The following is a 56,885-nucleotide window of genomic DNA, read 5'->3' as shown; positions in this document are numbered from 1 at the left end:
CTACAACGACTACGGACCCGCTGCGTTGCGGCTCTAAGTCCCCGGAAACGGCAAAAGCCGCTGATCCCAGTTCACAGTACTGGGATCAGCGGCTTCCGTTATGCCGCTAGACCGGGTTGCTTGGAATCATCCGGGGATCCGGCAGGCAATCAGGGTAGTTTTCCACCAGCTCGGCCAGCAGCTTCTCCCGAAGCATATTGCGCAGGTTCCACAGGTCCCCGGCGTTGCGCGCGGATAAATAAATGGTCACTGTTTGCAAGCCGTTTTGCGCGTCGGTCACGAGCAGCTCATTGTCCCGGCCATCCCACCAGTCGGAGGCTTCAAGCAGTTCGCTGCTGCGCTGGCGCAGGTAGGAAATCGGCGCATTGAGCTTCAGCTGCAGTGCTACGTTTCCGGAGATCTCCGTGCTGCGCCGCGACCAGTTCTCAAATGGCGTCGTGGTGAAGTAGGTCGATGGCAGGATCATCCGGCGCCCGTCGATCAGGTGCACCACGACGTAGGAGAGGGTGATCTCCTCTACCGTGCCGCGTTCCCCCTCGACTACCACCGTGTCATCCACGCGAATCGAGTCGGTAAAGGCCACTTGCAAGCCGGCAAATACGTTCGCCAAGGTTGACTGCACGGCCAGGCCAACGACCACCGAAGCCAGGCCAGCCGAGGCCAACAGGCCGGCCCCCAGCGCCCTGACTTGCTCGATCGTCAGCAGCACCGCGGCGATTGCAATGATGCAGAGCACCGCAACCAGTACCCGTCGCATCAGGCCGACCTGCGTCTGGACCTTGGCCAGCCTGCGCCCTGGACCGAATCTCACCTCGAAGCGTGCCATCATGCCGGTCTCAATCACGCGCACCAGCTTGATGATGAACCAGGTGAGGAAGAAGACCAGAATGATCAAAATGGCGAACTGCCAGGGGTTGTACCAAGTGCGTTCTCGATAGAAGACCGCGAAGGCCGACTTGGCAATAATCGAGGTAACCAGGCCGAAGAACGGGAATCTGGTGGCTTTCACGTCGGCTTCGTCCACGCCGATCCGGCGCAGCACGCGGCGGGAAACGCCGCTGAAAACAAACGCCAGGATTGCGGCTACGAGCGCACCGATGAGCAGGACAACCCAAAATTGCAACGATTCGGGGAGGAAGCTTGAGGCTGTAATGACTTCCTCGACGGTTTCGCCGATGGGTTCAACGGGGGTAGGTGACATGTTTAAAGCATGTCATATGGCGCTAAATAAATGCTGTGTGGAACCTGCCTTCCGCCCTACGGCCCGGGAGTTCTCCGGCTCCATTGCAGAAGCGTCTCAGAGTGGTTCCAATTCTTTTCTGCCCTTGCGCTTGCCGCATTCCAGGCCTTTAGTTGACTCACTGGCAGTCCGCTCTGCCTGCGGGCGCAAACCAAGAGAGACGGTGATCCATATGCGCCACGGAAAAATTGGAATCGTTCTAGGCACGGTGGCGGCAGCCTTGCTCGTGGTGACGCCTGCTTCCGCGGCGGCCCCCGCTCCGGCCGCCCTCGCGTCTGCTTCCTGCCCAACGGTTTATTGGGGATCCTTGGCCAAAACCAGCTCCTTGTCCACGCATTCCGCAGTGGAAAATCTTCGGACCGGACGGCACCTGTGCTTTGACCGGCTGGTCATCGATCTCGCAGGACCAGCTGCCAGCCATTCAGCCAGGTATGTCAGCGAACTGACCGGAATCGGTTCCGGCCTGCAGGTGGACACCACTGGCGGTGCCAACCTGGAAATCCTGGTGCAGGCCCCGGTAACCGAGGATTTCAACCCGGGCGCCGAAGTGAAGAATCTGGGCTACACGACGTTCCGCCAATTGGTGTGGCTGGGCAGCTTTGAAGGCGAAACCAAAGTGGGGCTCTCGACCAGGGCACGGCTGCCCATGCGCGTGTTCGCACTGCCTGGACCTGGCGACGGTTCACGCTTGGTCATCGATGTTGCGCACCATTGGTAAAGAAGGTTCATTTCCTTGATGCGTTCGCAACTTTTTGCGTGACGTACCACGTAACACCGGGTCAACCTGCTGATTAATGTGCCACCATGCTAAGTATGTCGCGCACATTCTCTTATCAGCAGGTTGATGTCTTTGCACCCACTGCTTTCAACGGCAATGGCCTGGGAGTCGTGTTCAATGCCGACAGCCTGAGCGATGACCAGATGCAGCACTTTGCGCAGTGGCTGAATCTTGCGGAAACTGTATTCTTCGTCGAGCCCACTGATGAGGAAGCGGACTACGCCATTCGCATTTTCACCCCGAGCACCGAGCTGCCCTTTGCTGGCCATCCGACGCTGGGCGCGGCTCATGCTTGGCTGGAGTCCGGTGGCGAGGCTGGTCCCGCAGGCCATCTGATCCAGCAATGCGGTGCCGGGCTGATTCCGGTGCGTGTGGAACGGGAAAGCAGCGACCGCCACTCGCGGCGCTTGGCCTTCCTCGCACCCCCGCTGACCAGGTCGGGCCCTTTGGAACCAGATGTCCTGCAATGGGCGATTGCCGGGCTGGGCATTCGCGAAGAAGACGTGGTGGACCACCAGTGGCTGGTCAACGGTCCGCATCCTGCGGGCCTGGTGCTGCGTGACGCCGATATCGTGCTGGGCATCGAACCTGACTATGAGGCGCTGCAGGGATTGGAAGTAGGCGTCATCGGCCCCTACACCGCAGCCAGCGTTTCGCAGAGCGTGTGGCAACCGCGCGGATCGGTCATGCCGCGCGTTTCCGGTACCCGCGAAGAGCTGCGTCCGCTGGACTTCTCTGATTTTGAGCGTTCCGAAGAGCGCTTCCGCAATGTGGTGCTGCAGCCTCCGGCGGACTATGAGGTCCGTGCCTTCATTCCCGGCGAGGCTGTTCCGGAAGACCCTGCCACCGGTTCGCTGAATGCTGCGTTCGGCATCTGGCTGACGCAGACCGGTTATGCACCCCAGCGCTATACCGTGCGCCAGGGCACGCGTTTGGGCCGCGAAGCGATCTTGCATATTGAAGCTACCGAAAAAGGCGTCTGGGTCAGTGGCGATGTCGCCACCCGCATCTCGGGCGATGTGAGTTTCGACTGATTTCCTATGCATAGTTTCGCTATCCGTTCCGCACAGGGCTGATAGGGACTAGCCTTGACCAGTGCCTGAAACTGCGAATCCCGAAACACACTTCGACAAGAAAGCCGCCTGGCGTGCCCTCTGGGCACTGGTCATCGGCTTCTTCATGATCCTGCTGGACACCACGATCGTGTCCACCGCAATGCCCTCCATCATGACGTCGCTGGACGCCGATATCTCCAGCATCTTGTGGGTCAACAGCGCGTACCTGCTCACCTTCGCGGTGCCGCTGCTGGTCACCGGGCGCCTCGGTGACCGCTTCGGTCCGCGCAATATCTACCTCATCGGCATGGTGGTCTTCTCGCTGGCCTCGCTGTGGTGCGGCTTGTCCGATTCCCTCGGCTCGCTGGTGGCGGCGCGCGCCGTCCAGGGCCTTGGCGCTTCGATGATTTCCCCTCAGGCGATGACGCTCATTACCCGCCTCTTCCCTTATCAGCACCGCGGTGCAGCCATGGGCCTATGGGGTGCAGTGGCGGGCATCGCTTCGCTGATCGGTCCGATTGCCGGCGGTCTGCTGGTGGACTCCATCGGCTGGGAATGGATCTTCTTCATCAACTTGCCCATCGCGGTAGTCAGCTTGACCATGGTCTTCAAATTCGTGCCAGCCCTTGAATCCCAAGCGCATTCCTTCGACTGGTTCGGCGTCATCCTTTCGGCGTTGGCCATGTTCTGCTTGGTCTTCGGCATCCAGGAAGGCGATGCCACCAATTGGGAACCATTCATTGGCCCGCTGAATTCGTGGCATCTGATTATCATCGGCGCGGTGCTGATGGGAGCCTTCATCTGGTGGCAGTCCAAGACCACGTCTGAACCGCTGGTTCCGCTGCGATTGTTCAAGGTCCGCAATTTCTCCTTGGCCAATGTCGCGATCACCTTCATGGGCCTGACCATCGCGACCATCGCCTTGCCGATGGTGTTCTTCTTGCAGAATGTCCGAGGCCTGACTCCCACCGAATCCGCGTTGATGATTTCTCCGATGGCTTTCGTGGCGATCTTCCTCGCGCCGCAGCTGGGAAAGAAGGTCAATCAGCTCAGCCCGCGGATCTTGGCCGTGCCCGGGTTCTTCCTGTTTGGCGGTGCCACGGTGGTCTACGCCTTCATGATGCACGCCGATATCCCGCTGTGGATGCTGCTGATTCCTTCAGCGGTTCAAGGCATCGGTTCAGCCATGATCTGGCCATCGCTGTCGCTGGCAGCCACCAAGGACTTGACCGCGCGTGATGCGGGTGCCGGTTCAGGGATTTACAACACCACCCGGCAAATCGGTTCAGTGCTTGGTTCTGCGCTGATCGCGGTGATGATGGATGCCCGCATTTCGGCACAGATCGCGCAGGCAGATTCCAAGGATCCTGCGGTGATCATGGAAGCCACGTCTGTTGGCCTGGGACAGGCACTGATGCTGCCAGGCTTCATCGGCGTGGCTGCTGTGCTCGTTGTAGCGTTCCTCAGCGATGGCAAGAAGGCGCAGCGCCACTAGCCAGAGGCAGCTCTTAACGGAGCCAGCGCCTGGTCCGGGACTCGAAAGTCGCTGGATCAGGCGCTGGCTTCGTGGTCGCTAGACCTTGTCTTCAGGTTCTTCGTTGCTATCGCCGTTCTTGAATTCATCGACCTTCTCGCCGATTTTTTCTTGGGCGTCCGCTGCGAAGTTCTTCACGTTCTCGGTAGCGTCGCCTGCGAAGTCCTTCGCGTTTTCGACTGCCTCGCCCAGCTTCTTCTTTGCATCATCTAAGAAACCCATTGGTTCTCCTCTTAGCTTGTAGTTCAAATGTGGCCGCTGAAAACCGCAGTCTCCAAGATCAACTTACGGCGTGCCGAGTGTTTTGCTCAAGCGATTCCGTCCGCTTATTTTGCTTTCTTGATCTTCTTGGCGCCCTTGCGACCAAGAATCAATGCCACAGCGATACCTGCCAGCCATACGTCCTTGGCCAGGGCGGTGCCATCCGCGGTTGGGCGGATGCCGTCGGATTCTGTCATGCCCGGAGTGCGCAGGTAGGAAGCCAGCAGCACACCGGAGAATGCGCCCAGGCCTAAGCCGGCCAGCCGCGATGGGATCAGCGGCAGCAGCAAGGCGCTACCCAGCGAGATCTCGCCGATGGATACGGCCTTACCGAAAACTGCCGGTTCCAGCTCGGCCAGCTGAGGCACGCCGTTGGCTGCCATCTGCTGCAGGCCTGCGGCGCTGGCTTCATCGATGCGCAACTTGTTGATGCCGCTGTTGAGAATGAACGCACCACTGACCAAACGTAGCGCGGCGTTTGCAATCGAGATTCCCATGGGCCCTCACTTCTCTTTCATTTCGTCCAAGAATGGCGTTCCTGCATGGAACGCCCTGATGTTCAGCGTAGTCATGGGCGCAGTAGTTCACAATCATTTGCGCGGCGCGCATAGCTGAACCCAAGAATTTCCCAGCTTGAATCGTGCTAAATTCGTGAATCATGATCGCTTCTTCCGCAGTACCCCCAGCAGCCCTTGATCTACTCATTACCCAGGGCTTCGATGCCACCAGCGTCGACGAGCTGGCAGCTGCCGCTGGCATTTCCCGTTCCACTTTCTTCCGCCGTTTCGGGTCGAAAGAGAATATGGTCTTCGCCGACCAGGAAATGATCATTACACACGTCGAGACCACGCTGGCCGCCTCGTCGGTTGATGCAATCACTACGCTCATCGATGCCGCGCATGTGGTTTTCGACCAGTACACGGTCAACCCCGAAGGTGCCCAGTTGCGCCACAAGCTGCTCTCCTCGGTGCCGTCGCTGCGAGAGCGCGAGCTGGTCTCCACTCACCGTTACGAACGGGCGTTTTACGGGTTCCTGAACCGTCGCGATTTGGCAAAGAGCGCCACGGAGAAGTCGCTGTGCCTGGGCGTTAGCGCTGGCCTGGTTGCGATCCACAACGATCATTTGCGCAGCTGGCTGAAAGACGCGCAATGCACGGACCGCACCAAGCTGGCCAACGATGTGCGCCAGTTCCTGAACCGCTTCCCGGATCTGCTCGACCCCGGACAGGCAGCGGCCGCCCCCAAGCCTGCGGCCCCCAGCGTGGTGGTTTCCGTGCTGGATGCCGGCGCCGATGAGCAGGCGATTCTCCAGGCCGTCTCCCGCGCGCTCAAAGAGCACGGAAACTAATCGATTCCACCCAACTCTTGAAACCAAGTTTCTTGACATGGCACTGCGTTCCACTAGTCTAGGAGTGAAGCTTTTTTCACCGTAGCTATTAGGAGCATCTGAAATGTCCCAGCTGGAGACCGGTTTTGAATTTCCCGCCGGCGTTGTCGAACCCGAATACGACCTGTGGTCCGGAGACGTCAATATCGATCCGACCGGAATCTTCGCAGAAGTAGGCGAAGCGGACAACGCGTGGCGAGCTAAGGCCCGCGCATTCATCCTCGACGACGTCAAGGACGACATCCACGAGTACTGGGACAAGGCCGACTACCCGCTGCATCTGCTCAAGAAGCTCGGCGATGCGGATCTGCTGCGCGATGGCCTGAACCTGGAAGGCTACGAGGAAATGAGCCCGCTGGCTGCCGGCTTGGTCAACATGGAAATGGCCCGTGGCGACGGTTCGGTCTCCACCATTGTTGGCGTCCAGGGCGGTCTGGCTCTGCGCTCCGTGCTGTACTGCGGCAATGCCCAGCAGATCAAGAAGTACGCCATCCCCATGCTGCGCGGCGAACTTCCAGGCGCTTTCGCGCTGACTGAACCAACTCATGGTTCCGACTCGGTTTCGCTGGAAACCCGTGCCGCCAAGGTCGAGGGCGGATACCGCCTGAGCGGTGAAAAGAAATGGATCGGCAACGGCTCGGTCGGCGGCGTGAGCATCGTTTGGGCCCGCGACGACGAAGGCAAGGTCCGCGGATTCATCGTGCACCAGGATGCCGAAGGCTACAAGGCCACCACCATCGAAAACAAGCTCTCCCTGCGCGCTATCTGGCAGGCGCATATCCGCATGGAGAACGTCTTCGTTCCGGACCACGATGTGATGCCCGAAGCCAAGAGCTTCAAGGACACCTCGCGCGTCCTGTTCGCCACCCGGCTGGGTGTCGCCTGGTCTGCCGTGGGCCACGCGACCGCTTGCTACGAGTCGGCCGTGAGCTACGCCAAGCAGCGCGTGCAGTTCGGTCGTCCGCTGGCCGCCAGCCAGATCGTCCAGGAGCGCCTGGCCCGCATGCAGTCCGAACTGGCTACTATCCAGGTTCTGGTCATGCAGGCGACCAAGCGCGAAACTTCCGGTGAGCTGACCGGCCCGCAGGCGTCGCTGGCCAAGTACACCGCTACCCGCACCGCACGCGCCATCGCAGCGAACGCCCGCGACCTGCTCGGCGGCAACGGTATCCTGACCAGCAACCGCGTGGCCCGCCATTTCGCCGATGTGGAAGCAATCCACACCTATGAAGGTACCGAAACCGTGCAGGCCTTGATCATGGGCCGCGACATCACCGGCTTCTCAGCGTTCGCCTAGAACCTGGGCGCCGGAAAGCACGCCGGGACCTGGCTCGTTCTTCCGGGCCTCGGCCCCGGCGTGCTTTTGCCTACTGCCGGCCCAATCGGTTCTTGGTCTTTGCCGTTGCCACGTGGTCCCATGGATTCTCCGGCCAAGGATGCTTCGGGTAGCGCCCGCGCATTTCAGAACGCACCTGGGCGTAGGGCCCATTGAAGAAGCTAACCAGGTCATCGGTCACCGCCAGCGGCCGGCCACCGGGCGAAAGCAAGTGGAACTGGACGGCAAGCTTGCCCTTGACCAGCCGCGGCGACTCATCGAGCCCGAAGCATTCTTGCAATTTCACGGCGACGACCGCTGGACCGGTTTCACCGACCTCGGGATAGGCCACGGAAATCCTTGATCCCGAAGGCACCTGGAGCCGTTCGGGCACCAGCGAATCAAAATCATGGGCATGCTCCCACGGCAGCAAGGTCCGCAATGCCGAATACAGGTCAACCTTGGCAGCGTTCTTGCCGGCGGCTACCTGCCGCAAGACCGGCTGCAGCCAGTTGCCCGCCGAGGCAATCAGGGCCTGGTCATCCACCGCGGCAAAGGGTTCGCCGAGCAGGCGATGGGCCACGGCCATCCGCCGGCGCAAAGCATCAAACTTTTCATGGGTGCCGAAGAAGGCTATCCCCTGCGTAGCTATGGCGCTGGCAACAGCCTGCATGCCCAGCTCTGCGGTGGCCTTGACCGGATGGGCCGCCAGCTCGATCTCGCCAAAGCTCTCGATCTGGCGAGCGGTGATCCTGCCGTCAACCAGCTCCGCCACTTCGCGCTTCTGGTGCATCTGCGGCAACAGGTCGACGGCAGTGCCAAGTTCGATGCCAACGGCCCGTCGGATCACCGCCTTGGATCCGGCACGGGAAACTTCGGCGACCGCAAGAAATTCCTCATGCATCAGCTGGCTGCCGCGTGGCAAGGTTGCCCGGGTCCCCGAAGCCAACAGGTATTCCTCCGGGCCGACCTTGCGCGCAATCCATTGCGGGTACGCCAAAGCGCACACGCCTGCCAGGGCCGCAGCTGCCGGTGCAGGCTGCCGCCCGGTGCGGTTTTCCGCAGTGCCCAGGAGCTTTTCCAGGCGCTGCGCTTCATGCTTCCAGGCACGGTGCGCCGGATGCGAACTCCGGCGCACCGCGGCAAGCAATTCATTCAGGTCCGCGCTGGCAATGCGTTCCGAGCTGGCCAGCAATGCGACAGCATCCGAGGCAGCCCGGGTGCCGAAAATCCGGCTGCCTTCGAGCAACGCGCGGGCGGCACGCGGGTCTGCTGGAACCTTCATCATCTGCTCGCCCAGGGCGGTGATCTGCCCGGTGCCGTCAACCGCGTCCAGGCTGCGCAGGATCTGCTCATCGCTGGCCATGGCGCTAGCCGGCGGCGCTTCCCACATGGCCAGCCCCTCGCCACGCGGGGTCCCCCATGCCGCGAGCGACAAGCCGGCGGCGACCAGGTCGCCGGTGCGGATTTCCGGTGTGGAGTGCGCCGGGGCGGCGGCAAAGGACTTGGGGTCCAAGGTCCGCACCACCTTGCCCGGCCCGAGTCGTCCTGCCCGGCCCGCCCGCTGGGTGGCCGCGGAACGGCTGGCCACCACGGTCATCAACCCCGAGAAACCACGCGAGCTGTCTCGGCGCGGCTCGCGGGCGTAGCCGGCGTCCACCACCAGATGAACGCGCGGCACGGTCACCGACGATTCGGCAATGGAGGTGGAGACGATGATCCGCGGGGCGCTGCCAGCCTCCGGCTCACTGAGGATCCGGTCTTGTTCCTTGGAAGAGATCTGCGAGTGCAAGGCCAGGACTTGCACTCCGGAGGCAGAAATCTGCGAGCAGACGCGGTCGACTTCCCGTACCCCGGGGACGAACACCAAGGTGTCCACCGGGGTTGCGCTTGCTGCGTTGGCTGCCGCGCTGTGGCGTACCGCGACGGCGGCAACGTGGCGCAGGTAGTCATCGTTCAGCCCGCGTTCGGTGTTCCGGATTCCGGCGAAGCTGTCGAAAGCTTCTTGCACGGCAAACTGCGCGGTGTGGGCGCTGAGCACTGGAGCGGCCTGGCCACGGGCCAGCAGCGCCGAGAGTTCCCCGGCGTGCAAGGTGGCACTCATCAGGATCAGCGACAGGTCATCACGCAATTCGCTGACCTGGTTGGCCATCGCCAGCAACAAATCCGTATCGATCGACCGCTCGTGGACCTCATCAATGATCACCGCGCTCACACCGGCAACATCCGGATCGGCCAGCAACCTGCGCAGCATCAGGCCTGCGGTCACGAATTCCACGCGGGTCTGCGCCGAAGCTTGCCGTTCCCCGCGCACGGCGAAGCCAACACGCTGGCCCAGAACCGATCCATCAAGCTGGGCGAGGCGACGGGCAGCAGCCCGGGCAGCGACACGGCGTGGCTGGGTCACGATGATCTTGCCAGCCAGTCCTGCCTGGTCCAGGGCGTTGGCTACCGTGGGTGGAACTATCGTCGTCTTGCCGGATCCCGGTGGCGCTTGGATCACCAACGGCTGGGCAGGATCAGCCGCCAAGGATTCTTGGAGTTCCTCCCTGCTGGGACCGAAAGCCAGCCCTGAAGCAATCCTGTTCAGGTCGAAGCGGGCCGAACTCATGCTTGGCGTCCAGCCCAGAAGGACTCGATGGCCTTGACCACAGGCTCAATCGGGAACAGGGTGCTGCCGTGGGTTCGCCCCGGCAAGGCCACCATGCGCGCATTGGGCAAGGTGCGGACCATGATCTTGTTCTGGTCGAAGCGCGGCTGGTCCCGGGTGCCGATCAGCAGCAAGGTCGGGATTCTGATCTTCGCCAGCTCGGACAGGTTGATGTTCTGCAGGGTCTCGGCGGCCTCGTAGTAGGCAGCCAGGGCCAGCGGGTCGTTGGATTTGAAGGCCATGCGGGTTGCTGGATCCAGGCGTCCATTCTTTTCTTGCCCGGTGACGAATCCTTCGATGTCGCCATTGCGCAGGACCTCGAGGTAGCCGGGGAAGAAGAGCTTCCCGATTTCGCCGGGGGTAATTTCGTAGGTGCCGCCGAGCATGATCAGCGAGATCACCTGCTCTGGGTGGTGCATGGCCATGTGCAGCCCGGTGCGTGCGCCAAAAGAGTAGCCGACAATGTGAATACGTCCGATGCCCAGGTGATCCATCACCGCGCGGATATCGCCGGCCACCTTGTCCATGGTGTAGTCGGCTACGTCATGGGATTTGGCTGACTTGCCATGCCCGCGCAGGTCCATGCGGATGGTGCGGTGCCCCTGGCCCAACGCCTTGGTGTAGCCGAGCCCTCTCCAGATGGACCGGGACAGGGCGGAGCCATGGAGGAAGAGAATCGGCTCCCCGGCAGCCCCGTCATCGTCAAAGAAGATTTCGGAACCATCTGCGGGATTATTGATCATCGGCATGCCTTCGATTAAATCCTGTATTGACGGTGAAGGCGAAATCAGTGTTGGCCGCCGCCCTCGACATCCGCGGCTAATAGGTGAACACTGAAGACACAGGGTCCAGCCATCCGCAGGGGGTGGCCCACGGAAGTTGGGAGGAAGATCATGCCTGAACAATCAGCTGCTGGGCAGCCCGGTGGCGCTGAAGAGGAAAAGCTGCGACTGGCCGCAGAAGAAAAGAAGCGCCATGACGAGCACGATGAAGCTCTCGTCGAAGAGTGGGAAGACGAGTCATTCCCGGCTTCGGATCCGCCCTCGAATTATTAGCAAAAGCCTTTTCCCAAGAGACCGCACACCTCGCATTCAGCTACTTTCAAGTTTCAGCTCCTAGTGTGGTTATTACCTTCTCAAGGTGCGAGTGATCTAGATCAACCGATCCGCACAGGCGTTACCTCCTTGGCCTGGCGGGTCGGTTCATCATTTAATCCAAACCCACGAAACCTTTACGCACACAGCGGATTCACCTTTGCGCTATTTATTTAGTTCAGGCTCTGGCCTATTGTGGAAACTGACGTCAAATCGATTTCCGCTCGCCAGCGCTTGACCTGGCAGAAAGGTGCCTCGTGGAATACGAACGCCTCCCGTCCATCCCGGAACTGCACCGTCCCTACACTGCTGCCGCAGACCGCTATGAGCACTTCGGCTACCGCCGCGTTGGCGATTCCGGCCTGCGCTTGCCCCCGCTATCCCTGGGACTGTGGTGGAATTTCGGCGATAACCGTCCATTCGATTCCCAGCGCGAGATCCTGCGCCACGCTTTCGATAACGGCATCAACCACTTCGATCTGGCCAACAATTACGGTCCTCCGGCAGGTTCAGCCGAAGAGAACTTCGGCCGCATGATGGAAAAAGACTTCAATCCCTACCGCAACGAGCTGGTCATCTCCTCCAAGGCCGGCTACGACATGTGGCCAGGCCCGCACGGCACCTTCGGCTCGCGCAAGTACCTGCTGGCCTCCTGCGAAGCCTCGCTGAAGAAGATGAATCTGGACTACGTGGACATCTTCTATTCGCACCGTTTCGATCCGAAGACTCCCCTGGAAGAAACCATCGGCGCTTTGGATACCCTGGTTCGTCAGGGCAAGGCCACCTACGTGGGCATCTCCTCGTACTCGGCAGAACGCACCGCCGAGGCTGCCGCAATCGCCAAGGACCTGGGAACCCCGCTGGTAATCCATCAGCCGTCGTACAACATCCTGAACCCCTGGGTAGAGCACGGCCTGCTGCAAACCCTGGAAAAGGAACGCATGGGCACCATTGCTTTCACCCCGCTGGCCCAGGGCCTGCTCACCGATAAGTACCTGGAAACCACTGATGTGGTTCGCCAAGGCGGACGCCGTTCGCTCGAAGCCCAGCTGACCGATCAGAACCTGGCCAAGGTCCGCAGCCTGAACGAGGTTGCGCAGACGCGCGGGCAGTCGCTGGCGCAGATGGCCCTGGCCTGGCTGCTGCGCGATGGCGCGGCAACCTCGGTATTGATCGGCGCCTCGTCCACCAAGCAGCTCGACGAGAACTTGGGTGCGCTGGACAACCTTGAGTTCTCCGAGGCGGAATTGGCCCAGATTGCCAAGATCGCCCAGGGCGATGCCGGAATCGACTGGTGGCGCTCTTCCGCGATCGGCTAGTAATCCACTGATCACACGGGTAATACCTGTGTTCTTGAGCCGCGGTTTCCAAGACAAGTCTTGGAAACCGCGGCTTTTTCATTCGCTTCCGTCTGCAACTTCCACTCAAGCCAAATACCTGCTGTTCCTTGGTGGCTGAATGTTGTTTCTGCGGATAAGCTCGGAGTAGACGCAATATGAAGTGAATTACATTCATTTATTGCGTGGAGTCCGCTAGCGTTAGATCCACACGGCTTACGCTGACCACTTTTGTGCATACGACAGGAGCATTGATGAGCGCCCCAACCTACAAGGTCTTGAACCCGGCAACCGGTGAAGTCGTCGAGGAATTCGCCGCGGCCACCGATGAGCAAGTCGAACAGGCGCTGGCTGCCGCGCAGAGCGCCTACGAATCATGGCAGGACGTTGACATCAACGAACGCGCCAAGATTGTTTCCAAGGTAGGCACGCTCTTCGCCGAGCGCGCAGCAGAACTCGGCAGGATCATGACCACCGAAATGGGCAAGCCATTGTCCGAGGCCGTGGGCGAAGCTGAATTCTGCCAGGAGATCTTCGAGTACTTCGCCACCGAGGGACCAGCCTTGGCAGCGGACCAGGAGATCAAGTCCTTCTCCGGCGGCAAGGCCGTCGTTCAGAAGCGCCCGGTTGGTCCGCTGCTGGGCATCATGCCGTGGAACTTCCCGCTGTACCAGGTAGCGCGCTTCGCGGCACCTAACTTGATGCTGGGCAACACCATCATCTTGAAGCATGCCGAGTCCTGCCCGCGTTCAGCACTGGCCATCCAGGAAATCATGGATGAGGCTGGAGTACCGGCCGGCGTCTACAACAACCTCTTCGCCACCCACGACCAGATCTCCACCATCATCGCCGATGCCAGGATCCAGGGTGTCTCGCTGACCGGTTCGGAGCGCGCTGGCGCCATCATCGGCGAGCAGGCCGGCCGAAACCTGAAGAAGGCCGTGCTGGAGCTGGGCGGCTCGGATCCCTTCGTTGTCCTGGACTCCGATGACGTATCCGGCATCGTGGATACCGCTTGGGGCTACCGCATCGACAACACCGGCCAGGCTTGCAACTCGAACAAGCGCATGATCGTCATGGAAGACATCTACGACGAGTTCGTTTCCGAACTGACCAAGCGTGCCGAAGGCCTGCAGCCTGGCGACCCGATGGCGGAAGCCGAGGGCACCTTCGCTCCGCTGTCCTCGCGCAAGGCAGCAGAATCCCTGCACGAGCAGGTCCAGGATGCCGTCTCCAAGGGCGCTACCCTGCACGCCGGCGGCGTGCTGCATGACGGCCCTTCGGCCTACTACTCCCCAGCGGTGCTCACCGGCATCACCAAGGAAATGCGTGCCTACTACGAGGAGCTGTTCGGTCCGGTAGCCGTGGTCTACAAGGTATCCAGCGACGAGGAAGCCACCGAGCTGGCCAACGACACCATCTATGGCCTGGGCGGTTCGGTGCACTCCACCGACGTCGAGCGCGCCTCGAAGGTGGCGCAGAAGCTGCAGTCCGGCATGACCAACGTGAATGCAGCCAGCGCAGAGGGTGCAGAAATGCCATTTGGCGGCGTGAAGCGTTCGGGCTTCGGCCGCGAGCTTGGCCCGCTGGGCATGGATGAATTCGTGAACAAGCGCCTGTTCTACGTAGGCGAGTAGTTCCTTAAACGATATGGGGTAGCTGAACCAGAAGTTCAGCTACCCCATATTTTGTCTAATTATCGTCCAGCTGCAACCAATTCCTTTTCTTCGAAAAGTTCATCTTCGATTGAGCGTTTCTTAAGAATCTTCTTATTCACGAACCCGGCGATAGTTGCCCATTCTTTATTGGAAATGAAGAGCAAGTCCAAAGCGATCATGACCAATGAGAATTGCCAAAGGCCTGCAAGCAGAAGCGCGATGCCCATGTGCATAGTGAATAAGACCGCAACGGCCCATGGTCGCAACTTGCGCAACAGAATGAAAATGATGAAACCGCCCTGGGCGATCAGAGTCATCCACGATGATATTTTGATAAACAAACTAGACTGCCAAATCAGTTCATTAAGACCTGGATAGATCTGATACGACTCCAAGTTCAGGGCGTAGTAGAAGCCCGTTCCATCGAGCCAGTTATCTCCGACAACTTTCAGGTAACTGGAAATAACGTAGACAATGACGATCTGGGCCATGCACAGCAGAAGCACGATATTGTGGACCGCATTCCATGCTGGCTTGTTCTTGCATTTAACGGTCTTTCCCTTACGTCGCCGCAACCAAGAATCCACGGAGAAATGCTCGTTGAGGTTGGCGAATACAAGGAAGAGCAAGGTGATTCGCGTTAGCGTATCCCCACCGTTGGTGAGATATGGGTTGTTGGACTGCAATGCAACGAGGAACAGCAGGAACAATGGCGTGATGTACTTAGTTTTCCAGCCAGCGATGAAGATCAGCACAATGGCAATGAAGGCCATGTACCCAATGCTGAAGAGTAATTCATCGCTCTTGGTCAGAAGCGTGTCAAAGGTCCAATAGCCACGCCGCTTAGCTTCCGGATCAACCCACCATGAGGCTGGGCCCCAAAGTATGGAACGGTCCCCCATGCTTGGCAGCAAGACGGTGAGCATACCGATGCCGTAAATAATACGCAGCAGCGAGAAGCTGATCAGGGAGTGTTTGGATTCTAGAAGCCAGTTTCCGAATTTATCAATAAGAGATGTCATTTCCTATCGGCCTTCCTGGCGTTCAATCATGTTCTCCAAATGCTCTACGGCAAGTTCGTACGGGCTGGCATCAGCTGCACGCCATCCGAAGGTTCGTACGCTCGTTTCGAATTGCTTGTCATCCATGAAGCGATGGTTGAAGTCGTTATTTCGATCTCCGATGATCCGCCATTGGACATCACGTGCTTTCTCCCCTGTATAGGCTTCAGCGTAAACCGTGGCGTATCGAACAAGCATGTAATCCATACGTACAAAGTTCACGACGCGTGATGAGTTTTTTTCTTCACCTTGGATGGCTTTGACGACTTCGCTGTCACTCATGACGTTACGGTTCTTGCCGTCAACAGAGACGAAGTTCTTCCGTGCGGTTTCTCGCTGATCAGTCTTCAGCTTGTTGAATCGTGAGAGATAAACACTGGTGGTGTTTTGAGAGAGTTTTTGAATCCTGGAGGGAGCCAAGCTGCCTTTATTCAGTAGCCGTTCTACTTCGGTTACGGGAATCCATTCAGATTCGGTGATTTTCCCGTCGTCATCATATGACCGGGAGCGGACCTCCAGGTAGTAGTCGCGCTTCTGAATATTCGGAGCGAAGACATTCCATTTCTGGCTGAAGAACGGCGATAATTCCCGTTTTACCGGATTAGATGCTTCCACTGCCATGGATACTGCTACTGCGCTATAGCCAAGTACCATTACCAACGCAACAATTACGGCTACCAGCCTTCGCGTCTGACCTTTTTTGGTCATCCTTACCTCTCGAACGTCAGGGCGTCATGCCGCTTGCCATCATTGCCCAAATTTTCTATCGACTTCAATCTCTGCTGGACACTTTGCCGGGCATTCAGCCAGCTACTGAAAGCTTCTGTATCGATTTCTCGCCTATTTAAGAGAACTATATTCCAGCACAATAAGGTTCAGATACACATTTGAAACTGAGTCATGTGCAAAATAAAAAGTCTTGAGCTGGGCAACTATTATTAGCTGCCCAGCTCAAGATTTATGGTGCTACTTTATGATCGCTTAGGCCTTCTTGCGACGGAGCACGGTTACGGCTCCACCTGCGAGGACCAGCAGCAAGGCGATTCCGCCGATTACCAGTGGAGCGTTAGCGCCGGTGTCGGCCAACTTGTCCTTCTTGGAATCGTTCTTAGAATCGTTCTTGCCCGAATCGTTGCTGTCGTTATCGCCTGCGTCAGTACCCTCAGCATCGCCTGCGTCAGTACCCTCAGCATCGCCTGCGTCAGCATCGCCTGCGTCAGCATCGGTAGCGTCAGCATCGCCTGCGTCAGCATCGCCTGCGTCAGCATCGGTAGCGTCAGCATCGGTAGCGTCAGCATCGGTAGCGTCAGCATCGCCTGCGTCAGCATCGGTAGCGTCAGCATCGCCTGCGTCAGCATCGGTAGCGTCAGCATCGGTAGCGTCAGCATCGGTAGCGTCAGCATCGGTAGCGTCAGCATCGGTAGCGTCAGCATCGGTAGCGTCAGCATCGGTAGCGTCAGCATCGGTAGCGTCAGCATCGGTAGCGTCAGCATCGGTAGCGTCAGCATCGGTAGCGTCAGCATCGGTAGCGTCAGCATCGGTAGCGTCAGCATCGGTAGCGTCAGCATCGGTAGCGTCAGCATCGGTAGCGTCAGCATCGGTAGCGTCAGCATCGGTAGCGTCAGCATCGGTAGCGTCAGCATCGGTAGCGTCAGCATCGGTAGCGTCAGCATCGGTAGCGTCAGCATCGGTAGCGTCAGCATCAACTGCAGCTTCAACCACCTGGAAGGTAGTGGTGTCGTTGGTACGACCATCATCGGCGAAGACCGAGTACTGGCCAACTTCAACCTCCTCGAAGACTACTTCCCAGTTGCCTTCATCATCGGCAGCAACTACGAGCTCCGGAGCTGCAATGGCGTTCTGGAAGAATGCGAACACCTTTGCAATAGCGGAATCAGCGACTTCGGTAGCCTTGACGGTTACCACAGCGTTTGGATCCGAGGTGCCCTTCACGAGCACGTTAGGTCCTTCAACGGTCGAGCCTTCAAGTGGAGTCACGATGTCCACTGGCAGGTATTCACCGTCTTCGTCGCCGTCCACATCGGTGCCATCAGCATCGGTAGCGTCAGCATCAACTGCATCGGTAGCGTCAGCATCAACTGCATCGGTAGCGTCAGCATCAACTGCATCGGTAGCGTCAGCATCAACTGCATCGGTAGCGTCAGCATCAACTGCATCGGTAGCGTCAGCATCAACTGCATCGGTAGCGTCAGCATCAACTGCATCGGTAGCGTCAGCATCAACTGCATCGGTAGCGTCAGCATCAACTGCATCGGTAGCGTCAGCATCAACTGCATCGGTAGCGTCAGCATCAACTGCATCGGTAGCGTCAGCATCAACTGCATCGGTAGCGTCAGCATCAACTGCATCGGTAGCGTCAGCATCAACTGCATCGGTAGCGTCAGCATCAACTGCATCGGTAGCGTCAGCATCAACTGCATCGGTAGCGTCAGCATCAACTGCATCGGTAGCGTCAGCATCAACTGCATCGGTAGCGTCAGCATCAACTGCATCGGTAGCGTCAGCATCAACTGCATCGGTAGCGTCAGCATCAACTGCATCGGTAGCGTCAGCATCAACTGCATCGGTAGCGTCAGCATCAACTGCATCGGTAGCGTCAGCATCAACTGCATCGGTAGCGTCAGCATCAACTGCATCGGTAGCGTCAGCATCAACTGCATCGGTAGCGTCAGCATCAACTGCATCGGTAGCGTCAGCATCAACTGCATCGGTAGCGTCAGCATCAACTGCATCGGTAGCGTCAGCATCAACTGCATCGGTAGCGTCAGCATCAACTGCATCGGTAGCGTCAGCATCGGTAGCAGCAGGGGCAACCGTAATGGTCACGTCGTCTGTGCTAATTCCGTCCGTTGCGGTGATGATGTGCTCACCTGCTGGAACATCAGGGAAGGTGGTGGTCCAGTTACCTTCGGCGTCAACGTCGACAGTGACTGGGGTGCCATCTGCAAGCGTTACATCAACAGTGGTATTCGGTTCACCGGTACCAGTGACAATGACTTCGTCACCTTCGGTGAAGGCGTCGGTTGGTACGGGGCTTGTGATGACGACATCTGCGTATTCGGCAGCAGCACGAACAGCTGAAGTACCCAGGTCAACGCCAACAGTCAGCGCTGGAGCGTCCGGAAGCACATCGATCGCCAGAGCGGTAACGTAGTTCAGTTCGCCCTCGGGAGCTGGTTCTGCTGGCTGCGCAACGGCAGCAACGCCAAGGTCAGCGCTGGCAATCGTATTCTGCTCGTTGATGGTGATCTCAAGAACGCCAGCAAGGAGTGGTTCGATACCATTTTCAATCAATGGCGCGACCACACCGTCGACTGCACCTTGGATCGCGCCCGGAAGCGCATCGACGAGACCAGTTGTTGCGTCAAGGACATTGCCAGTCGTAGTAGTTACTGCGGCAACAATGCTGTTCAACGCAGAAGTCAAGTCCAGCTCAATGAGGCTTCCTGGAAGCAGCACAAGCGAACTATTGTCGGCGAAGTTCTCAGTATCTCCGTGGAGAAGACCATTAAGAGTACCGCTGAGATCGATCTTGCCTTCAGCCACGCCACCAAGCGCAGTTCTGACATCAATATTCGCGGTCAAGTTGAACGTGGCAGTATTAAGAATTTCGTCCAAAGCAGTCGTCAAATTGGTGACGACCTCGTTTAGAAGTCCCGTCAATTCGGTGCTGACCTTGGACGCGATCTTGTCATCCAGCAACTTAGTATTCGCTGGCTGATCGTTCAGGCCACCTTCAATTGCCTTGGACAGATCCAGGTGAACAGTTCCTTCGCCCAGATTCAACGAGACCAAACCCGAATCCGAAACCAGTTCCTCAGTAATCACGGAATTCAAAATATCCACAACACCGTCAAGGCCGTCGATCGAAAGAGCAGCATTGGAAATGCCAGCTTGAGCGACAAGCACGTTGATGTTGAGCAGGTTTAGCGCATCTACGAGACTGGACACGGTGCCACCCGTGCCCACCAGGCCGTTGAGGGCGGTGCCGACCTCGGTAGTCGTGGCAGTCAGATCTTCACTCAACTGCGACAGCAATGGGCTGTGCAGGTCAGCAGTCGCGGAAGCAATCTGGTATTCGTGCGTTGGATTCGCACCATCGAGTCGCTCGGTGGTCGAACCAAGTGCGCCCAGCTGCAGTTCCGCAACGTCCAACACTTGGTTGGTCACGCCGTCCAAGTTCAGCTGACCGAAAAGCTTGGTCAGATCGATCGTTGCAAGATCGCCAGGTGCCCTGTCTAGTGCCAATGCACCGTCTGCACCCAGCACGCCTGCCGAAGCCTTGGCATGAGTCGCAGTATCAGCAATTGCATACGAGGACAGTGCGCCTGCCTGACCAAGCTCAAGGAGGCCTGAGGCGTCATCGCTGATTACTGGAAGGTTAATGGTCGGCAGCGTCAGATTCAGCGCACCGTTAAGCGCCGCCACATTCAATGGGTTCGACTGAGCCGCTGGGGAGCTCGGGTTGGCTGAGTAGGAGTAGCCTGCGTCAGCTACATCCAGGCCCAGACCGTCGACATTTATAACCTGGCCGTATGCTTCCGAAAGGTCGTCAGGAGCTGCATAAGCCGCGGTCACGGTTGGGGCAACGAAAAGGCTAGCTACGACTGCGCCAGCAAGTACTGGGCGCGCAACGCGCCCTTTTCCTGCCTTTGCTGGTGGCAAATTATTTGCTTGCACCACTTGTCCTCCAAAAATTGGTTGTGATCTAGGAAACTTCGCAAAGCTCCTATTTGACCCTATGCTGGACGAACCCCGACTCACAGGTTTCTTTCAGTCATTTCTTTGCATACTCAGGTCAAACTTCTTGGCCATACGGTCAGAATCGATGGCCAGCAGGTAATACTGGGCAGTAATTTAACTTCCTGCCATTGGAGAAAATAATGCACTTACAACCACTGACCTGAAAATTTACCCAAACAGTGATGTAACAATATGACAACAACCTCGCAATGCTATCTGTCAAGCCAAGGGATTTGACTAGTTAGCCATAGACTGTGAATCACCTGCTAGCTTTCCCCACCGCAGAACGGGTTAGGAAGGATTGGCCAGGACAACACCAGTTCGTAGTGATGGAGGATTCTTGTATGTCGCACATCCGCATTCATCTGGCTGATAGTGACCATTTCTCACGGGCCGGGATTGCTGGAGTCTTAGCCGAGGCCAGCGACATGGTGATCGAGCATGTTTCGGATTGCATGTCCGAGGCCGTTCAAGCTGCAACCGAGTTGAAGCCGGACCTCGTCATCCTGGAATCGTCGCTGAATGGGACGGATCTGTATTGCTCGATTCGGGAAATCTCCGAGAGTGCACCGAATACCAAGATCGTGGTGTTGGCTGCCCGATACCAGCGGGACGACATCTCCAAGGCCTACGATGCTGGCAGCTCGGGACTGATCTCGAAAAGCTCCATCAGCTCGGAACTGCCCAGCGCATTGCGCATGCTCGCTGCAGGCTACCAACTTTTTGCCCAGCCGTCGGACGGTTGGGAATCGACCGCGAAAATCGTGCGCCGCTCAGACCAGCAATCCGTTGTACGCAAGCTCAGCGAACGCGATCGCAGCCTGGTGCGCCTCGTCGCGGCCGGGCTCACCAATTCTCAGATCGCCCGCATCGCGCACATCTCCGAGGGCTCGGTGAAGCTCCACTTGGCGCGCATCATGGAGGAACTGGGCGTCACCAATCGTGTGCAGCTGGCAGTAGTGGCTACAGAATCCGGATTGGTTTCGTCTGCGGATCTGCAGATCGCCTGAAACAGAATCGAATCTGGTCAGTACACCGTACGAAGCTGGCTGGCAGGGATCCACATTTCTTCGCCGTCACGGTCAATCTGCCGCCACGCGCCCTGGCGCGCGACGATGACCACGGCAGTGTCGGCCGGAAGAATCCGCACTAGCGAGTAATGGTCGCCAGGACCGCGTCTCGCGTTCAGTCCGATGGTGGTCAGTGCCCGCTGGTTGGGGACGGCGATCAGCCCGCCCTTGGCTGGACGGGAGGGGATCTCCTGCAAGTACATGCTGGGTACCCAGCCCAGCAATTTGCCGCACTGCACCTGGGACCACAATCCCTGCTGGAGCATCGAGCGGACCTTGGACCCCTGGTCAATGACCTTGAGCACCGGATACCCAGTGCCGCTGCCCTTGCGCAGATTCAACGTTGCCGTCGTAGCATGGGTGGCTTCGATCAATGAATAGCGTGAAAGAACTGGCTCGGCCAGCTCGTCATCGTCTTCGGCGAGTACCGGCTCGTCAAAGACCGCCGGGATCGCTTCAAGATAGATATTCGGCAGCCAACCGTAGATCTGGTGCACGAGAACATGTGCCCACGAGCCGTTGACCTCAATCAGGACCAGCTCTGTGCCTTGCTCCAAATGGCTCTGCACTACGTAGTGGCGGCCGGCGCCCTTGCGCAGCTTGAGCGAGGCAGTCGTCCGGTGGGTATTGGCAATGGACGACGTCCGAGCCGACTGATGTGGATAGCCCACCTGGTTCACAACCACCTCAAATGAAAAAACTTAGGGAAGCAACCACCGGTTGCTTCCCTAAGTTTATTCCATTTTTAGAAGATGCGTGCTTCGCCGCCTCTTAGGATGCGGAAGAACGCGAGCCGAGCTCTGCATCCAGTCGCAGCAGGCCGCTTCCATCGTTGCCGATCATCCTGACGCGATCCAGGATTTCACCAACGGTGGCTTCCTCTTCAACCTGCTCATCGATGAACCAGTGCAGCAGCGGCAGGGAGTCGATGTCACCCTCGGTCTGCGCCAAACGGTACAGCTCGCGAATCGCTCCGGAGACCTTCTGCTCGTGGGCCAAGGAAGCTGCGAAGGCATCTGCAACGCTGTTCACATTCACAGTCGGGGCAGGCTGCTCGCCAATCTTCGGGTGGGCCGAGCGGTCGGTCATGTGGGTCATGAACTTTTCCGCGTGCACGATTTCCTCGCCGGCCTGGGCGCGGAACCAGCCAGCAATGCCGGGAAGGCTCAATACGTCCATTTCAACTGCCAGCTGACGGTAAACCGTTGCTGCGGTTAGTTCGAGAGTTACCTGGGTGCTGAAGGCTTCTGCCAGTTTTCCTGTAAGTTCCATGTCATCAGACTAAACCTGTTTTGCCACCTTGTCACCGAAGTTCGGACTCACTTAGTCAAACCTGAATTAGGGAATCATCCCAAGTTGGGATCGAGTTAATGTAGCCGATACTAACCTAACTTAGGCATGCCGATACGATGCTAACCTACTTGCCCAGTCCTGCTCTGCGCAGCGCCTCGGCCATCGCGGTGTTGCCCGGTGCAGCCGGTTTGCCCTGCGCGGGCTCGGCTTTGCGGTTCTGCCCAGTGCGGTTCTGGCCCGAGCGCGCCGAACGACCAGCTCCCGGTCCCTTGCGTTCGCCTGGTCTGGAGTCCTTCGCCTCTCCCCCAGCAGCAGGCAGTTCGTCATCAAGTCGCAGAGTCAGCGAAATGCGCTTGCGCACGGTATCCACTTCCAGCACCTTGACCTTGACAATCTGGCCGGAACTGACCACTTCGCGAGGGTCCGAAATGAACTTGCTGCTCATGGCCGAGACGTGGATCAGGCCGTCCTGGTGGACGCCCAGGTCCACGAACGCACCGAAGGCGGCAACATTGGAGACGGTGCCTTCCATGATCATCCCCGGCTTGACGTCCTTGATGGTCTCAACGCCTTCCTTGAGCGTGGCCGTCACGAATTCGCCACGGGGGTCGCGGGCAGGACGGCGCAACTCGGCAATCACGTCACGAATGGTTGGCTCGCCAAACTGGTCCGTGGCGAAGTCCTGCGGGTTCAGCTCTTCAAGCCGGCGGCCCTGCGCCTCCGCGCTGCTCTGCAGGGTCTTGGCCAGAACATAAGCTTCGGGGTGCACCGAGGAAGCATCGAGTTTCTCCTTGCCGCCGGTAATGCGCAAGAAGCCCGCGCACTGTTCAAAGGCCTTGGCGCCCAAACGCGGTACCTTCAGCAGATCCTTGCGGGTAGCGAAAGGGCCGTTGGCGTTACGGTGATCCACGATGTTGCGGCTCAACAGCGGTCCCACGCCGGCTACCCGGGCCAGCAAGGCAGGGGATGCGGTATTCACGTCGACGCCTACGGCATTCACGCAGTCCTCGACCACCGCATCCAGCGCGCGGTCCAGCTTCGAGGCAGTGACATCGTGCTGGTATTGGCCCACGCCGATGGACTTCGGATCGATCTTCACCAGCTCGGCCAGCGGGTCCTGCAAGCGGCGGGCGATCGATACCGCGCCGCGCAGCGACACATCCATATCCGGCAGTTCCTGGCTGGCCAGTTCGGAGGCCGAGTAGACCGAAGCGCCGGCTTCCGAGACGATGACCTTGCTGACGCCCGCGCCGCCAAGCACCTTGATGACCTCGGCAGCCAGACGGTCTGTTTCGCGCCCCGCTGTGCCGTTGCCTACCGCAATCAGCGTGGTGCCGTGCTTCTGGGCTAGCTTGGCCAGTACCGCGATGGATTCATTCCATTTATTGGCTGGCGCATGGGGATAGATCGTTGCCGTTTCCACCGATTGGCCGGTCAGGTCCACCACTGCAACTTTCACACCGGTGCGCAGGCCCGGGTCCAAGCCCAGCACGGCCTTGTTGCCGGCCGGCGCCGCCAGCAGCACATCGCGCAAGTTCGCCGCGAAAATCTTCACCGATTCATCTTCAGCGGCTTCGAACAGGCGTGAGCGCAGGTCGGATTCAAAGCGGGTCAGCAGGCGGGCTTTCCACGCCAAACGCACGGTCTGCGCAATCCATTTGGCAGCCGGCGCACCGGTGGGAACGTTCAGCCCCAGGGAGGAGGCGATAGCGTTCTCGTAGGCGCTGCGCGCTTCGTCCAAGGCCTGTTCGTCGCGTGGATCAGCTTCAGCGAGCTGCAGATTCAGCACGCCTTCGCGTTCACCGCGCAACAGTGCCAGGACCCGGTGCGATGGCAAGCGATCAAGTGGTGCCACATAGTCCAGATAATCGGAGTACTTTCCCTGGCCCTCTGCGGTGGCGCCCGAGGCGACGCTGGCACCGATCTTGCCGGTGTTCCACAGGCGTTCGCGCAGTTCACCGGCGAGAACGACATCCTGGGATACGCGCTCGGTCACGATGGAACGCGCGCCGGAAAGCGCATCTGCGTCGGTGGCAAATCCTGCATCCGGGTTCAGGTAGTCGGCAGCCGCCTGCACCGGATCCGTCATTGGGTCCGCGAGCAGCAGATCGGCCAAGGCTTCCAGGCCAGCCTCGCGGGCAATCTGGGCCTTGGTGCGGCGCTTGGATTTGAATGGCAGGTACAGGTCTTCGAGTTCCGCCTTGGTGCTGGCGGCGCGAATCGCCTCGGCAAGCTGGTCGGTCAGCTTGCCGGCTTCGGCGATGGCTTCCAGTACAGCTGCGCGGCGGTCTTCCAATTCACGCAGGTAGCGCAACCGTTCTTCGAGCAGGCGCAGCTGGCTGTCGCTGAGCATGCCGGTAACCTCTTTGCGATAACGGGCAATAAAGGGAACGGTGGATCCGGAGTCCAGGAGCTCGATCGCTGCCTTGATCTGCCAGGGGGCGACCGCGGATTCCTCGGAGAGTTCCCGGGCCAGTTGGGCAATGATTTGCTGCCCCGTTGCGCTGTCATTTGCGGTGTTCTTCTGCTGGCTAGTCACCGATCCATTGTGCATCATGCCATCCGATCTTCAGATGATCGACTCGGTTGGCATTCAGCAGAAACTCAATCTCCATGGCTATGATTTATTGTTATGGGGATTGAGAAAGTTCGAAAGGCAACAGCACTCGTTGCGATTTCGTGTATGGCTCTATTGAGCACCGGATGCGCATTTGTTGAAGACACCGCGGCCGACGCGGCTAACCAGCTGACCGATGCAGCGTCCAAGGAAATCGTGCGCCAGGCCTGCGCACCGGTCCAGGACGGCACCATTGACGCTAGCGAACTTCGTGTCCTCTCGTCCATTGTGAAGTCGGTCCAAGGCGGTGGCCTGCCGCAAGACTTGGTCGATGTGCTCCAGGAGCTCGCAAATTCAGGAGACCAAGCACCCGAAGCGCTGCAGCAGCGCCTGATCGGGATTTGCGACGAGGCTACGGTTTAGCAGCTTCAGCGGCGCTAGCCATCTGCTGATCTAGAATTTTCCCATGGTCGAAATTCCAAGAAGCGGCAAAGTACGTCTCGATGCGTGGCTGTGGTCAGTGCGCATCTACAAGACCCGTTCGTCCGCGACCACTGCTTGCCGTGCCGGACATGTTCGCTTGAACGGCGATCCGGTGAAGGCTTCGCAAACCGTTGTCTCCGGTGATCGCATCCGTGTGCGCAAAGACGGTTTCGACCGCGAGCTGGAAGTCAGCGGGCTGATCTCCAAGCGCGTCGGCGCGCCAGTTGCCGCAAAATGCTACATCGACCACACCCCGCCGCGCGAACGCCTGGTCATTCCCCAGGTACCGATCCGCGAACGCGGCGCCGGCCGGCCCACCAAGAAGGACCGCCGCGAAATGGATCGCTTGCGGGATTCCTGGCAGGCCCCGGACTCAGGTCCTGATCTGTCCTAGGACAGCACGATCGCCGGAACGTCCGACTGGAATTCGAAGATCTGCGCGTAGAAGGCCAATGAGCTTTCCAACGCCTTGATGATGTTCTCCGACTTCCTGAACCCGTGCTGTTCTCCTTCAAAGAGGATGTACGCATGGGCAATGCCGCGTTCGGCCAGCGCGTCCGCCACGATCTGGGACTGCGCCGGCGGCACCACCTTGTCTTCATCCCCCTGCAACAGCAATACGGGGCAGGAAATCTTCGCCACGTGATTGATTGGCGCGCGCTTCTCGTACAGATCAGCAGCTTCCGGGTACGGTCCGACCAACGTGAACATGTACTGCGATTCGAAGTCGTGGGTGTCCTGCACCAGGCCCACCAGATCCGAAACACCGTAGCGGCTGATGCCCGCGGTGAAGGCATTGGAGAAGGTCAGCGCGCACAGCACGGTCCACCCGCCGGCGCTGCCGCCTTCGATGCCGATGCGTGCGGGGTCGGCAATGCCCTGCGCTACCAGCGCGTTGACCACCGCGACGGTATCGGCAACATCGACTACGCCCCAGGCCCCGCGCAGGCGGTTGCGGTACTCGCGGCCATAGCCGGTGGAGCCGCCGTAGTTCACGTCGACTACCCCGATCCCGCGCGAGGTGTAATAGGCAACCGTGGCACTAAGCGTCGGGGAAGCCTGGCTGGTCGGGCCGCCGTGCACGAAGGTGACGAAGGGCGGCAGTTCGCCCTCCATTCCTGCGTAGCCTTCCTGGGAAGGCCGGTAGAGCAACGCATGGACGGACTGGCCGGCGAGGTTCTTGCACTCGAACTCTTCAACCTCCGGAAGCACCGCTGGATCCGGCAGCTGCGCAATCGCACGGGTCACCGGGTGGTGTTCCAAGGTGTCGAGGTTGATCAAGGTAATTTCTTCGCCCTGGGTCATCGAGGACGTGCCGGCGAGCAGCCACCCGTCACGCAGCGCGAACGGGCGGATGCCGGTGAATGGCAGCGCGAGGTCTTCCAATCCCCCGGTGTCCGCGTGCAAGCGTGCCAGCTTGGTGGTGCCGGTGCCGTAGGAGCACAGCAGGGTGCGGGCGCTTTCTGCCAGGTACCATCGCGTGCCCACCTGCCAGAGCGGGCCGGCGAATTCTGCGGCACGGTCAACCAGCCGGGTGGTGCGTGCCGAGCTGTCCTGGTAGAGGTAGGGGTTCCACCAGCCACTGGCATCGGAGATGAAAGCCAACTGGTCATCATCGAGCCATTCCGGCTGCATGACCGAGACTTCTGCTCCACCGGCAATGACGGTGTCCTCCAGTACGCCTTCTTCGGTGAAGTCAGCCAGGTGCAGCTCGGTGGAGTCCCACGGCATATTCGGATGTTCCCAGCTGATCCAAGACAGCCGGGTTCCCGCGGGGTTCAGCCGTGGCGCTGCAACGAATCGCGCCGGGGCGCTGAGGATGCGGATCTTGCCCGGGTCCTCGGCTGCGCTGCCGTCCAGGGGGATTTGCACGATGTGGCGTACCGGCTCTGCCCGCAGGTCCTCCATGATGGCCAGGATGCTGCCTTCTGGACCAGGGGTGAATTCGGCGAAGCGCAGCTGCGGGTCTGCGTCGGCTACGCTGGCGGGGGTCAGGGCCGCGGCATCGTGCTCCCCGACGGTTTGCCGGTAAACCCGCTGGTCAGCGAAGTTCGCAAAAACAATGGCCGGAGTGCCGCCCTCGATGAGCATCCAGCTGGAGCCACCGTATTCGTGGACCCGGGAGCGCACGTTGAATGGTGCCTGGATGAGCTCTGCACCGGCGGTGCCGTCGGTGCCGTATTCCATGAGCGTGACGCGCCCGCCTTCGGCAGGACGGCCTTCCTGGACAATGAGCTTGTCCGAGAAGAAGCAGGCTCCGCCCAGCGGCTTGGTTCCGGCAGCGACGTCATGCGCGGAAATCGATGATGGCCATGATCCAAAGGGTAAGTGCGTAGGCATATTCTTGATCCTAGCGATCTTTATGACTCATAACGACCCTCGACAAGCATCAATCCGATGCGCTTGGATTGATCCATGACTAGATACGCCGTATTCCTGCGCGGGGTGAATGTCGGTGGGGTCAAGGTCCTGATGAAGGACCTGGCCCAGCTGCTTCTCGCTGCTGGTTTCACCGACGTGAAAACCCTTTTGGCCAGCGGCAATGCGGTGCTCAGCGCATCCAGTTCTGATCCGTTGGAAGTCCAGGAGCACTGCAATGCGGTTCTGGCCGGGCACTACCAGCGGCCGATTCCCACGCTTGTCTGCACCGTCGCGGAAATCCAGCAGCTGTCCCAGCCCTTCCCGCTGCCCTTGCCTGATCCGGCCAGCGAACACCATGGCTACTTCACGCTCTGCGAATCGGCTGAGGATGCCCAAGCGGTGGGCGCCGCTATCCAGGGACTCGCTGGGCCAGGAGCCTATCTGGTCCAGGGCCGTGCCGTAGCGTGGATTGTCCCCAAGGGCGAAAGCACCGCGAATCCCATCGGGAAGCTCATGGCCGCACAGGCAAAGCAACGCATTGTGACGACCCGTAACCACAACACCTTGGTCAAGCTCGCCAAGATTCTTGGCTGAGATCGCCGGTGAGCAATAATTGAGCCTTGACCCACTGATTGACCTGCAAAAGGCCCGGAATGTACATCCTGATCGAGCTCATTGGCATTTTCTTCTTCGCCGTCGCGGGTTCATTGATGGCCGCGCGCCGTGGCTTCGATCTGCTCGGTTCGGCCTTCCTCGGCGGGGTCTGCGGACTGGGCGGCGGAGTGGTGCGGGATTTAATTCTCAATCAATCCCCGGCGACTTTCGCGCATCCGGTCTACTTTGTGCCTCCGGTGCTCGCCGCGCTGTGCGTCTACGCGTTTACCCCCGCGGTGCAGAAGCTGCACCGCCTGGTCCAGCTATTCGACGCGGCAGGCCTGGGCCTGTTCTGCGTCACCGGTACGCTCAAGGCCCTGGAACACGACTTCAATCCGGTCACCGCGGTCCTGCTTGGTGTCATCACCAGCGTAGGCGGCGGCTTGATGCGCGATGTCATTTCCAACGTCACCCCTGATTTGTTCAACCCGCGCGATATCTACGCGTTGGCCGCCATGGTGGGTGCCGCGCTCACCGCCGTGGCCTGGCATCTGGGGCTGATGAACGTTCCGGTGGGCGCCGGCATTGCCGCCTTGGCTTTTGCCATCCGCGTGGCTTCCATCCGCTTCGGCTGGTCGGTCCCGTTGGCCGCGGGCCATTGGCATCGCTCCCGCCCCACGCCACCGTCCAGCGAAGGTCCGCAGCGCCACTTCTAGTCGATGCGCTCGAGCTTGCCCAGGTCCTCGGTGCCTGGCGAATCATCTTCGATGGTGCGCGGCGGATTGATGATGATCGCGCCGACCAGCATCACGATGACGCAGCCGCCGAGCATCGAGAAGGCCGCGCCCCATGAATCGGTGGCTTTCTGCACCACGCCGAAGAGCATGGGAACCACCGCGGCACCGGCATAGCCAAGGCCCTGGGCGAAGCCCGAAAGCACGCCTGAACCGTAGGTTGTGCGCGAGCGCAGGTTCATCATCAGCAGCGCAATGGCGAAGGTGCCCTGCCCGAGGCCGGCCAGGCAGATCCACAACGCAGTGTTCTGCGTTGGCGACAGGTAGATGCCAAGGTGCCCGGCAATCCAGCACGAGGTGAAGACCAGGACTGCAATGATCGGGTGCTTCAGCCGAGGCACCCAGAGCGGAACCAGCAGGCTGACCGGCAGGCCGAGGATCGCGAAGAGCGCCAGCATGTTGCCTGCTGCCATTTCGTCGAGGCCGCGGTTCTGCAGGTAGGGCGGAAGCCAGGTGAAGTAGACGTAGGTCTGCGCCGAGTTGCCGGCCAGGAAAATTGCCAGGCCCCAAGCCACTTTGGACTTCCAGGGGTTGATCTTGGCGATAGGCTGCGGATGCCCGCTGGCGTGGACGGGATTATCCGGGCGTTGTGTCCCGCGGTCGGCAACCAGCTGCACCAGCCATGGCACCAGCACGATGCCCGACAGGGCGGCCCAGGAACCAATGGAGATCTTCCAGTCGCTGAGATTGGCCAGTGGAACAGAGAACTGGGGGGCCATCCAGGTGCCGATGGCCAGCATTGTGACATAGCCGCTGGTGACCATGCCGATACGGTCCGGGAAGTACTTCTTGACCAATGGCGGCAGCACCACATTGCCCATGCCGTAGCCGGCCAAGGTGATGATGGACAGGGCGAGGAAGGAGTAGACCTCGGGCATGAAGATCCGCGCTACCTGGCCGATGACGGCTAGGCCCAGCGAGATCATCAGGGTTTTTTCCAGACCGAAAGCCTTGATCAGCCGCGGAGTGAGCAGGCCGAAGACTGCGAAAGCAATGGGCGCGAGCATCGCCAGCAGGCCGGTGGTGAACTCGGTGAACGCGATATCCGCTTCAATGCGGGAGAGCAATGGGGATACTGACACCACCGCGGCGCGCAGGGACAGTGCCAGCAGCAGGATGCCAAGCAGCGCTCCAACTCGTCCTCTGATTGGAGAAGCAACGCTCTTGTTCTTCATTGATTTCTACCTGCTCGCTATTCGTTGAGGTTTCCCAACTTTTTTATTCTCGAGACCAACTCTAGTAAGCGATTGAGCTCGCCATCAAAATTGCGTGCGTACCAAGTCCCGGGCAGGGCCAGGTTCGCGTAGAGCCCCTCGCCGGCGAGCATCACCAGATGCGCGATGTCCTTGCTGCCGACTTCATCCAGAATGCACCGGTACCAGCGCTCATTGGTGCTCTCGATTTTTTCCGTCGCGGCTTTGACCCCGGCCTGGGCCAGGCGTTGCAGGGCCACCAGGTGCCGATCCAATTCGGTATCGACTTCCGCGCTGGTGCGCACGTAATAAACGGAAGCCCCTTCCGCTGCGGTGCGCATCCCCTCGACATCACGGGCAACGTGTTCCTCCGCGGCCTCGATGACCGCGTCCGCCAGCGCATCCTTGGAGGCGAAATGGTAGAGCAGCCCGCCCTTGGAGACCCCGGCGCGTGCGGCCGTGGCATCCAGCGTGGCTGCCCGCTCCCCCTCTTCGCACAAGAGCGCGATATAGGCGTCAAGCACTTTGCCGCGGGCAGCAGGTGGGCGAGCCATAGTTCTCCGTTCCAAGGTGTAGTTCGTGATCGATCTGACTTTACCAACAATTGTAACTATACCGTCTAGACGGTACAGTTAACAATTGCGGGCAAATCGCCGCGCATTCCACTACCTACCCAAGGGCGAACGTCATGACCTCGAATATCTCCGAACGCGTTACAGTGCTCAGCAAGCCGCGCCGTTGGGCGGCACTGGTGGTCCTGCTGTTCCCTGTACTGCTCATTTCCGTCGACAACACCGTGCTTTCCTTCGCGGTCCCGGCAATCACCGGAGCCCTGTCCCCCTCGGGGAACCAGCTGCTGTGGATTATCGACATCTACCCGCTGATCCTGGCCGGGCTGCTGGTCCCCATGGGATCACTGGGCGACCGCGTCGGCCGGCGCAAGCTGCTGCTGATCGGCGCGACCGGCTTCGCACTGGTTTCCGCCCTCGCCGCCTTCGCCACGGATGCCACCCAGCTGGTGGCAGCCCGTGCCCTGCTTGGCGTCTTCGGCGCAATGCTCATGCCGGCCACGTTGTCCTTGATCCGCAATATCTTCCCGGATGATACCGAACGCCGAACCGCCATTGCGGTGTGGGCGGCGGCCTTCTCCGGCGGCGCTGTGCTTGGCCCCATTGTCGGCGGCGTGCTGCTCGAGCACTTCTGGTGGGGCTCGGTCTTCCTGATGGCCGTGCCAATGCTCCTGCCCCTGCTGATCGGCGGCATGATCCTTGTTCCCGAATCCAAGGACCCGAACCCGGGCCGCGTGGATCCGCTCTCGATCCTGCTGGTGGTCTTCACCCTCTTGCCATTTGTCTACGCCATCAAGACTGCGGTAACTGCCCCGTGGTACTTCTCGGCCGCGGCCATCGTCCTGGCCATTATTTGCGGTGCAGCTTTCGTACGCCGGCAGCTCAAGGCCGAACAGCCGATGCTCGATGTCCGCTTGTTCAGCAACGCACTGTTCTCTGGCGCGTTGATGGTCAACCTGATTGGCATCTTCTCGCTGGTGGGCTTCATCTACTTCGTCTCCCAGCATCTGCAGCTCATTGCGGGATTCTCCCCGCTGGTGGCGGGACTGTGGATGACCCCGGGCCTGGTGCTGACCATGGGCTTCGGATTGCTCTCGGTGGCGCTCTCGCGCCGTTTCGGCACGCCGAACATCATGGCCATCGGCCTGATCCTCTCCGCGGTCGCCTACCTGCTGGTGATCTTGGCCGGGGAGGGATCCAATTCCTTCCTGCTCATGACCGCGTTTGCTGTCTTGGGTACGGGAATCGGCATGACCGAGACCTTGTCCAATGACATGGTGCTCTCCGCAGTACCCGCTTCCAAGGCCGGCGCGGCATCGGCGATCTCGGAAACCGCCTACGAAGTGGGCTCGGTACTGGGCATTGCAGTGCTCGGTACCATCCTGAATACGGTCTACACCTCGCGGTTGCTCGCGCCCGGCTCGCTGACCGATGCCCAGCTGCAAACTGCCGGCGAGACTTTGGGCGGAGCGCACCAGGTCGCCGCCGATTTGAGCGCCGCCGATGCGCAAGCTCTGCTGGGCTCCGCAGCCATGGCCTTCGACCACGGAGTCCTGCTGACATCCGGCATCGCCGCGGCGTTGTCCCTGATCGCTGCCGTGGTCGTATTCCGCGTCATCAAACCGGCATTTCGGTGAACTCGGCTCACCGCTTAACCAAATTTCTGATTAATTGGTTCAAAGTTATTCATTTGTCGTCACCAAACACGTAGGCTAGGCAATGTAGTTCCAAAGTAATTCGCGAAGTACCCGTTAGAAGTTTGTGAATGTCGTACCACCTCGGTTGACGCGAGCCCCCTTCTAGACGTGAAGTGAATGACTTGGCTGCTTCGCATTATCCGTTCTCCATCCTGGAATTCGGAGGATGCGCAGATTACAACCAAGCTCGCCAACTAAACCGGCGAGAAACGTCTGAAAGGACCAAATAAGAAAATGGCAACCGGAATCGTCAAGTGGTTCAACGCTGAAAAGGGCTTCGGCTTCATCGCTCCAGACAGCGGCGATCCAGACGTCTTTGCACACTTCTCTGCAATCCAGACCCAGGGTTTCCGCACCCTGGACGAGGGCCAGAAGGTGGAGTTCGAAGTTGTTGAGGGTCCAAAGGGTCTGCAGGCTGCAGACATTCGCGCTCTCTAAAGAAGGTCTTTGGCGCTAACGCCAGACTTAGCCAAGGAACGGCTATCCGCACTGCGGATAGCCGTTCCTTGCGTTTGAGGCCGAAATTACTGGAATACTTCCCGTACGCCACCGGTTGTACCCAGTGTGAAGCTATCTATTCTGGATCTTGCTCCGGTTGAACCCGGAACAACTATTTCCGACTCTTTCAAGTCCTCCGTCCGCTTGGCGCAAACTGCAGAACGCCATGGGTATGAACGCGTCTGGTACGCGGAACACCACAATATGCCCACCATTGCTTCCAGCGCGACCTCGTTGCTGATCAGCCACATAGCCCACCACACCGAGAAGATTCGCCTCGGCTCGGGCGGCATCATGCTTCCGAACCACTCCCCTCTGGTGATCGCCGAGCAGTTCGGCACGTTGGCCGAAATCTACGGCGACCGCATCGATTTGGGCTTGGGCCGTGCACCGGGTACCGACATGACCACCCTGCGTGCCTTGCGCCGCGACCCGTCGGCCGCCGATTCCTTCCCGCACGATGTGCTGGAGCTGCAGGCCTATCTCGCCGGCGAATCCAGGGTTCCTACCGTTCAGGCGACCCCGGGAGCAGGAACCAACGTTCCGCTGTACATCCTGGGCTCATCGCTCTTCGGTGCCAAGCTCGCCGCCCAGCTGGGACTGCCGTATTCCTTCGCCTCGCATTTCGCACCGGCTGCGCTGCATGAAGCGATCCGCATCTACCGCGAGGAGTTCACCCCCTCAGAGCAACTGGCTGAACCGTATGTCATTGCCGGCGTAGGCGTGCTGGCTGCGGAAACGGCTGAACGAGCGCATGAACTGCTGGACGTTGCCAAGCGCCATCGCGTGGCAAGCTTCATCGGCCGTTCCGCGAAGAAGGAATTCACCGAAGCGGAGATCGATATACTCATGGATACTCCGCAGGCGCAGCAGATCCTGGACATGATGCGCTACACCGCGGTGGGCACCGGAGAACAGGTTGCCGAATACCTGCGCCACTTCGCTTCGGCAGCTCAGGCAGATGAACTGATCACCATCCATTACCCCACCGAGGAGCACGCTCGACTCGAATCGGTGATGATTACCGCCGAGGCCTGCCAGCTGGCTAGCGCCCGGTAATTCTGATCCAGCGCTTGGCTGCCATCAGCAGCAGCGCAACCAGAGCGAGGGTCAAGGAGAATTCCACGCCAATATAGGCGTAATGCCATAGCGATCCGCCATCGGAGACTCCTGCAAGCACCGCATCGGTACGCGCAGAGAGGCCCGGGCGGATCGCTGCGGTTTTAATCAGCAGCAATAGGCCGACCAGCCCTACGCCCCAGCCCCAGGCCTTGCCGGCAGCGCGCTTGGCCGACCCGGCCACCAGGGCAATGAAGAAGATGATCTCGACCATGTTCATGGCGAAGAAGACGCGGCGTCCAATGCCCAGTCCCAAGGGAATGGTGATTCCGGGTGCGGTGAATTTCAGTGGTGCCTCGATGAATGAAATGCCGATGATCAGGCCGAGCCACAGTGCAGGAATGTAGATGCGTGCAGCCACGGCCCACTGTGCGCCGCGGCTAGCAGGCGCTGGAAGGGGACTAGTCATGCCTCCACAGTACGCCCGGTTCTAGCGTACTTTGCGCAGTCCTGCCAGTGCCCAGACGGCTAGCACTGCCGCCACCACGGCGCAGCCGATGGAGAAGACCAGGATGCTCTGCTGCTGCCCGAAGACCCCGACGGCCCAGCCCAGCGCGATGACTGGAACAGCACTGCCCAGGTAGGTCACCAGGTATATGGTGGACACGGTTTGGGCGTGCTGCTTGTCGTTGACCGCGTCCACCGCTTGAGCGAAAGCAGTGCGGAAGGCCATGCCCTGGCCCAGGCCCACGAATACCAATGCCGCGATGGCCCATGGCAGCTGGCGATGCTCGGCAGCCACGGCCAGCACTACGGTGGAGGCCGCCATCAATCCCAGACCGATAGGCAGCAAGGCCTTGCCGCCGCGCACGACCAGCTGCGACAGGGCGGATATGCCCAAGGGCAGGCCGGCAATCAGGCCAATGACCAGCACCGAATCCAGGCCAAAGGCTTGGGCGAAGTAGCCAGGTGCCAAGGACAGCACGAAGCCGAAGATGGCGAAGCTCAAGAAGCCAACGAGTGCAGCGAGCCAGAACGGTGCCCGGGCCGAGCTGGGGACGCCCAAGCGGCGTGGGGCCAGGGCCTTGCTTCGCTGTCCGCGCTCAACCAGCGCAATGGCCGGACGGGCCTGCAGGGTGCTCAATGGGACCAGGACCAGCAGCAGCAAGAACGCCTGCACCATGAACACGGTAGTGCGCCCGCCAGGCAGATGAGCCAGCAGCCCGCCCAAGACCGGTCCGAAGGCGACACCGCCCGATGAGGCCAAGAGGGTGAAGCGCGAAGCCCACTCAGGCCGCGCAGGAAGAAGTTCACGCAGGGCCGCGGCGCTAGCACCGGTAGCCAGCGCGACACCGGCGCCCTGCAAACCACGGCCAAGGCACAGTTCCAGCAGGTTGCCGGCCGATCCGAAGACCAGGGTTCCAGCGAAGGAAACAACGACCGCGATCACCAGCGCCGCACGGCGTCCGATATGATCCGACCAATGCCCCACGGTGGATAGGAAGAGCATCAGCGAACAGACGTAGCTGGCAAAGGCCACGGTGGTTCCCATGGCGCCAAGGTGCAATTCGGATTGGAGTGCCGGATACAGCGGGGTGGCCAGGTTGGCTCCGACCAGCAGCAGGAAGCTGACGGACACGGTGATCACCAGTCGAGCGGTCAGCCCGGGGTTCCAGGAGAGTACGCGATGGTTCATTGGCTGCATGCGCAGCTCGCTGATAACCGACAAATTCACTCCCGGGATCAAAGTAGTCCAGACCAGCTGGGCACGAAGAATGCCCAGAAAGAGTTTTTACCGGTGGGGCCACTCGCTGCCCCACCGGTTAGTTGAGCGTTCTGCTTGCGTTTGTCTACTACAACAGAGCGTTCACTCACTAATATCCGCCTGCTGAAAGCAACGAGAGAGATTTCTTGCTAGCATTTGAGCAGATTGTTCAAAATTTTGTCCCCGCAGATAACCCGGAGTGAGCATATAGTGCGATTAGACGATGTAGACCTGAAAGTGCTGCTCGCACTGATCAAGGATCCCCGCATCCAAATCTCTGAACTCGCAGATGAGGTCGGTGTTGCGCGCAACACAGCGCAGTCGCGATTGCGCCGTTTGCAGCGCGCCGAAATCCTCCGCGACGGCGGCCGCGACATCGATCTGAGCAAGCTCGGCTACGACGTCCTGGCCTTCGTGACGTTGGAAGTGAACCACCGCGATCTGGATACCGTGGTCACCGCGCTGCGCCAGATCCCCAGCGTGCTGGAAATCCACGAGACCTCCGGACGTGGAGATCTCTGGGTGCGGCTCATCGCCACCGACACCCACCAGCTGCAATCAGCACTGCGCCAGATCCTGCGCGTCAAGGGCGTCACCCGTTCGGAAACAACCTTCGCGCTCCATACGCACCTGGCCTACCGTGCCGCTCCCCTGCTGGAGCACTATGCCGAACATGACCACTGAGAAGTCATTCACTGTCAGCTGCAGAAAACAAGTCTTTCGTTTCCCGAAGCAGCGTCCTACGCTGGTGATACGAGAAGTCACGAGGTAAATCCCCGGCTTCCGGCGGATCCCTCGTATTCGACGAAGGAGTACGCAATGACGAAGGATTTCGACACCACAGAATTTGCGCCGGAGTTCGGCAACGACATCTACGAACCGGATGACGGACGCGATTCCCAAGCTTATGAGGGCTCAAGCGACATGCCGGAAACCATGCGCAACCTCGACCCGCTGGCACAGCGCAATTACCTCTACGACGATGACCTGGAAACCGAAGACCAGCTCGACAACGAATTCGCCGCAGACGATGACGACGACGAGGAAAGCACAGAGCTTGTTGACCTTGAGGACGAACTCTAGGCCGTGGGCTAAGCAAATCTTTGGCTAAAGGCCATAGACTTTAGAAGTGATTAATCCAGTTCATCTGCGCACATTGCTCGAAGTGGTGGCGCATCGTTCCTTTGCCACGGCCGCAACCCGCTTGGGCTACACGGCCAGCGCTGTCTCCCAGCAGATGACAGCGTTGGAGCGAAGCACCGGTACCACGCTGTTCCTGCGCGGCGCACGCTCCATCACCCCGACGCCAGGTGCCCTGCGCATGGTGCGCCATGCCAAACGGGTGCTCACCGACCTCGACGCCCTCATGGCAGACGTCGCCACCATCTCCACCGAAGCTACCGACCTTGAGGAAATCAAGCTTGGCATCTTCCCCTCGCTGGCGACCTACGCGCTGCCGCAAATCCTCAAGGCACCGGATTGGTCCTCCTTGGGCATCAACCTGCGCCTGTGGATCGGCGAACCCCAGCAAACTGTCGCAGGCCTTGGCACCGGCGGCGACCTCGACCTCGCACTGATCTTCCAGGTGGGACCCGGCGGACTGTCGTGGCCAGCGTCCCTGGAGCGCACTTGGTTGGGCGATGACCAGTTCCGGGTAGTGATCCCGGCGTCCTGGCCCATCGCTGAAGACGCCCAGCTGACCGTGGACCAGTTGGCCGAATGGCCATGGATCTTCCACCACCCGGGCACCTCGGATGCCACCTTGATTTCGCGCTTGTTCTCGTCCTACAACATCCACCCGCAGGTGGCTGCCTACTGCGATGACTTCAATGCCTCGCTGAGCCTGGTTTCCTCGGGACTGGGCGCCGCCCTGGTTCCCGATCTGGCCATGGCCAACGCTCCGGAAGGCATCCGCATAGTGGATGCCCCCGAGATTCGCCTGGCCCGCTCCATCTTCGCGTTGAAACCGGAGAATTCCAAGAAGCCGAAGGCCGCGCTGGTATTGGACCGGCTCGCCCAGGTACTCTCCCGCTGATTCGTTGCGCCGCGGCGCCACTGGTGCCTGCGTCTGTCCCAAGAAAGAGGAATGTCCCGGTGGAGAACCAGACCCCTGCATCTTCCAGCGATGGCGTAGTCATCTCGGCCGTGCATGGACCAATCGGCCACATCGAGCTGAACCGTGCCAGCAAGCTCAATGCGTTGACCCTGGAAATGCTCACCGAGCTGGGCCGGGTGCTGCGTGCGTGGGCCGTGGACCCGTCGATTTCGCTGGTGCTGCTCACCGGCCGCGGCGAACGCGCCTTCTGTGCCGGCGGAGATATCGCCGATTTCCATGCAGCAGTCACCACCGGACGCCATCAGGACTTCGTCGATCTGCTAGCGAGAGAATTCGAACTGGATTACCTGATCTCCACCTATCCCAAGCCCCTGATCACCTTGGCCCATGGCATCACCATGGGTGGGGGCATCGGCTTGGCCTCGCACGCACCGGTGCGCCTGGTGACCGCGAACGCCACCATGGGAATGCCCGAAGCGAAGATCGGCTACACCCCGGATGTGGGAGGCAGCCACCTGCTGGCCAGCGCGCCGGGCCACTTCGGCGAGTTCTTTGCGATGAGTGCACAGTCCTTCACCGGTGCCGATGCCGTACTTCTCGGTTTTGCCGATGCCGTTGTCACCGAGGACTTCGCCCAGAACATCCTCGATGAGCTCGATGAGTTCGCGGGGCTGAATGCCGGAGAGATCGCGGCTGCTATCGAGGTCATGCACGGTGCGCCCGAGTCCTTCGCCTTGGAACTGGACCGCGGCTGGATCGATCATGCTTTCAGTGCCGCCACCCCGCAGGAAGTCTTGGCACGCTTGAAGCAGATGGTCCATCCTTCGGCGCAGCGTGCCGCGCAGATGCTGGCAGCGAATTCCCCGACCAGCGTGGCCAGCGCGTTCTACAACGTGCGGGCTGCACGTGAGGAGCAGGACCTGCGTTCGGCCTTGGACCGCGAACTGCGCCTGGCTCGCTACCTGATGCACCGTGCCGATCTTGCCGAGGGCATCCGTGCCCAGGTCATCGACAAAGACCGCAACCCCACGTGGATTCCGTCTTCGCTGGAGGAAGTGGACCACGAGGCGTTGCGGTCTCTGGCTGCTGATTCTGAAGGCTAGCTGTCAGCTCCCGGCTTGCCTTCTGGCCGGGTGACATCTGCATGCACCGGGCGCACCTTGGCTGAATCCCTGGGCTCAATGCGCGGTGCGTTCACTGCGTCTGCTGGTTCTCGAACCACCGACGGGGTGATATCCACGCTCTTGGGTGCCGCGTAGTCCAGCGGTGCGTGCTCGCCGAAGTGGTCCGCGTCTGCTTCATTCCAGTCTTCCTTCCAGGAACCTGGAATATCCTCGAGCAGCTCGCCGGGACGCAACCACTGGAACAGCGAGGCGTAGGAGCGAGTGGACTGCAGGTTCACCCGGCGGCGCAGCATCCGGGTGTTCAGCTGCTCCGGGCTGGTCAGTCCCATCGATGCCATGATCTGCGCGCATTCGGTGACGGTCAAGCGATGGTAGTTGTAGACGCGGTGGCCCTTGTCCTCCACATCCAGGGCACGCATCAGGCGCTTGTTCTGCGTGGCTACGCCTACGGGGCAGTGGTTGGTGTGGCACTGCTGGGCCTGGATGCAGCCGGTGGCCATCATCATGGAACGCGCCGAGAAGGTGAAATCCGCTCCCTGGATCAGCCGCTTGATGATGTCGGAGCCGTTGGCGACCTTGCCTGCCGCGGCGAGGCGGATTTCGTCGCGCAGTCCGGCACCCACCAAGGTGTTGTGCACCAGCATCAAGCCTTCGGTCAGCGGGGCGCCAACATGGTCCTCGTATTCCAGCGGCGCAGCTCCGGTGCCGCCTTCAGCGCCATCAATGGTGATGAAGTCCACCAGGATGCCGGTTTCCAGCATGCCCTTGCACAGGGCCATGACGTCGGTGCGGGAACCAACGCAGAACTTGATGCCCACTGGCTTGCCACCGGAGAGGTCGCGAAGCTTCGCTACGAAGTGCATCAATTCGCGCGGGGTGGAGAATTCTGCGTGGCTGGCCGGTGAAATGCAGTCCACGCCCATCGGGACATCGCGGGCCTCGGAGATTTCCGCGGTGACCTTGGCAGCCGGCAGCACGCCGCCGAGCCCGGGCTTGGCGCCCTGGGAGAGCTTGATGGTGATGCCCTTGACTTTTTCATGGTTCGCCTTGGCAGCGAAGGTTTCGGGGTTGAAGCGGCCCTGCTCGGTACGGCAGCCGAAGTAGCCTGAACCGATTTCCCAGAACAAGTCGGCCCCGTATTCCAGGTGGTACTTGGTCAGCCCGCCCTCACCGGTTTCATGGACGAATTCTCCCATCGCGGCGCCCTTGTTCATCGCCAGCACGGCGTTGGCAGAAAGCGAGCCGAAGCTCATCGAGGAGATATTCATCAGCGAAATCTCATAGGGCTGCGAGCACTGGCTGGACCCCACCCGTACGCGGTGCTGCGATGCCACCGGGGCCACCGGAGCTGCCGAATGCAGCAGGTATTCGTGGCCGACTTCATTGACATTCAGCTCCGTGCCGAAAGCCTTATGGCTATCGGCGCCCTTGGCCCGCGCGTAGATCAGCGAGCGGGTGTCGCGGTTGAAGGGACGGCCGTCGGTATTGCGCTCAATGAAATACTGCTGGATCTCGGGGCGGATGAATTCGAAGAGGTAGCGGGCGTGCCCGACAATCGGGAAATTGCGCAGGATCGCATGCTTCTTTTGCAGCAGGTCCCTGATGCCCAGAAGCACCAGCAAACCGGTGAGCACGACGAGGATCCACCACACCCATTCCCCGGAGGTGCCGGCAAGGATTGCGGTCACCACGAAGCCAGTGAATAGGACAGCCAGGAACAGGAGAACCACTATTCGCATCATGATGCGAGCCTAGTACCTCCCCGCTGCCTTGTCAGTTCCATCCATTGGGCGGGGCGTGGATCAGCTTGGCAAAATCCGGTCCGCTTCGCGCACGGCCATGCGGGAGAACAAGGATTGCCCATCGGCCAATAGCGCTGGCGCCGCACCGCGTTCCAGCACCACTCCTTCATGGAGCACCAGCACGTTCTGCGCCCGGGCCAGGATCGATAGCCGGTGGCTGATCATCAGCACCGCCATCCCTTCACCGCGGCGGCGTTCCACTGCTTCCAGGACCAGCTGTTCGCTGCGTGCATCCAGGGCGCTAGTGGATTCATCGAGGATCAATACCGCGGGGTTGCGAAGCAGCGCCCGGGCCAGGGCCACGCGTTGGCGCTGGCCACCGGAAAGCCGGGCAAAGCGATCCCCCAACCGGGTCTGCAATCCGGCCTTCTGCTGGCGCAGCCAGGAACCCATGCCCAGTTCATCGAGGACCTGCTCCATCTCGGCGTCGCTGATCCCTTCCGCACCCAGCAAGAGGTTCTCGCGCAGCGTTCCACGGATCATCACCGCCTCTTGTGAGACCAGGATGATCCGGGTGCGCAGCTGCGCCAAGCTTGCGGCCTCCAGCGGCACATCGCCGAAGCTGGCGGTGCCGGCAGCTTCCACCGAGCGCACCAGGGCTGCCGCGACCGACGATTTGCCGGAGCCGCTTTCGCCCACCAGTGCGAGCAGGGAGCCTGGTTCCAGTTCGAAATCCACGCCGCGAACTACCCGATGGCCCTCGAAGTCAACCGACAGATCCGCCACGCGCAAGGTGCCGGAAGCAGGAAGGGGAACCGGGTTGGCGGGTTCGGAAACCGGATGGCTGGTTATCGCGGTGGCGTACAGCCGGCGAGCGCTGGCCAGCGAATCCTGCAGGCCCAGGATGAACCCGTCTACCGCGCGCACCGCTTCATAGGAAGGGACCAGGGCACAGCACAGCACGATCAGCGTGCCGAACTGCCCGGCGGTTCCCAGCAGGACAAAGAGCGCGAGCAGGCTGCCCCAGACCACCAGCTGTGTCAGCGTGGCCCGTACCGCGCCCAGGGTTCCGGCCGATCGCGCCGCTTGCCGGCTTTCGTGCAGGCTTTCGCGCATCCGCGCCATGACGGGTTTGCCGGCATTGAATCCGTGAATCACGTCGATGCCGGCAAGCGTGTCGGCCAGCAGCTGGTTCTGGGTGCCGCGAGCACTGGCGGTGGCCCGCGCGGTACGGCGCAGGGCGCCGACGCCAATGGCCGGGATGGCCAGCCCGATCAGCACATAGCCGGCGAGCAGCACGAGGGCCGGTTGCATGCCGAATACCGCCCAGGTTCCCCAGGTTGCCAGGCCGCTGACTGCCACTGCCGCCACGGCCGGGGGCAGGGTGTGGGCGAAGAACACTTCGACCTTGTCGATGTCGCTGGTGGCCTTGGCGAGCATGCCGCCGGAATTCTTGCTGTCCGCGGCGAAGGGCGCTTGGCGTTCAAATGCCTGGTACATGCGGTTGCGCAGCCGCGCCAGGGACAGGAAGGCCACCCGGTGCCCTACATACTGCTCCAGGTAGCGCACCGCTCCCTTGACCAGCCCCGGCAGGATGACCACAGCGATCAGCGGTCCCCAGCCAAGGACCATAGGCAGCTGCTCACCGCCCAGGTGCAGGGCCTTGGCCAGGCCGAACCCGGCCACGGCGTAGATACCCAGCGAAGCCAGGCGAGTGGCGCAGGCCAGCACGCAGGCCAGCAGCAGCGGCGGGAGCAGGTCCTTGGTGCTGCCAATCAGCCAGGCGACGGTTTTGATAGTGGAGATTTTCTGCGTGCGCATTAGTTCCCCTCCCCCAGCTGGCTCCGGCCACTGGCATGCAGCGCATCAGCGCGTTGGCGGAATCCGTCCATGGCTTCCTTGAGATAGCCGTCGGCGGCCAGCAGCTCGTCACGGCGTCCGGCCTGGATGAGCTGTCCGTGGTCCATGACCAGAACATAGTCGTAGTCGGCCAGCAACCCCAGCCGGTGGGTGACGGTGATGACCGTGGTGCTGCGGTCCAAGGAGCGCAGGGTTCCCAGCACGTCCGCCTCGGTCTGGACGTCCAAGGCGCTGGTGGGCTCATCGAGCAGCAGCACGGGACGCTGCGCCAGCAGGGCGCGGGCCAGCGACAGGCGCTGGGCCTGGCCGCCAGAAAGCCGTGCCCCTGACTCGCCCAGGCGTTGCGCCAATCCCCCGGGTTGCGCCTCGAACCACGCTCCCATGCCGACCTGGCGCAGCGCCAGGAGCAGTTCGCCGTCGGCAGCCCGGGGCGCACCGAGCAGGAGGTTTTCGCGCAGGCTCATGCCGAAGAGCGTGGCGTGCTGTTCCACTACGGCGGTATTGGCCTTCAAGGTTGCCGGGCCCATGGCTTGCCGGGCATCGCGGATGGTGCCGGAGGAAGCTTCGAGCTGGCCCTGGAGCACGCGCAGCAGCGTCGTCTTGCCGCTGCCCGAGGGGCCGATGATGGCAGTACGCGAACCGGCCGGGAAATGCCAGGAAATTTTGTCCAGCGCGTGGTGCCCGCTGTCGTAGCTGGCGCTGACTTCTTCCAGGATCAGATCACGGTGGCGCAGGTCCACGGGCAGCGGATTGGCCATGGAACGGTGCATGGGGATGTCGGCGACTTCGGCCAGTTTCTTCTCGGCGGCCTTGCCGGTCATCCCGATGTAGAAGAAGCTGCCGACGTAGTTGACCGGGGCGAGCATCAGGAAGCTCAGGATCACCAGTGACAGGGCAGAACCCGGGGTGATGGCCCCGGAGCTGGCGCGCCACCAGGCCAGCAGGGCGGCACTGGCGAGCAGCAGCACGGCGAAGCTGGAATCGATGACCAGCAAGATCAACTGGTTGCGGGCCAGCAGTTTCATCACTTGCTGGCGTACGCGTTCGGTGGCCTGCTCGATGCGCGATCCCATCCACCGGCTGCCGCCGTTGAGCTTGAGCATGCCCAGCGAGCGCAGTGCGTCCAGGAAGGTCGCCGAGAGGATGCCCTGGGCTCGGCGGTACTCTCCGTTCGAGGAGCCGAAGCGCCGCTGGAAGCCCAGGACGATGACCGGGACCAGCGCGGTGGGAACCAGCAGTACCAGTGCGCTGAGCGGGTCGATGGCAAAGGCGATGAAGCACAGGATCAATACCGGGGTGGCTACCGCGGAGATTGCCGGCCCGATGAAGCTGGAACGGTATTTCACGGACCGCTCCACCGAGTCCATCGCCGCATGCAGCAGCTCCCCATCGCCGGAGGCGCGCACCGCCAGCGGGCCGATGGACAGATAGTGCTTGAGCAGCTTCATGCGGTGGTACTCGGTCAGGTCGAGGCTGTTGCGCGAGATCACGACCGGGATCAAGAAGGTGGCAACCGCCATGATCAGCAGTTCGCCGAAGGCGCTGGCATACCATTGGGTGCCCAGCGGGCGATGGGCCATGAGTTCATCCAGGCCTTGGCCCACGACGATCACCAAGCCGGCGGTTCCGGCCGCGGCACTGAGGCTCAGTGCCACCACGATGGCTGTTGCAGCCGAAAATATTCCAAAGACCCTACGCACCCTCCTATCCTAGGGCAGAGCACACCGGCAGTTCCGCGCCGTGGGGCTTGCCGGCCAGGCTGGGCCGTGAAGCGTCATACATTGCCCGTGATGCGCGTTGTGCGCGAAACTGGAGTGCATGAGCACCCCGGAGCTGAAACAACGTCCGCATTCTGTCACCTTGCGATTCCTCGCGGCACCAACCGACGTCGATGTCACCGGGATTGTTCCTGCGGGCACCGTTCTGGAGTGGGTCGACAAGGCCGCCTACGCCGCGGCGGTGGGATGGTCCTCCAGCTATTGCGTCACCGCCTATGTAGGAAATATCCACTTCGAAGACCCGATCCACTCCGGGGATCTGGTGGAAGTGACCGCTTCAGTGGTGTACACCGGAACCAGCTCCATGCACATCCATACCGAGGTGTCCTTCAGCGATCCGCGCGAATTGCGGCCGGTGAAGTCCAGCAGCTGCCTGGTGATCTTCGTAGCCGTCGGCGAGAATGGGAAGCCGACCCCGGTTCCGGCGTTCACCCCGGGTACGGCCCGGGAAATCGCCATGCGCGAGAATGCGCTGGCGCGCATTGAGATCCGCGAGCAGATCGTCGCGTCCATGAACGATCAGGTATACACCGATGAGGGAACCGCCGAACGCGTGACGCTGCGCTTCCTGGCGGCGCCCACCGATGTGAACTGGGGCGGCAAGGTCCACGGCGGCATCGTGATGAAGTGGATTGACGATGCCGCTGAGCTGTGCGCGGCCCGCTACTGCCAGCAGGAAACCGTTGCAGTGTTCTCCGGCGGCGTGCGTTTCTACCGCCCGCTGCTGATCGGCCACCTGGTGGAGGTGGAGGCGCGCCTGGTCTACACCGGGAACAAGGGAATGCACGTTGCGGTGCATGTGCGCTCTGGCGATCCGAAGACCCGGGAAATGCAGTTGACGACCTACTGCCTGACCGTGATGGTGACCCGCGATGAAACCGGCACCGCTGTTCCGGTCAAGCCCTGGGTGCCCGTCACCGGGGAGGACAAGCGGCTGTGGAATCACGCCCGCGACTTGTTGGCCATCCGCGCCAACGCGCCTGGCGGTTACACCCCGATCCATATGGCCAAGGAGAACGCGAAGTGAGTGCAGCAAAGCCCTTCGTCAAAGTGTGCGGCTTGTCCACGGCCCAGGACGTGCAAGCCGCTGCGGCCCATGGTGCTGATGCCATCGGGTTCGTGCTCACGCCCAGTGCCCGGGAAATTTCCGCGCAGCGCGCCGCCGCATTGGTGAAGGCGGTTCCCGCAGGCATTGCCACCGTGGCGGTATTCCGCGGCGAAGAGATCCAGACGGTGCTTCAGCTTGCGGCGCAAGCCGGCGTGAGTTGGGTGCAGCTGCACGGGCAGCGCACGGCAACGGATGTGAGCACCGCCCATGAGGCCGGGTTCAAGGTCATCCGCGCGGTGCGGCGCGATGACCCGGAGGAGCAGTTTGCCGATTGGGGCGAAGATCTGCTGCTCATTGACGCCTCGGTCCCCGGCAGCGGCGAAAGCTGGGATTATGCGGCAGTGAAGGATCTGGCCGCTGGTCGGCGCTGGCTGGTGGCCGGCGGACTGTCCCCGCAGAATGTCGCTGATGCCTTGGCTGCGTCCAGCGCTTTCGGCGCCGATGTCTCCTCCGGCGTCGAATCATCGCGCGGAGTCAAGGATCCCGAACTGATCGCCATGTTCATTGATGCGGCCAAGGCTTCGCCGAATCCCGCACATTGAGTCCCCCCGGCACGGTCCAGCAGGAATTGCGCGAGTGAATTGATTCAGCGGATCCAATTGTGCGGGGCCGGCTTGCGGGTGCTGGGCAGCGCTCCGTCCTGGCGCCACTGGTGCAGCCACTCGGGCAGCACCATGTCTGCTGGCAGTTCCAAGCCGACTGCTGCCAGGATTTCCTCGTTGGAAACCGCACCCTTTGTCGAGGTCATCCGGGTGGCGACATAGGCGCGAGCGTAGATTTCGCCCTTCACGACGATGCGCTGCTCGAAGAAGATGCACTTGTCGTCCATGCCGATCAGCCGGGTTTCCTGGGAGAACTTGGTTCCCAGGCGCACCGACTTGCGGAAGGTGATGGTCTCGGTCTGCACGACCGGAACCCATTTATTCCTGGACATGATGTCCCAGACACCGGAACGGAACATCAAGTCGAAGCGTCCGAGATCGAAGATCGAGAAGTACATGCCGTTGTTGATGTGGCCGGCAAAGTCGATATCGGTCAGCGTGGCACGCATGCCCACTGAGCTGGTGTCGAACATGGACAGCTTGGAAGCCTTCTTGCTGTTCAGGTAAACCATGAGGATTCGGAAAATCATGTGCATACCATCACATTACTGCCTAGTAACCTTTCTGCCTAGCGCATTTCCTCCCGGGTCAACGCCAGGGATAAGCCTCCAGGCTCATGCCCGGAAAACCGCAGACCGGTAAAGTCGTTTCCAATGCCTGGCCAACGAGATGATCAAGGAACACCATGTACCGACTCCCCGAGCTAGTACACCGGAGGCTCCCGACGCTGCCTCCGGTGGATTGGGAACGTCCGTCTCCGGATAAGAAGAGCTTGCGCCGCGACATTATCGTCGCTTCGGGCTTCCTCCTGCTGGCGCTGGCCATGCACGAACTGCTGCTCTCCCTGACCGAGCAAGAGAACGCGCCCGATCCTCTTCTCGCCTATCTCGTGCTTGTGTCCCTGATCGTGCCGCTGATGTTCCGCCGGCGCTGGCCCATCACCATGATGCTCATCGGTTCGGCTGCGTTCGTGGGCGCCGGAAGCGAAAATACCTACCAAGTCGGCATGGAGCTCTGCGCGCAGCTGGCCTATTTCATCGGCATCTACACCGCGGTCACGTGGTCGAAGAACCGCCGGGGACTGTGGATAGCGATGAGCGTGGTGCTGCTGTTCATGGCTACCTGGGTGATCGTCACCTTCTTCACCTCCGACTTGCTCACGGCCACCGGAACTTCCATGGTCGAGGATCCAGCAGGCGTGCTGCCGACGTCAACGGCGTTCATCTTCTACAACCTGCTGATGAACCTGCTGTACTTCGGCGGCGCGATCTTCCTGGGCATGGTCAGCTGGACCAATGCCTACGCCAGCCAAATAGTGGAAACCCAGGCCCAGCGCATTGCCGACCAGTCCCAGCAGCTGGCAGACCGTGCGGTCAACGAGGAACGGCTGCGCATCGCCCGCGAGCTGCACGATGTCATTGCCCACCACATTGCCTCGGTGGGAATCCAGGCGTCGGCCGCCCGCATGGTGCATGAGCGCGATCCCCAGCAGTCCATCGAACTGATGCGCGGCATCGAGTCCTCGGCACGCAGTGCAGTCAGCGAAACGCGGGCACTGCTGGGCGTATTGCGCGAACACGGTGGACCGGAGGATTCGCCGAGCTCCGCGGAGGGGGCACGGAACCCCGAACCCTCCATGGCGCAGCTCGATGAGCTGATCGCAGCCAATGAACGCCAGGGACTGAGCATCCAGATCTCCCGCGATGAACACCAGCCCGGCTTCATTTCCACCCTGCCGGCAGGCCTGTCGCTCGCGCTCTACCGCATCAGCGGCGAAGCCTTGGCCAATGTCCGTGCGCATTCCACGGCCCGCACAGCTACCTTGTCGCTGCGTTCGGGAACCGATGCCGATGGCGCATGGATAGAAGTCGAGGTCACCGACAGCGGCCGTCCACGGCCGGATTCCGCCGGTGGCGGCTACGGCCTGCGTGGCATTCGCGAACGCGCCAAGCTGCATCACGGGCTGGTGGAAATCGGCCCGCGCATTCCGCACGGCTGGCGTACCCGGGCCCGTTTGCGCGTGGTTTCCGACGCGGCAACTAGACTGGCAACATGAGCAAAATTACCGTGGTGATCTGCGATGACCAGTCGTTGATCCTCTCGTCGCTGAAACTGATCTTGCAAACCGATCCGCAGATCCAGGTCATTGGCACGGCAGGCAACGGCCAAGCGGGCCTGGAAATGGTTCGCGAGCTGAACCCCACGGTGGCGCTGATGGATATCCAAATGCCGCAGATGGACGGCATCGAAGCCACGAAGCTCATCGCCAGCACCACCCAGACCAAGGTCATTGTGCTGACCACCTTCAACCGCGACGACTACCTCTTCGAGGCCATGGATGCCGGGGCCAGCGGGTTCCTGCTGAAGAATGCAGAGCCTGAAATGCTGGTGGCCGCCGTGCACCAGGTGGCCGCCGGCCACGGGCTGCTCTCCCCCGAAGTCACGCTCAAGCTCATCCAGCGTGGCACCGGCGCGGTCCCTGCCGCGGATTCGGCAGCGGCAACTACCGAGGCCCAGCAGCTGGAAAAACTCACCGAACGCGAACGCCAGGTACTCTGCGAACTGGCCCAGGGCAAGAACAACCAGGAAATCGCCGCAGTGCTCTCCCTGTCGGAAGCCACGGTGAAAACCCACCTGTCGAACCTGTTGGCGAAGCTGCACCTGCGCGACCGGGTGCAGGGCGTGCTATTCGCCCACCGCGCCGGACTCATCCAATAGTTTCATTCTCCAGACGGAGCGCAAATGCTGCTTCGTTTCCTAAGCTGATGAGTAGAAACAATACTTGGCAGAGGAAAACATGCTTGAGCTAAACCATGTGTCACGGTCATTTGCACAGAATTTGGTGCTCGATGACATCAGCTTCACCGTACCTGGCGGCGCGCTCACCGGATTCGTCGGTGCCAACGGTGCCGGCAAGACCACCACCATGCGCATCATCATGGGATTGCTCAGCGCCGATTCCGGTTCTGTTTCGCTTAACGGCCAACCGCTCAATGGAGCCACCCGCCCCAACTTCGGCTACATGCCCGAGGAACGCGGCCTGTATCCCAAGCAGCCGGTCATTGACCAGCTGGTCTACCTCGGACAGCTCCATGGCCTGTCCCGCTCCGGAGCACGCAAACGGGCCATGGAACTGCTGGCCCGTTTCGGATTGGCTGACCGCGCCAAGTCGAAACTCGAATCCCTGTCCCTGGGCAACCAGCAACGCGTTCAAGTCACCGCAGCACTGCTGCACGAACCCGACGTGCTCATCCTCGACGAACCTTTCAGCGGACTTGACCCGATCGCGGTGGACGCAATGAGCTCCATCCTGCGCGACTATGCAGCGCGTGGCGTACCGGTGCTCTTCTCTTCGCATCAGCTGGATCTGCTCGATGTGCTGGTGGACCATCTGGTGATCATCCAGGACGGCAGGATCCTGGCCAATTCATCGGCAGCCGGGCTCCGTGCGACGCAGGCATCCCGGCACCGGTTGTCCCTGGGCTCCGACACGGGCTGGCTGCGCAATGAACCGGGGGTCACCGTTATCGATATTTCAGGCCATGACGCATTGGTGAATTTCGATTCCGAAGCCGATGCCCAACGCGTGCTCGCCACCGCCATGAGCCGCGGGCCCGTCGCAGAGTTCGCGGTCCATCGCCCTTCGCTGGCCGACATCTACCGGGAGATCATCAAGTGAACACCACCACGGCTCCATGGCTCATTGTCGCCTTGCGCGAAGTCGAAACCAAGCTGCGCGACAAAGCTTTCATCATCAGCACCATCGTGACCTTGCTATTCATCATCGGATCGGTCGCCGTTACCGGATTCCTCGCCAATCGCACGTCGAATTTCGCCGTGGCTGCCACCGACGATGCCAGTTTCCGGGTGCTGGAGCAGGTGATCCAGGATCGCCCCGAAGACGTGGAATTGAGCATTTCCAGGCTCGCCCCTGAACAAGCCGAGCAGCAGCTATCCGCTGAGCGGCTGAACGCGACCTTGTCCGGTTCGGCCGATGCGCAGGAATTCACGCTGACCGGTTTCAACGCGGTCGACCAAGAGCTCAGTTCCCTGGTCCGCGAGGCAATGAAAACCGTGAAGACCGATCAGCTGCTGGCCGAGGCCGGACTGGAATCAGCTGGCCTGCCCGATAACGAGGACCTCATTCTCGATCAGCTCCATGGCGATTCCGAACGGGCCGCGATGGCCAGTGCCATGGCGCTGGTCTTCTCGTTCCTCTTCTACATGGCCGCATTCCTCTTCGGCATGCCCATCGCCAACTCGGTCATCGAGGAGAAGCAGAACCGCGTGGTCGAGATCCTGGCCAGCACCATCCGGCTGCGCCAGCTGCTGGCAGGAAAAATCATCGGGAATGTCGTTCTCGCAATGATCCAGCTCCTGGCCTTCCTCAGCATTGGCTTGCTGGCTGCCTACATTTCCCCGATCCAGATCCCGTTCCTCGGAGTTGTCACCCAGGTGGCCGGGTGGTTCGTGGTGTTCTTCTTCGGCGGTTTCCTGCTTCTGGCCGGGATCTGGGCAGCGTTGGGCTCCTTGGCTACCCGTACCGAGGATCTGCAGCAATCCAGCGGGCCCGTGGTGGGCCTCCTGATGGCGGTGCTGTTTATCGGGTTGTATGCCAAGGGCAGCTTCCTGGTGGTCGCTTCGTACATTCCTATCGTCTCCTCGGCGGCGATGCCTAGCCGCCTGCTCTCCGGCGAGGTCGCTTTCTGGGAGCCGATTCTTTCGCTGGCAATTCTCCTGGCTGCCTGCTGGCTCGTGCTGCTGTTTGCCGAGAAGATCTACGGCAGGGCAGTGATGCACACCGGTGGCGCGTTGACCTTGCGCAAGGCACTGAAGCTCGAGGTCTGAGCCTGCAAGAATAGGCGGGGTCCAGTCCATTCTGGACTGGTCCCCGCATATTCCCTGATGTTAACCGGTCGGTGTTCCTGCCAGTGCTGGGTATGGATTACCACTGGTAAACTGGATGACTCGTTCCATAGCGAGCGCAGCCTGGAATACGGTCCTTTCATCCCATGGCTGACCGACAATCTGCAGTCCAATCGGAACGTTGGCCTCACCCACACCGCACGGAAGATTCATCACCGGTCGATGATTGGCGATGTTGAAAGGACTGGTCATATGGCCCTCCCAATAGTGCTTAAGCTTCCGTCCTGCCACGCTGATCCCGTCCAGGTAGTCTCCGTCGGCCTGCAGCCAATCGACTGCGTTCGTCGGGCAAAGCAAGACATCCACGCCTGACATAGCCGTGTTCAATTGCTGATTGAACAGTGCGTCCAAGCGAAGGGAATCGACCAATGACACTGATTCCGCCTGAGCCAGCGCATCGGCAATGAATTGATCGGTATAAGCAGCTCTCGGATTTTTAGAGTTCCCGATGATCTGGGTCATCGCCGGGGCAAGAATTTGTCCGAAATGGGCGAAGCTTGTTTCCCTGACCTGGTCTGTTGTCCAGGGCAGGTCGACTTCCACAATATTCGCGCCCAGATCCCGCAGCCGCTGGATCGTCGAGGCGAACGCTGCGGCAACCATTTGGCTTACGGGGTAATTGCCCAGCTCCAGGGAGACCCCGATCTTCAAGTCGGCGAGAGACGCTTCTTCAAATTCTTGGCTGGGATTTGTCGATCCCCAAGAGTTCGAATCAGCCGGGTGCGTACCGCTGATGATTGATGACATAAGCAGAACATCCGCGACGGTTCGTCCCATCGGCCCATCGCCGCGGTAACGATCAGCGGCCAATTCCCCAGCCCCGGGGATCCTTCCGTATGGGGCCTTGTACCCAACGGTTCCGGTGAAGGCAGCCGGAATTCGAGTTGATCCTGCAATGTCCGAGGCGGTAGCCAACGTGGTAAATCCGGCTGCCAACGCTGCACCCGATCCCCCGGAGGATCCGCCCGGTGACATTTGGGGGTTCCAAGGGTTGCGGGTAACTCCCCAGATAGGAGAGTGCGTTACAGTGGCGCAGCTGAACTCAGGACTCGTCGCTCGGCCGTGGATAATGGCTCCGGCAGTTCGGAGCCGTTCGATGATCGGATGGTCGACCTCGGCAACAGACTGTTTCTGCGAGAGCAGTCCCATCGAAAGGCTGTGCCCGGCTAGCCCGTGTTTTTCCTTCGCGACGACACTGATGCCTAACAATGCCGGCAACTGTTGCACTTCATTTGCGCGACGGGCTTTGGCGTACGCCTCCGTGTTTCTGGCAGCTTCAGCATATGCGTCGGTTTCCATCGTCTCGGTCAGCGCGTTGATTCTTTCGACCCCACGGTCCCTGTCGGCATTGATCAATTCAAACTGGGCTTCAAGGACCTCTGCAGGAGAGATTTCTCCACTGCGGAAAGCTGATAACTGCTCTGTTGCGCTGAGGAAAGCTAGATCATCCATCATGCGGAAATCCCATGGATTGCTTTGCTCTCGTTGCCAGCCAACGCTGCATTCTCATCTAGGGCGCCAAAGATCATTTCCCAGCCAATCTCAGTGAGGACTTCCAACCCGTGGATCATGTCCTCGTCAGTAGAGAATTCTCGTTCGCAATGGCTGACGCCGCCGATTGAGGGAATGAAGAGCATGACCGTCGGCACCATTCGGTTCATCGCTACCGAGTCATGCCCAGCCATCGTGCGTATACGACGAACGCTCTTGCCCAGATTGGCGGTTATTTTCTCGATTAATTCAAGGCCAGACTCCGGATAGTACTGAATCTCGCGCACGTCGAAATCATTGACGTTGATCCGAATGTCGTGTTCACGGGCAATCTCCGCAATTTGCCCAATTAGAATTTGTCGCGCTCGCAATACGTCCGTTTTCATCTCGGCGCGAAGGTCAGCAACCAAGTGCACCCGACGAGCTACGACAATCGGAGAATTCGGTTCCAACGTCATTTGCCCGACCGACGACACGATGCTGCCCTCAGCAAAGTGTCCCACGACGTCGTGGACTTTCAGTATCACCTTGCTCGCAGCGACAAGTGCGTCATGACGATCGGCCATGGCCGTTGCACCGGTATGGGATTGTTCCCCAAGCACTTCGACGTCCAGCTTCTGCGTGTGCCAGGAAAAATCGACAGCTCCGATGTTGATCGACTCTCGTTCCAGGATGCGTCCCTGTTCGATGTGGATCTCCGCGTAGCCTGCCACTTCAGGACGTTGATCGTGGCCGAGGTATCCAATAGATTCCAGGGCTTCTGCGACGCTGATCCCCGCCAAATCCCGGGTTTGCAGCATCTGTTGTTCGTCCATGGAGCCCTCGAACACAGAAGAGCCCATGATGGACGGGGCGAACCGGCCGCCTTCTTCATTGAACCAATTGGCTACCCCTATGTTGAAGGCCGGCTGCTGTAATTCCGCTTTCAACCTTGACTCAATGGCTTTGGCAGCATGCAGGCCTGCGAGGACACCGTAGGCACCATCGAAGCGTCCACCCAGTGGTTGCGAATCCATATGCGATCCCAGCAGTATGTAGGGGGCCCCTGGCGTAAGTTCGATCAATGCAAACATGTTGCCGATAGTGTCGACGCGAAGTTCCCAGCCGTGGTTCCTGGTGAATCGCGCGAACCAATCTCGACTGAGTTTGTCCTCGGGTGTGGCTGCTTGCCGGTCGACACCGTTTTTATCCGTTGCGCCGAATTCGGCAACGTGGTGGAAGTCAACGAGAAATTCGTTGTGCATGGTGAATTCCTTTCTGTGAAGTTAGAGTACGGCGCTTTTACTGGCCGGTGGCTGGCGAAGACTTGGCATATAGCGGATGGGTTTCCGGCACTGGGGTGAAGACCAGCAGACACAGCACGATAAGTGCGGCTGTGGCCATGTACACGCCTGGGATCATCGCAATACCGGTGCCCGAGACCAGCCACGTCCCGACGAATGGAGCAGTGCCGCCAAAGATTGCGTAGGCAACGTTGTAGCTGATGGCTGAGGAAGTGTACCGAGTTCTGGTGGTGAATATTTCCACGAAGAAGGTGTAGCAACCGCCGCCATAAATACACATGGGAACCACGAAGAGCAGTTGCCCTATGATTGCCAAGGCGAGTGAACCGCTGGTTACCAGCATGAAGCATGGAATGCTGAGTATCATCAGCGCTGCGGAACCTGCGATGAGCATCGGCTTGCGTCCGAAGCGGTCGCTGAACCGTCCGCCAATAGGAAGCAGGATCGCGTAGCTGGCCATGGCTACGGCATTTGCCACTAGCGACATTTCCAGGCTCAGGTTTCCGGTTACCTGGACATAGGAAACGAAGTATCCGGAGAGGAAGTAGAACCCCATGGCTGTCAGCGCCATGACGAAGATGACCTGAAGCATCCGGAGCTTGTTCTCTGCGAACGTCTGGCGCAAAGGGCTGTACTCCTTGTGCTCGTTTTTCTTGAGCACCTGCTGGAATGCTTCCGACTCTTCGGTCTTGGAGCGAATCCAAAGGCCGAAGAGTGCGAGCGGGAGGGCGAGCAGGAATGGTATACGCCAGCCATAGGATGCAAAATCTTCGGAGTCCATCGTCGTGGACAGCACCAGGATCAGGGTTCCACCTATCACCGACGGCAATGCTGTAGCTGCCAGAGTGATGTTCAGCCAGAAGCCTCGTCTATCAATTGGCGCATGTTCGAAGACGAAGGCAGGTGCACCGACAGATTCGCCGCCGGCCGAGAATCCCTGGACGAGTCGGCACAACACCAGAAGTGCTGGAGCCAGAGCTCCAATTTGCGCGAAGGTCGGCAACAGTCCGATAGCGAATGTTGCCAGTCCGATAGTCATCAAGGTGATGAACAAGACCTTACGGCGACCGAGTTTGTCTCCCAGCACGCCGAAGAACATTCCGCCAAGCGGCCGGACGAAGAAGGCGACACCGAACGTCGCGAACGTCGCGAGCAGGCCTGCCAGCGGGCTGTCTGATGGGAAGAAGAGTGCGGACAGCGTGACTGCCGATAACCCGTAGAGCGTGAAGTCGTAGAATTCGATGAACTGTCCGATGCTGCCACCGGCCAGCACGCGACGCTTCTGTTTCATGTCGGATTTCGTCGTCGACGGCACCGCGCCGGCATCAATGCTATTCAGGGTCACGAGTCTGCCTTCTTTCGGGCTAAGCTCCGCCGAATTCTCAGGAAGCTGCTGTGGAAGGAGCGGACGAGCAGTCCGGCCTCTTAGTACTCAACGATCTGTGATCCACGTCATGTCGTCCAACGCAAAAGTTTTATTGGCGTGATCGCTAAAAGCGATCAGAAGTTACCCGTCGTTCAGGATCTCGCCCGCAAGGTCTGCGAACGCCCGTGCTTTCCGCGTCATCTGCATCTCCTTCGGATAGGCGACCACAATTGAAATGGGAATGACCGGATCACTGATTTGCAGGGGCACTACGGCTTTGCCGGTGTAGGTCAGGTCATGCGACAAACGCCGGTTCAGAACCGAATATCCCAACCCCATGGCCACGTAGGAACGGACGGTCTCGTATCCTGAAACCCAATGGGCCACATTGGGTTGGAGTCCCAACGAGGAGAAGAGCTTGAGAAAGTACTCTCTTGAATGTTCTTGATCGAGCAGAACTAGCGGCTCGTCAACGAGGTCCTCTAGCGATACAGTTCCGTTGCCTTGCGCCAGCGGATGTTCTTGGGCCACGATGACGTGCGCACCTAACCGGTCTACCTGCTCCATCGAGAATTCTGCTCCGACGCCGAGGTCATACATGAGCGCTATTTCGCATTCGCCCTTGCGCAAGGCATCTAGAACTTGTTGTTGCTCGCCTTCGATAAATTGCAATTCGATACCGGGGAATGCGGATTTGAATGCTGCGAACAACCTCGGTGCAACGAAGGGTGCCAACGGCGCGAAAATTCCGACGCGCAGTCTTCCGCTAAGTTCATGGCTCGCTCCGCTCAATGACGAGTGCAAGATCTCCGCATTTTCCAAAAGGTTCCGGGCACCTGCCACAAGTCGCTTCCCGTCCTCGGACAGGTTCAACGCACGGTTTGGTAACCGCAGGAACAGCTGCACGCCTAAATCGCGTTCCAAATGGTTGATCGCGGCAGACAATGTCGATTGCGAGACATTCAAGGACGCTGCTGCGGCACGCATGTTTTCGAACCGCGCAACTTCAATGAAATACCGCAACTGGATCAGAGTGAATGAACGCGCCATGCAAGTCATCCTAGCCCTGTATTGGCCTACTAATCGGTACTCCATTAGGGTGAAACCAAGTCGATGCACAGCCAGCTTCATTAGACTTGGCTAAGTGAGCGAAGAAAAACCACTGTTGCATCTGCCGGCCCGCCTGATCATTGTTTGGCTGGTGCTGATCGCCGGCATCACCGGATCCACGCTGCTGTCCACCGCCGACTATGTCACCGGCGGCAGCCTGCTCTCCCTGATCGCGTTATGGGTGATCAGGCTCGTGGCCATCGGCAGCTTCTGGTTGCTCGAAGCGCGCAAGGACACCAAGGTCTTCGCGATGCTGCTGGTCCTGCTGTCGCTGGTCCTGGACATCTTGCTGAAGCTGCCGGTACTGGACACCGTGGAATATGGCGATTGGTTCCTGGTCTCCGCGCTGGATCTGCAAGGAATGTACACCGG

52 protein-coding genes (2 of these 52 only partly in view) are annotated in these 56,885 nt (G+C 60.2%); 28 read left to right on the top strand and 24 right to left on the bottom strand.

All coding sequences use genetic code 11. The annotated features are described in order from the left end of the window. Nucleotides 1-37 carry the final stretch of a YqaJ viral recombinase family protein gene (locus ACP3TE_RS11680; protein WP_286134416.1) on the top strand. The gene continues 608 nt to the left of window position 1, outside the view, so the window shows 37 of its 645 coding nt (coding positions 609-645); its start codon lies beyond the left edge, outside the window; its stop codon occupies nt 35-37. A gap of 69 nt (nt 38-106) precedes the next feature. Here ACP3TE_RS11680 and ACP3TE_RS11675 read toward each other — a convergent pair whose 3' ends face one another. Continuing rightward, a complete protein-coding gene (locus ACP3TE_RS11675) occupies nt 107-1,201 on the bottom strand; it encodes a mechanosensitive ion channel family protein (RefSeq protein WP_365943121.1) in 1,095 nt (364 codons plus the stop codon). 211 nt (nt 1,202-1,412) lie between these two features. Between ACP3TE_RS11675 and ACP3TE_RS11670 the strand changes: the two genes are divergently transcribed. The 3 genes from ACP3TE_RS11670 to ACP3TE_RS11660 all read left to right on the top strand — a co-directional run bounded on the left by ACP3TE_RS11670 (nt 1,413) and on the right by ACP3TE_RS11660 (nt 4,568). Continuing rightward, complete coding sequence (locus ACP3TE_RS11670) at nt 1,413-1,958, top strand: AMIN-like domain-containing (lipo)protein (RefSeq protein ID WP_426733654.1); 546 nt, start codon at nt 1,413-1,415, stop codon at nt 1,956-1,958. A gap of 95 nt (nt 1,959-2,053) precedes the next feature. Further along, complete coding sequence (locus ACP3TE_RS11665; RefSeq protein ID WP_332727451.1) at nt 2,054-3,052, top strand: PhzF family phenazine biosynthesis protein; 999 nt, start codon at nt 2,054-2,056, stop codon at nt 3,050-3,052. A gap of 61 nt (nt 3,053-3,113) precedes the next feature. Beyond that, nucleotides 3,114-4,568 carry a DHA2 family efflux MFS transporter permease subunit gene (locus ACP3TE_RS11660; RefSeq protein ID WP_105659094.1) on the top strand — a complete coding sequence of 485 codons (1,455 nt, stop codon included), beginning with the start codon at nt 3,114-3,116 and terminating at the stop codon, nt 4,566-4,568. 78 nt (nt 4,569-4,646) lie between these two features. Here ACP3TE_RS11660 and ACP3TE_RS11655 read toward each other — a convergent pair whose 3' ends face one another. Both ACP3TE_RS11655 and ACP3TE_RS11650 read right to left on the bottom strand, forming a co-directional pair. Further along, nucleotides 4,647-4,829, bottom strand: coding sequence for a hypothetical protein (locus ACP3TE_RS11655; protein WP_105662724.1), 183 nt, complete (start codon nt 4,827-4,829; stop codon nt 4,647-4,649). Nucleotides 4,830-4,933: 104 nt separating this feature from the next. Further along, nucleotides 4,934-5,365 (bottom strand): DoxX family membrane protein, encoded by a 432-nt coding sequence (locus tag ACP3TE_RS11650; RefSeq protein ID WP_105659096.1) that lies wholly within the window; start codon nt 5,363-5,365, stop codon nt 4,934-4,936. A gap of 161 nt (nt 5,366-5,526) precedes the next feature. Here ACP3TE_RS11650 and ACP3TE_RS11645 point away from each other — a divergent pair, with 161 nt between their 5' ends. Continuing rightward, on the top strand, nt 5,527-6,216 hold the full coding sequence (locus ACP3TE_RS11645; protein ID WP_426733651.1) for a TetR/AcrR family transcriptional regulator: 690 nt from the start codon (nt 5,527-5,529) through the stop codon (nt 6,214-6,216). A 103-nt stretch (nt 6,217-6,319) separates the two neighbouring features. Beyond that, nucleotides 6,320-7,552 (top strand): acyl-CoA dehydrogenase family protein, encoded by a 1,233-nt coding sequence (locus tag ACP3TE_RS11640; RefSeq protein WP_426733650.1) that lies wholly within the window; start codon nt 6,320-6,322, stop codon nt 7,550-7,552. A gap of 70 nt (nt 7,553-7,622) precedes the next feature. Here ACP3TE_RS11640 and hrpB read toward each other — a convergent pair whose 3' ends face one another. Both hrpB and ACP3TE_RS11630 read right to left on the bottom strand, forming a co-directional pair. After that, nucleotides 7,623-10,181, bottom strand: a complete 2,559-nt coding sequence (hrpB, locus tag ACP3TE_RS11635; RefSeq protein WP_426733648.1) for an ATP-dependent helicase HrpB — start codon at nt 10,179-10,181, stop codon at nt 7,623-7,625. Continuing rightward, a complete protein-coding gene (locus tag ACP3TE_RS11630; protein WP_332498788.1) occupies nt 10,178-10,963 on the bottom strand; it encodes an alpha/beta hydrolase in 786 nt (261 codons plus the stop codon). The genes hrpB and ACP3TE_RS11630 overlap by 4 nt, the downstream gene beginning before the upstream one ends. 150 nt (nt 10,964-11,113) lie before the next feature. On the opposite strand from ACP3TE_RS11630, the gene ACP3TE_RS11625 reads away from it, so the two are divergent. The 3 genes from ACP3TE_RS11625 to ACP3TE_RS11615 all read left to right on the top strand — a co-directional run bounded on the left by ACP3TE_RS11625 (nt 11,114) and on the right by ACP3TE_RS11615 (nt 14,288). Next, nucleotides 11,114-11,275, top strand: a complete 162-nt coding sequence (locus ACP3TE_RS11625; protein WP_166650864.1) for a hypothetical protein — start codon at nt 11,114-11,116, stop codon at nt 11,273-11,275. A gap of 296 nt (nt 11,276-11,571) precedes the next feature. After that, a complete protein-coding gene (mgrA, locus tag ACP3TE_RS11620) occupies nt 11,572-12,633 on the top strand; it encodes an L-glyceraldehyde 3-phosphate reductase (RefSeq protein WP_426733647.1) in 1,062 nt (353 codons plus the stop codon). Nucleotides 12,634-12,905: 272 nt separating this feature from the next. Beyond that, nucleotides 12,906-14,288, top strand: coding sequence for an NAD-dependent succinate-semialdehyde dehydrogenase (locus tag ACP3TE_RS11615; RefSeq protein ID WP_426733645.1), 1,383 nt, complete (start codon nt 12,906-12,908; stop codon nt 14,286-14,288). 59 nt (nt 14,289-14,347) lie between these two features. Here the strand turns inward: ACP3TE_RS11615 and ACP3TE_RS11610 are convergent, their stop codons facing one another. From ACP3TE_RS11610 to ACP3TE_RS11600, 3 genes are all read right to left on the bottom strand, one after another. Next, nucleotides 14,348-15,331 (bottom strand): hypothetical protein, encoded by a 984-nt coding sequence (locus tag ACP3TE_RS11610; RefSeq protein ID WP_426733643.1) that lies wholly within the window; start codon nt 15,329-15,331, stop codon nt 14,348-14,350. 3 nt (nt 15,332-15,334) lie between these two features. Next, nucleotides 15,335-16,078: a DUF5819 family protein gene (locus ACP3TE_RS11605; protein WP_426733641.1), complete on the bottom strand. Its 744-nt coding sequence runs from the start codon at nt 16,076-16,078 to the stop codon at nt 15,335-15,337. Between the two features lie 273 nt (nt 16,079-16,351). Beyond that, nucleotides 16,352-20,071 carry a choice-of-anchor G family protein gene (locus tag ACP3TE_RS11600; protein ID WP_426733640.1) on the bottom strand — a complete coding sequence of 1,240 codons (3,720 nt, stop codon included), beginning with the start codon at nt 20,069-20,071 and terminating at the stop codon, nt 16,352-16,354. Between the two features lie 407 nt (nt 20,072-20,478). Here ACP3TE_RS11600 and ACP3TE_RS11595 point away from each other — a divergent pair, with 407 nt between their 5' ends. Continuing rightward, on the top strand, nt 20,479-21,144 hold the full coding sequence (locus tag ACP3TE_RS11595) for a LuxR C-terminal-related transcriptional regulator (RefSeq protein ID WP_426733638.1): 666 nt from the start codon (nt 20,479-20,481) through the stop codon (nt 21,142-21,144). A gap of 17 nt (nt 21,145-21,161) precedes the next feature. On the opposite strand, the gene ACP3TE_RS11590 is transcribed toward ACP3TE_RS11595, so the two are convergent. From ACP3TE_RS11590 to ACP3TE_RS11580, 3 genes are all read right to left on the bottom strand, one after another. After that, a complete protein-coding gene (locus tag ACP3TE_RS11590) occupies nt 21,162-21,875 on the bottom strand; it encodes an SH3 domain-containing protein (RefSeq protein WP_426733636.1) in 714 nt (237 codons plus the stop codon). Between the two features lie 100 nt (nt 21,876-21,975). Next, nucleotides 21,976-22,476, bottom strand: coding sequence for a ferritin (locus ACP3TE_RS11585; protein WP_133834868.1), 501 nt, complete (start codon nt 22,474-22,476; stop codon nt 21,976-21,978). Nucleotides 22,477-22,621: 145 nt separating this feature from the next. After that, entirely contained in the window at nt 22,622-25,051 is a 2,430-nt protein-coding gene (locus tag ACP3TE_RS11580) for a Tex family protein (RefSeq protein ID WP_426736225.1), read from the bottom strand. Between the two features lie 129 nt (nt 25,052-25,180). On the opposite strand from ACP3TE_RS11580, the gene ACP3TE_RS11575 reads away from it, so the two are divergent. Beyond that, nucleotides 25,181-25,477, top strand: a complete 297-nt coding sequence (locus ACP3TE_RS11575) for a hypothetical protein (protein ID WP_286172318.1) — start codon at nt 25,181-25,183, stop codon at nt 25,475-25,477. 43 nt (nt 25,478-25,520) lie between these two features. Beyond that, nucleotides 25,521-25,931: an RNA-binding S4 domain-containing protein gene (locus ACP3TE_RS11570; protein ID WP_402697617.1), complete on the top strand. Its 411-nt coding sequence runs from the start codon at nt 25,521-25,523 to the stop codon at nt 25,929-25,931. Here the strand turns inward: ACP3TE_RS11570 and ACP3TE_RS11565 are convergent. Then, the gene (locus tag ACP3TE_RS11565) at nt 25,928-27,877 is read right to left on the bottom strand and encodes a S9 family peptidase (protein WP_402697619.1); all 1,950 of its coding nucleotides are present in this window, start codon (nt 27,875-27,877) and stop codon (nt 25,928-25,930) included. The two genes, ACP3TE_RS11570 and ACP3TE_RS11565, sit on opposite strands and share 4 nt — an antisense overlap. A 75-nt stretch (nt 27,878-27,952) precedes the next feature. Here ACP3TE_RS11565 and ACP3TE_RS11560 point away from each other — a divergent pair, with 75 nt between their 5' ends. Together ACP3TE_RS11560 and ACP3TE_RS11555 are read left to right on the top strand one after the other, a co-directional pair. After that, nucleotides 27,953-28,492: a DUF1697 domain-containing protein gene (locus ACP3TE_RS11560; RefSeq protein ID WP_402697621.1), complete on the top strand. Its 540-nt coding sequence runs from the start codon at nt 27,953-27,955 to the stop codon at nt 28,490-28,492. A 59-nt stretch (nt 28,493-28,551) separates the two neighbouring features. Continuing rightward, the gene (locus ACP3TE_RS11555) at nt 28,552-29,208 is read left to right on the top strand and encodes a trimeric intracellular cation channel family protein (protein WP_105658855.1); all 657 of its coding nucleotides are present in this window, start codon (nt 28,552-28,554) and stop codon (nt 29,206-29,208) included. On the opposite strand, the gene ACP3TE_RS11550 is transcribed toward ACP3TE_RS11555, so the two are convergent. Together ACP3TE_RS11550 and ACP3TE_RS11545 are read right to left on the bottom strand one after the other, a co-directional pair. Then, nucleotides 29,205-30,461: a CynX/NimT family MFS transporter gene (locus ACP3TE_RS11550; RefSeq protein WP_332594915.1), complete on the bottom strand. Its 1,257-nt coding sequence runs from the start codon at nt 30,459-30,461 to the stop codon at nt 29,205-29,207. The two genes, ACP3TE_RS11555 and ACP3TE_RS11550, sit on opposite strands and share 4 nt — an antisense overlap. A gap of 17 nt (nt 30,462-30,478) precedes the next feature. Beyond that, nucleotides 30,479-31,033 (bottom strand): TetR/AcrR family transcriptional regulator, encoded by a 555-nt coding sequence (locus tag ACP3TE_RS11545; protein WP_402697623.1) that lies wholly within the window; start codon nt 31,031-31,033, stop codon nt 30,479-30,481. 134 nt (nt 31,034-31,167) lie between these two features. On the opposite strand from ACP3TE_RS11545, the gene ACP3TE_RS11540 reads away from it, so the two are divergent. The 3 genes from ACP3TE_RS11540 (at nt 31,168) to ACP3TE_RS11530 (ending at nt 34,302) form a co-directional block, all read left to right on the top strand. Then, complete coding sequence (locus ACP3TE_RS11540) at nt 31,168-32,685, top strand: MFS transporter (protein WP_402697624.1); 1,518 nt, start codon at nt 31,168-31,170, stop codon at nt 32,683-32,685. Between the two features lie 294 nt (nt 32,686-32,979). Beyond that, nucleotides 32,980-33,183 carry a cold-shock protein gene (locus tag ACP3TE_RS11535; protein ID WP_013349999.1) on the top strand — a complete coding sequence of 68 codons (204 nt, stop codon included), beginning with the start codon at nt 32,980-32,982 and terminating at the stop codon, nt 33,181-33,183. A 126-nt stretch (nt 33,184-33,309) separates the two neighbouring features. Then, a complete protein-coding gene (locus ACP3TE_RS11530; RefSeq protein WP_426733631.1) occupies nt 33,310-34,302 on the top strand; it encodes an LLM class flavin-dependent oxidoreductase in 993 nt (330 codons plus the stop codon). On the opposite strand, the gene ACP3TE_RS11525 is transcribed toward ACP3TE_RS11530, so the two are convergent. Together ACP3TE_RS11525 and ACP3TE_RS11520 are read right to left on the bottom strand one after the other, a co-directional pair. Next, nucleotides 34,289-34,771: a hypothetical protein gene (locus ACP3TE_RS11525; protein ID WP_332487982.1), complete on the bottom strand. Its 483-nt coding sequence runs from the start codon at nt 34,769-34,771 to the stop codon at nt 34,289-34,291. The genes ACP3TE_RS11530 and ACP3TE_RS11525 overlap by 14 nt on opposite strands. 21 nt (nt 34,772-34,792) lie before the next feature. Beyond that, entirely contained in the window at nt 34,793-36,037 is a 1,245-nt protein-coding gene (locus ACP3TE_RS11520; RefSeq protein WP_402697626.1) for an MFS transporter, read from the bottom strand. Between the two features lie 237 nt (nt 36,038-36,274). On the opposite strand from ACP3TE_RS11520, the gene ACP3TE_RS11515 reads away from it, so the two are divergent. From ACP3TE_RS11515 to ACP3TE_RS11500, 4 genes are all read left to right on the top strand, one after another. Further along, nucleotides 36,275-36,751: an Lrp/AsnC family transcriptional regulator gene (locus ACP3TE_RS11515; protein WP_133834920.1), complete on the top strand. Its 477-nt coding sequence runs from the start codon at nt 36,275-36,277 to the stop codon at nt 36,749-36,751. Nucleotides 36,752-36,886: 135 nt separating this feature from the next. After that, nucleotides 36,887-37,150 (top strand): hypothetical protein, encoded by a 264-nt coding sequence (locus tag ACP3TE_RS11510; protein WP_105658861.1) that lies wholly within the window; start codon nt 36,887-36,889, stop codon nt 37,148-37,150. A gap of 46 nt (nt 37,151-37,196) precedes the next feature. Further along, complete coding sequence (locus tag ACP3TE_RS11505; protein ID WP_105658862.1) at nt 37,197-38,102, top strand: LysR family transcriptional regulator; 906 nt, start codon at nt 37,197-37,199, stop codon at nt 38,100-38,102. 59 nt (nt 38,103-38,161) lie between these two features. Beyond that, entirely contained in the window at nt 38,162-39,226 is a 1,065-nt protein-coding gene (locus ACP3TE_RS11500) for an enoyl-CoA hydratase/isomerase family protein (protein WP_402697628.1), read from the top strand. On the opposite strand, the gene ACP3TE_RS11495 is transcribed toward ACP3TE_RS11500, so the two are convergent. The 3 genes from ACP3TE_RS11495 to ACP3TE_RS11485 are packed head-to-tail and all read right to left on the bottom strand — an operon-like array spanning nt 39,223 to nt 44,549. Beyond that, a complete protein-coding gene (locus ACP3TE_RS11495) occupies nt 39,223-40,989 on the bottom strand; it encodes an FMN-binding glutamate synthase family protein (RefSeq protein WP_400289589.1) in 1,767 nt (588 codons plus the stop codon). The two genes, ACP3TE_RS11500 and ACP3TE_RS11495, sit on opposite strands and share 4 nt — an antisense overlap. A gap of 60 nt (nt 40,990-41,049) precedes the next feature. Beyond that, nucleotides 41,050-42,810 carry an amino acid ABC transporter ATP-binding/permease protein gene (locus ACP3TE_RS11490; RefSeq protein WP_426733626.1) on the bottom strand — a complete coding sequence of 587 codons (1,761 nt, stop codon included), beginning with the start codon at nt 42,808-42,810 and terminating at the stop codon, nt 41,050-41,052. After that, a complete protein-coding gene (locus ACP3TE_RS11485) occupies nt 42,810-44,549 on the bottom strand; it encodes an ABC transporter ATP-binding protein/permease (protein WP_402697630.1) in 1,740 nt (579 codons plus the stop codon). The genes ACP3TE_RS11490 and ACP3TE_RS11485 overlap by 1 nt, the downstream gene beginning before the upstream one ends. A gap of 118 nt (nt 44,550-44,667) precedes the next feature. Between ACP3TE_RS11485 and ACP3TE_RS11480 the strand changes: the two genes are divergently transcribed. After that, complete coding sequence (locus ACP3TE_RS11480; RefSeq protein WP_400343805.1) at nt 44,668-45,654, top strand: acyl-CoA thioesterase; 987 nt, start codon at nt 44,668-44,670, stop codon at nt 45,652-45,654. Next, on the top strand, nt 45,651-46,277 hold the full coding sequence (locus ACP3TE_RS11475) for a phosphoribosylanthranilate isomerase (RefSeq protein ID WP_400343803.1): 627 nt from the start codon (nt 45,651-45,653) through the stop codon (nt 46,275-46,277). The genes ACP3TE_RS11480 and ACP3TE_RS11475 overlap by 4 nt, the downstream gene beginning before the upstream one ends. Before the next feature lie 44 nt (nt 46,278-46,321). On the opposite strand, the gene ACP3TE_RS11470 is transcribed toward ACP3TE_RS11475, so the two are convergent. Further along, nucleotides 46,322-46,873, bottom strand: a complete 552-nt coding sequence (locus ACP3TE_RS11470; protein WP_359192574.1) for an acyl-CoA thioesterase — start codon at nt 46,871-46,873, stop codon at nt 46,322-46,324. A gap of 149 nt (nt 46,874-47,022) precedes the next feature. On the opposite strand from ACP3TE_RS11470, the gene ACP3TE_RS11465 reads away from it, so the two are divergent. From ACP3TE_RS11465 to ACP3TE_RS11450, 4 genes are all read left to right on the top strand, one after another. After that, the gene (locus ACP3TE_RS11465) at nt 47,023-48,393 is read left to right on the top strand and encodes a sensor histidine kinase (protein ID WP_426733623.1); all 1,371 of its coding nucleotides are present in this window, start codon (nt 47,023-47,025) and stop codon (nt 48,391-48,393) included. Then, nucleotides 48,390-49,055 (top strand): response regulator, encoded by a 666-nt coding sequence (locus tag ACP3TE_RS11460; protein WP_105658871.1) that lies wholly within the window; start codon nt 48,390-48,392, stop codon nt 49,053-49,055. The genes ACP3TE_RS11465 and ACP3TE_RS11460 overlap by 4 nt, the downstream gene beginning before the upstream one ends. 79 nt (nt 49,056-49,134) lie before the next feature. Continuing rightward, a complete protein-coding gene (locus ACP3TE_RS11455; protein WP_426733621.1) occupies nt 49,135-50,016 on the top strand; it encodes an ABC transporter ATP-binding protein in 882 nt (293 codons plus the stop codon). Then, on the top strand, nt 50,013-51,185 hold the full coding sequence (locus tag ACP3TE_RS11450; RefSeq protein WP_359192582.1) for an ABC transporter permease: 1,173 nt from the start codon (nt 50,013-50,015) through the stop codon (nt 51,183-51,185). Before ACP3TE_RS11455 ends, ACP3TE_RS11450 begins: the two co-directional genes overlap by 4 nt. A 60-nt stretch (nt 51,186-51,245) precedes the next feature. On the opposite strand, the gene ACP3TE_RS11445 is transcribed toward ACP3TE_RS11450, so the two are convergent. The 4 genes from ACP3TE_RS11445 to ACP3TE_RS11430 form a co-directional block, all read right to left on the bottom strand. Next, nucleotides 51,246-52,718 carry an amidase gene (locus ACP3TE_RS11445; protein ID WP_359192585.1) on the bottom strand — a complete coding sequence of 491 codons (1,473 nt, stop codon included), beginning with the start codon at nt 52,716-52,718 and terminating at the stop codon, nt 51,246-51,248. Beyond that, entirely contained in the window at nt 52,715-53,998 is a 1,284-nt protein-coding gene (locus ACP3TE_RS11440) for a M20 family metallo-hydrolase (protein ID WP_426733618.1), read from the bottom strand. The genes ACP3TE_RS11445 and ACP3TE_RS11440 overlap by 4 nt, the downstream gene beginning before the upstream one ends. A gap of 37 nt (nt 53,999-54,035) precedes the next feature. Further along, the gene (locus ACP3TE_RS11435; protein ID WP_359192590.1) at nt 54,036-55,382 is read right to left on the bottom strand and encodes an MFS transporter; all 1,347 of its coding nucleotides are present in this window, start codon (nt 55,380-55,382) and stop codon (nt 54,036-54,038) included. 162 nt (nt 55,383-55,544) lie between these two features. Next, nucleotides 55,545-56,453 carry a LysR family transcriptional regulator gene (locus ACP3TE_RS11430; RefSeq protein WP_400343791.1) on the bottom strand — a complete coding sequence of 303 codons (909 nt, stop codon included), beginning with the start codon at nt 56,451-56,453 and terminating at the stop codon, nt 55,545-55,547. 94 nt (nt 56,454-56,547) lie between these two features. Here ACP3TE_RS11430 and ACP3TE_RS11425 point away from each other — a divergent pair, with 94 nt between their 5' ends. Next, on the top strand, nt 56,548-56,885 hold the 5' portion of the coding sequence (locus ACP3TE_RS11425) for a hypothetical protein (protein ID WP_332727621.1). Its footprint extends 262 nt past the window's final position; the window shows 338 of its 600 coding nt (coding positions 1-338); it begins with the start codon at nt 56,548-56,550; the stop codon falls past the right edge of the window.

The sequence above is a fragment of the Glutamicibacter sp. 2E12 genome (assembly GCF_050030965.1).
In the GTDB taxonomy this organism is placed as follows: domain Bacteria; phylum Actinomycetota; class Actinomycetes; order Actinomycetales; family Micrococcaceae; genus Glutamicibacter.
The sequence above is the reverse complement of the archived record's forward strand: the minus strand, read 5'-3'. Positions and strand labels throughout refer to the sequence as shown.

Excerpts from the sequence above, each read along its gene's own strand:
- ACP3TE_RS11675 (WP_365943121.1), bottom strand. The coding sequence starts at position 1,201 with ATGTCACCTACCCCCGTTGAACCCATCGGCGAAACCGTCGAGGAAGTC.
- ACP3TE_RS11670 (WP_426733654.1), top strand. The coding sequence starts at position 1,413 with ATGCGCCACGGAAAAATTGGAATCGTTCTAGGCACGGTGGCGGCAGCC.
- ACP3TE_RS11665 (WP_332727451.1), top strand. The coding sequence starts at position 2,054 with ATGTCGCGCACATTCTCTTATCAGCAGGTTGATGTCTTTGCACCCACT.
- ACP3TE_RS11655 (WP_105662724.1), bottom strand. The coding sequence starts at position 4,829 with ATGGGTTTCTTAGATGATGCAAAGAAGAAGCTGGGCGAGGCAGTCGAA.
- ACP3TE_RS11650 (WP_105659096.1), bottom strand. The coding sequence starts at position 5,365 with ATGGGAATCTCGATTGCAAACGCCGCGCTACGTTTGGTCAGTGGTGCG.
- ACP3TE_RS11645 (WP_426733651.1), top strand. The coding sequence starts at position 5,527 with ATGATCGCTTCTTCCGCAGTACCCCCAGCAGCCCTTGATCTACTCATT.
- ACP3TE_RS11640 (WP_426733650.1), top strand. The coding sequence starts at position 6,320 with ATGTCCCAGCTGGAGACCGGTTTTGAATTTCCCGCCGGCGTTGTCGAA.
- hrpB (WP_426733648.1), bottom strand. The coding sequence starts at position 10,181 with ATGAGTTCGGCCCGCTTCGACCTGAACAGGATTGCTTCAGGGCTGGCT.
- ACP3TE_RS11630 (WP_332498788.1), bottom strand. The coding sequence starts at position 10,963 with ATGATCAATAATCCCGCAGATGGTTCCGAAATCTTCTTTGACGATGAC.
- ACP3TE_RS11625 (WP_166650864.1), top strand. The coding sequence starts at position 11,114 with ATGCCTGAACAATCAGCTGCTGGGCAGCCCGGTGGCGCTGAAGAGGAA.
- ACP3TE_RS11615 (WP_426733645.1), top strand. The coding sequence starts at position 12,906 with ATGAGCGCCCCAACCTACAAGGTCTTGAACCCGGCAACCGGTGAAGTC.
- ACP3TE_RS11610 (WP_426733643.1), bottom strand. The coding sequence starts at position 15,331 with ATGACATCTCTTATTGATAAATTCGGAAACTGGCTTCTAGAATCCAAA.
- ACP3TE_RS11605 (WP_426733641.1), bottom strand. The coding sequence starts at position 16,078 with ATGACCAAAAAAGGTCAGACGCGAAGGCTGGTAGCCGTAATTGTTGCG.
- ACP3TE_RS11595 (WP_426733638.1), top strand. The coding sequence starts at position 20,479 with ATGTCGCACATCCGCATTCATCTGGCTGATAGTGACCATTTCTCACGG.
- ACP3TE_RS11585 (WP_133834868.1), bottom strand. The coding sequence starts at position 22,476 with ATGGAACTTACAGGAAAACTGGCAGAAGCCTTCAGCACCCAGGTAACT.
- ACP3TE_RS11580 (WP_426736225.1), bottom strand. The coding sequence starts at position 25,051 with ATGCACAATGGATCGGTGACTAGCCAGCAGAAGAACACCGCAAATGAC.
- ACP3TE_RS11575 (WP_286172318.1), top strand. The coding sequence starts at position 25,181 with ATGGCTCTATTGAGCACCGGATGCGCATTTGTTGAAGACACCGCGGCC.
- ACP3TE_RS11570 (WP_402697617.1), top strand. The coding sequence starts at position 25,521 with ATGGTCGAAATTCCAAGAAGCGGCAAAGTACGTCTCGATGCGTGGCTG.
- ACP3TE_RS11565 (WP_402697619.1), bottom strand. The coding sequence starts at position 27,877 with ATGCCTACGCACTTACCCTTTGGATCATGGCCATCATCGATTTCCGCG.
- ACP3TE_RS11560 (WP_402697621.1), top strand. The coding sequence starts at position 27,953 with ATGACTAGATACGCCGTATTCCTGCGCGGGGTGAATGTCGGTGGGGTC.
- ACP3TE_RS11555 (WP_105658855.1), top strand. The coding sequence starts at position 28,552 with ATGTACATCCTGATCGAGCTCATTGGCATTTTCTTCTTCGCCGTCGCG.
- ACP3TE_RS11550 (WP_332594915.1), bottom strand. The coding sequence starts at position 30,461 with ATGAAGAACAAGAGCGTTGCTTCTCCAATCAGAGGACGAGTTGGAGCG.
- ACP3TE_RS11545 (WP_402697623.1), bottom strand. The coding sequence starts at position 31,033 with ATGGCTCGCCCACCTGCTGCCCGCGGCAAAGTGCTTGACGCCTATATC.
- ACP3TE_RS11540 (WP_402697624.1), top strand. The coding sequence starts at position 31,168 with ATGACCTCGAATATCTCCGAACGCGTTACAGTGCTCAGCAAGCCGCGC.
- ACP3TE_RS11535 (WP_013349999.1), top strand. The coding sequence starts at position 32,980 with ATGGCAACCGGAATCGTCAAGTGGTTCAACGCTGAAAAGGGCTTCGGC.
- ACP3TE_RS11525 (WP_332487982.1), bottom strand. The coding sequence starts at position 34,771 with ATGACTAGTCCCCTTCCAGCGCCTGCTAGCCGCGGCGCACAGTGGGCC.
- ACP3TE_RS11510 (WP_105658861.1), top strand. The coding sequence starts at position 36,887 with ATGACGAAGGATTTCGACACCACAGAATTTGCGCCGGAGTTCGGCAAC.
- ACP3TE_RS11495 (WP_400289589.1), bottom strand. The coding sequence starts at position 40,989 with ATGATGCGAATAGTGGTTCTCCTGTTCCTGGCTGTCCTATTCACTGGC.
- ACP3TE_RS11490 (WP_426733626.1), bottom strand. The coding sequence starts at position 42,810 with ATGCGCACGCAGAAAATCTCCACTATCAAAACCGTCGCCTGGCTGATT.
- ACP3TE_RS11480 (WP_400343805.1), top strand. The coding sequence starts at position 44,668 with ATGAGCACCCCGGAGCTGAAACAACGTCCGCATTCTGTCACCTTGCGA.
- ACP3TE_RS11470 (WP_359192574.1), bottom strand. The coding sequence starts at position 46,873 with ATGCACATGATTTTCCGAATCCTCATGGTTTACCTGAACAGCAAGAAG.
- ACP3TE_RS11465 (WP_426733623.1), top strand. The coding sequence starts at position 47,023 with ATGTACCGACTCCCCGAGCTAGTACACCGGAGGCTCCCGACGCTGCCT.
- ACP3TE_RS11460 (WP_105658871.1), top strand. The coding sequence starts at position 48,390 with ATGAGCAAAATTACCGTGGTGATCTGCGATGACCAGTCGTTGATCCTC.
- ACP3TE_RS11455 (WP_426733621.1), top strand. The coding sequence starts at position 49,135 with ATGCTTGAGCTAAACCATGTGTCACGGTCATTTGCACAGAATTTGGTG.
- ACP3TE_RS11445 (WP_359192585.1), bottom strand. The coding sequence starts at position 52,718 with ATGATGGATGATCTAGCTTTCCTCAGCGCAACAGAGCAGTTATCAGCT.
- ACP3TE_RS11440 (WP_426733618.1), bottom strand. The coding sequence starts at position 53,998 with ATGCACAACGAATTTCTCGTTGACTTCCACCACGTTGCCGAATTCGGC.
- ACP3TE_RS11430 (WP_400343791.1), bottom strand. The coding sequence starts at position 56,453 with ATGGCGCGTTCATTCACTCTGATCCAGTTGCGGTATTTCATTGAAGTT.